Origin of the sequence: Dickeya sp. CFBP 2040 (assembly GCF_012273755.1) — a bacterium.
Taxonomy (GTDB): domain Bacteria; phylum Pseudomonadota; class Gammaproteobacteria; order Enterobacterales; family Enterobacteriaceae; genus Dickeya; species Dickeya poaceiphila.
Genome location: NZ_JAAVXH010000090.1, coordinates 1 through 55,787 on the forward strand (window position 1 = coordinate 1; position 55,787 = coordinate 55,787).

At 54.1% G+C, this 55,787-nt stretch carries 46 protein-coding genes; 27 read left to right on the forward strand and 19 right to left on the reverse strand.

What is annotated here, in order from left to right; translation table 11 throughout:
* Positions 1 to 6: 6 nt before the first annotated feature.
* From purC to dapA, 3 genes are all read right to left on the reverse strand, one after another.
* Complete coding sequence (purC, locus tag Dpoa2040_RS13750; protein WP_042869418.1) at positions 7 to 720, reverse strand: phosphoribosylaminoimidazolesuccinocarboxamide synthase; 714 nt, start codon at positions 718 to 720, stop codon at positions 7 to 9.
* A 253-nt stretch (positions 721 to 973) separates the two neighbouring features.
* Complete coding sequence (gene bamC, locus Dpoa2040_RS13755; protein ID WP_168641623.1) at positions 974 to 2,014, reverse strand: outer membrane protein assembly factor BamC; 1,041 nt, start codon at positions 2,012 to 2,014, stop codon at positions 974 to 976.
* A gap of 16 nt (positions 2,015 to 2,030) precedes the next feature.
* The gene (gene dapA, locus Dpoa2040_RS13760) at positions 2,031 to 2,909 is read right to left on the reverse strand and encodes a 4-hydroxy-tetrahydrodipicolinate synthase (RefSeq protein WP_042869413.1); all 879 of its coding nucleotides are present in this window, start codon (positions 2,907 to 2,909) and stop codon (positions 2,031 to 2,033) included.
* Positions 2,910 to 3,056: 147 nt separating this feature from the next.
* Between dapA and Dpoa2040_RS13765 the strand changes: the two genes are divergently transcribed.
* The 4 genes from Dpoa2040_RS13765 (at position 3,057) to arsC (ending at position 6,121) form a co-directional block, all read left to right on the forward strand.
* Complete coding sequence (locus Dpoa2040_RS13765; protein WP_042869411.1) at positions 3,057 to 3,626, forward strand: glycine cleavage system transcriptional repressor; 570 nt, start codon at positions 3,057 to 3,059, stop codon at positions 3,624 to 3,626.
* A 2-nt stretch (positions 3,627 to 3,628) separates the two neighbouring features.
* Positions 3,629 to 4,096 (forward strand): thioredoxin-dependent thiol peroxidase, encoded by a 468-nt coding sequence (gene bcp / locus Dpoa2040_RS13770; protein ID WP_042869410.1) that lies wholly within the window; start codon positions 3,629 to 3,631, stop codon positions 4,094 to 4,096.
* A gap of 190 nt (positions 4,097 to 4,286) precedes the next feature.
* Positions 4,287 to 5,750, forward strand: coding sequence for a M48 family metallopeptidase (locus Dpoa2040_RS13775; RefSeq protein WP_168641624.1), 1,464 nt, complete (start codon positions 4,287 to 4,289; stop codon positions 5,748 to 5,750).
* A gap of 14 nt (positions 5,751 to 5,764) precedes the next feature.
* Positions 5,765 to 6,121 (forward strand): arsenate reductase (glutaredoxin), encoded by a 357-nt coding sequence (arsC, locus tag Dpoa2040_RS13780; protein ID WP_168641625.1) that lies wholly within the window; start codon positions 5,765 to 5,767, stop codon positions 6,119 to 6,121.
* 9 nt (positions 6,122 to 6,130) lie between these two features.
* Here the strand turns inward: arsC and hda are convergent, their stop codons facing one another.
* The 3 genes from hda to upp form a co-directional block, all read right to left on the reverse strand.
* Positions 6,131 to 6,838, reverse strand: a complete 708-nt coding sequence (gene hda, locus Dpoa2040_RS13785; RefSeq protein ID WP_042869405.1) for a DnaA inactivator Hda — start codon at positions 6,836 to 6,838, stop codon at positions 6,131 to 6,133.
* 115 nt (positions 6,839 to 6,953) lie between these two features.
* On the reverse strand, positions 6,954 to 8,243 hold the full coding sequence (uraA, locus tag Dpoa2040_RS13790; RefSeq protein WP_168641626.1) for a uracil permease: 1,290 nt from the start codon (positions 8,241 to 8,243) through the stop codon (positions 6,954 to 6,956).
* A gap of 179 nt (positions 8,244 to 8,422) precedes the next feature.
* The gene (upp, locus tag Dpoa2040_RS13795; RefSeq protein WP_042869404.1) at positions 8,423 to 9,049 is read right to left on the reverse strand and encodes a uracil phosphoribosyltransferase; all 627 of its coding nucleotides are present in this window, start codon (positions 9,047 to 9,049) and stop codon (positions 8,423 to 8,425) included.
* Between the two features lie 259 nt (positions 9,050 to 9,308).
* On the opposite strand from upp, the gene purM reads away from it, so the two are divergent.
* From purM to speG, 11 genes are all read left to right on the forward strand, one after another.
* A complete protein-coding gene (gene purM / locus Dpoa2040_RS13800; RefSeq protein ID WP_168641627.1) occupies positions 9,309 to 10,346 on the forward strand; it encodes a phosphoribosylformylglycinamidine cyclo-ligase in 1,038 nt (345 codons plus the stop codon).
* Positions 10,346 to 10,984: a phosphoribosylglycinamide formyltransferase gene (gene purN, locus Dpoa2040_RS13805; protein WP_168641628.1), complete on the forward strand. Its 639-nt coding sequence runs from the start codon at positions 10,346 to 10,348 to the stop codon at positions 10,982 to 10,984. Before purM ends, purN begins: the two co-directional genes overlap by 1 nt.
* Positions 10,985 to 11,252: 268 nt before the next feature.
* Positions 11,253 to 12,293, forward strand: coding sequence for an HTH-type transcriptional regulator GalS (galS, locus tag Dpoa2040_RS13810; RefSeq protein WP_168641629.1), 1,041 nt, complete (start codon positions 11,253 to 11,255; stop codon positions 12,291 to 12,293).
* 374 nt (positions 12,294 to 12,667) lie between these two features.
* Entirely contained in the window at positions 12,668 to 13,663 is a 996-nt protein-coding gene (gene mglB, locus Dpoa2040_RS13815) for a galactose/glucose ABC transporter substrate-binding protein MglB (RefSeq protein ID WP_168641630.1), read from the forward strand.
* 121 nt (positions 13,664 to 13,784) lie between these two features.
* The gene (mglA, locus tag Dpoa2040_RS13820; protein ID WP_168641631.1) at positions 13,785 to 15,305 is read left to right on the forward strand and encodes a galactose/methyl galactoside ABC transporter ATP-binding protein MglA; all 1,521 of its coding nucleotides are present in this window, start codon (positions 13,785 to 13,787) and stop codon (positions 15,303 to 15,305) included.
* A 19-nt stretch (positions 15,306 to 15,324) separates the two neighbouring features.
* Positions 15,325 to 16,335, forward strand: coding sequence for a galactose/methyl galactoside ABC transporter permease MglC (mglC, locus tag Dpoa2040_RS13825; RefSeq protein WP_042869397.1), 1,011 nt, complete (start codon positions 15,325 to 15,327; stop codon positions 16,333 to 16,335).
* Positions 16,336 to 16,580: 245 nt separating this feature from the next.
* Positions 16,581 to 17,402 carry an ABC transporter substrate-binding protein gene (locus tag Dpoa2040_RS13830; RefSeq protein ID WP_168641632.1) on the forward strand — a complete coding sequence of 274 codons (822 nt, stop codon included), beginning with the start codon at positions 16,581 to 16,583 and terminating at the stop codon, positions 17,400 to 17,402.
* The gene (locus Dpoa2040_RS13835; protein ID WP_168641633.1) at positions 17,402 to 18,241 is read left to right on the forward strand and encodes an amino acid ABC transporter permease; all 840 of its coding nucleotides are present in this window, start codon (positions 17,402 to 17,404) and stop codon (positions 18,239 to 18,241) included. Before Dpoa2040_RS13830 ends, Dpoa2040_RS13835 begins: the two co-directional genes overlap by 1 nt.
* A 185-nt stretch (positions 18,242 to 18,426) precedes the next feature.
* Positions 18,427 to 19,536: an ABC transporter substrate-binding protein gene (locus Dpoa2040_RS13840; RefSeq protein WP_168641634.1), complete on the forward strand. Its 1,110-nt coding sequence runs from the start codon at positions 18,427 to 18,429 to the stop codon at positions 19,534 to 19,536.
* Positions 19,529 to 21,697, forward strand: coding sequence for a TonB-dependent siderophore receptor (locus Dpoa2040_RS13845; protein ID WP_168641635.1), 2,169 nt, complete (start codon positions 19,529 to 19,531; stop codon positions 21,695 to 21,697). Before Dpoa2040_RS13840 ends, Dpoa2040_RS13845 begins: the two co-directional genes overlap by 8 nt.
* A 123-nt stretch (positions 21,698 to 21,820) precedes the next feature.
* Positions 21,821 to 22,369, forward strand: coding sequence for a spermidine N1-acetyltransferase (speG, locus tag Dpoa2040_RS13850; protein WP_042869394.1), 549 nt, complete (start codon positions 21,821 to 21,823; stop codon positions 22,367 to 22,369).
* 7 nt (positions 22,370 to 22,376) lie between these two features.
* Here speG and ybbP read toward each other — a convergent pair whose 3' ends face one another.
* Both ybbP and ybbA read right to left on the reverse strand, forming a co-directional pair.
* A complete protein-coding gene (gene ybbP, locus Dpoa2040_RS13855) occupies positions 22,377 to 24,809 on the reverse strand; it encodes a putative ABC transporter permease subunit YbbP (RefSeq protein ID WP_168641636.1) in 2,433 nt (810 codons plus the stop codon).
* Positions 24,806 to 25,492 carry a putative ABC transporter ATP-binding protein YbbA gene (gene ybbA, locus Dpoa2040_RS13860; protein WP_042869393.1) on the reverse strand — a complete coding sequence of 229 codons (687 nt, stop codon included), beginning with the start codon at positions 25,490 to 25,492 and terminating at the stop codon, positions 24,806 to 24,808. The genes ybbP and ybbA overlap by 4 nt, the downstream gene beginning before the upstream one ends.
* On the opposite strand from ybbA, the gene tesA reads away from it, so the two are divergent.
* The 3 genes from tesA to Dpoa2040_RS13875 all read left to right on the forward strand — a co-directional run bounded on the left by tesA (position 25,463) and on the right by Dpoa2040_RS13875 (position 27,863).
* Entirely contained in the window at positions 25,463 to 26,101 is a 639-nt protein-coding gene (tesA, locus tag Dpoa2040_RS13865) for a multifunctional acyl-CoA thioesterase I/protease I/lysophospholipase L1 (protein WP_168641651.1), read from the forward strand. The genes ybbA and tesA overlap by 30 nt on opposite strands.
* Positions 26,102 to 26,164: 63 nt before the next feature.
* Positions 26,165 to 26,941: an SDR family oxidoreductase gene (locus Dpoa2040_RS13870; RefSeq protein WP_168641637.1), complete on the forward strand. Its 777-nt coding sequence runs from the start codon at positions 26,165 to 26,167 to the stop codon at positions 26,939 to 26,941.
* Positions 26,942 to 27,002: 61 nt separating this feature from the next.
* Positions 27,003 to 27,863 carry a co-chaperone YbbN gene (locus Dpoa2040_RS13875; RefSeq protein WP_042869390.1) on the forward strand — a complete coding sequence of 287 codons (861 nt, stop codon included), beginning with the start codon at positions 27,003 to 27,005 and terminating at the stop codon, positions 27,861 to 27,863.
* A gap of 59 nt (positions 27,864 to 27,922) precedes the next feature.
* Here the strand turns inward: Dpoa2040_RS13875 and Dpoa2040_RS13880 are convergent, their stop codons facing one another.
* The 8 genes from Dpoa2040_RS13880 to menF form a co-directional block, all read right to left on the reverse strand.
* Complete coding sequence (locus Dpoa2040_RS13880) at positions 27,923 to 29,116, reverse strand: nicotinamide mononucleotide deamidase-related protein YfaY (protein ID WP_168641638.1); 1,194 nt, start codon at positions 29,114 to 29,116, stop codon at positions 27,923 to 27,925.
* Positions 29,117 to 29,266: 150 nt separating this feature from the next.
* A complete protein-coding gene (locus Dpoa2040_RS13885; protein ID WP_042869388.1) occupies positions 29,267 to 29,812 on the reverse strand; it encodes a YfaZ family outer membrane protein in 546 nt (181 codons plus the stop codon).
* Positions 29,813 to 30,009: 197 nt separating this feature from the next.
* Entirely contained in the window at positions 30,010 to 31,395 is a 1,386-nt protein-coding gene (gene menE, locus Dpoa2040_RS13890; protein WP_042869387.1) for an o-succinylbenzoate--CoA ligase, read from the reverse strand.
* Positions 31,383 to 32,351, reverse strand: coding sequence for an o-succinylbenzoate synthase (menC, locus tag Dpoa2040_RS13895; protein ID WP_042869386.1), 969 nt, complete (start codon positions 32,349 to 32,351; stop codon positions 31,383 to 31,385). The genes menE and menC overlap by 13 nt, the downstream gene beginning before the upstream one ends.
* The gene (gene menB / locus Dpoa2040_RS13900) at positions 32,351 to 33,208 is read right to left on the reverse strand and encodes a 1,4-dihydroxy-2-naphthoyl-CoA synthase (RefSeq protein ID WP_168641639.1); all 858 of its coding nucleotides are present in this window, start codon (positions 33,206 to 33,208) and stop codon (positions 32,351 to 32,353) included. The genes menC and menB overlap by 1 nt, the downstream gene beginning before the upstream one ends.
* Positions 33,192 to 33,983, reverse strand: a complete 792-nt coding sequence (gene menH, locus Dpoa2040_RS13905; RefSeq protein ID WP_168641652.1) for a 2-succinyl-6-hydroxy-2,4-cyclohexadiene-1-carboxylate synthase — start codon at positions 33,981 to 33,983, stop codon at positions 33,192 to 33,194. The genes menB and menH overlap by 17 nt, the downstream gene beginning before the upstream one ends.
* Complete coding sequence (gene menD / locus Dpoa2040_RS13910; RefSeq protein WP_168641640.1) at positions 33,983 to 35,659, reverse strand: 2-succinyl-5-enolpyruvyl-6-hydroxy-3-cyclohexene-1-carboxylic-acid synthase; 1,677 nt, start codon at positions 35,657 to 35,659, stop codon at positions 33,983 to 33,985. Before menD ends, menH begins: the two co-directional genes overlap by 1 nt.
* A 98-nt stretch (positions 35,660 to 35,757) precedes the next feature.
* The gene (gene menF, locus Dpoa2040_RS13915; protein WP_168641641.1) at positions 35,758 to 37,089 is read right to left on the reverse strand and encodes an isochorismate synthase MenF; all 1,332 of its coding nucleotides are present in this window, start codon (positions 37,087 to 37,089) and stop codon (positions 35,758 to 35,760) included.
* 1,166 nt (positions 37,090 to 38,255) lie between these two features.
* On the opposite strand from menF, the gene Dpoa2040_RS13920 reads away from it, so the two are divergent.
* Genes Dpoa2040_RS13920 through rcsB form a run of 3 tightly spaced genes read left to right on the forward strand, consistent with a single transcriptional unit; the run spans position 38,256 to position 42,768 of the window.
* Entirely contained in the window at positions 38,256 to 39,437 is a 1,182-nt protein-coding gene (locus Dpoa2040_RS13920) for an MFS transporter (RefSeq protein WP_168641642.1), read from the forward strand.
* Positions 39,438 to 39,441: 4 nt separating this feature from the next.
* Positions 39,442 to 42,111 (forward strand): phosphotransferase RcsD, encoded by a 2,670-nt coding sequence (gene rcsD / locus Dpoa2040_RS13925; protein WP_168641643.1) that lies wholly within the window; start codon positions 39,442 to 39,444, stop codon positions 42,109 to 42,111.
* 6 nt (positions 42,112 to 42,117) lie between these two features.
* Positions 42,118 to 42,768: a response regulator transcription factor RcsB gene (rcsB, locus tag Dpoa2040_RS13930; RefSeq protein ID WP_042869373.1), complete on the forward strand. Its 651-nt coding sequence runs from the start codon at positions 42,118 to 42,120 to the stop codon at positions 42,766 to 42,768.
* Between the two features lie 42 nt (positions 42,769 to 42,810).
* On the opposite strand, the gene rcsC is transcribed toward rcsB, so the two are convergent.
* The gene (gene rcsC / locus Dpoa2040_RS13935; protein WP_168641644.1) at positions 42,811 to 45,699 is read right to left on the reverse strand and encodes a two-component system sensor histidine kinase RcsC; all 2,889 of its coding nucleotides are present in this window, start codon (positions 45,697 to 45,699) and stop codon (positions 42,811 to 42,813) included.
* Between the two features lie 124 nt (positions 45,700 to 45,823).
* On the reverse strand, positions 45,824 to 48,457 hold the full coding sequence (gene gyrA, locus Dpoa2040_RS13940) for a DNA topoisomerase (ATP-hydrolyzing) subunit A (protein ID WP_168641645.1): 2,634 nt from the start codon (positions 48,455 to 48,457) through the stop codon (positions 45,824 to 45,826).
* 253 nt (positions 48,458 to 48,710) lie between these two features.
* Here gyrA and ubiG point away from each other — a divergent pair, with 253 nt between their 5' ends.
* The 6 genes from ubiG to Dpoa2040_RS13970 all read left to right on the forward strand — a co-directional run bounded on the left by ubiG (position 48,711) and on the right by Dpoa2040_RS13970 (position 55,324).
* Positions 48,711 to 49,475, forward strand: a complete 765-nt coding sequence (ubiG, locus tag Dpoa2040_RS13945; RefSeq protein WP_168641646.1) for a bifunctional 2-polyprenyl-6-hydroxyphenol methylase/3-demethylubiquinol 3-O-methyltransferase UbiG — start codon at positions 48,711 to 48,713, stop codon at positions 49,473 to 49,475.
* A 509-nt stretch (positions 49,476 to 49,984) separates the two neighbouring features.
* Positions 49,985 to 52,273 (forward strand): class 1a ribonucleoside-diphosphate reductase subunit alpha, encoded by a 2,289-nt coding sequence (gene nrdA, locus Dpoa2040_RS13950; protein ID WP_168641647.1) that lies wholly within the window; start codon positions 49,985 to 49,987, stop codon positions 52,271 to 52,273.
* 153 nt (positions 52,274 to 52,426) lie between these two features.
* Positions 52,427 to 53,557: a class Ia ribonucleoside-diphosphate reductase subunit beta gene (gene nrdB, locus Dpoa2040_RS13955; RefSeq protein WP_168641648.1), complete on the forward strand. Its 1,131-nt coding sequence runs from the start codon at positions 52,427 to 52,429 to the stop codon at positions 53,555 to 53,557.
* 6 nt (positions 53,558 to 53,563) lie between these two features.
* On the forward strand, positions 53,564 to 53,824 hold the full coding sequence (yfaE, locus tag Dpoa2040_RS13960) for a class I ribonucleotide reductase maintenance protein YfaE (protein WP_042869364.1): 261 nt from the start codon (positions 53,564 to 53,566) through the stop codon (positions 53,822 to 53,824).
* Between the two features lie 133 nt (positions 53,825 to 53,957).
* The gene (locus tag Dpoa2040_RS13965; protein WP_168641649.1) at positions 53,958 to 54,872 is read left to right on the forward strand and encodes an SPFH domain-containing protein; all 915 of its coding nucleotides are present in this window, start codon (positions 53,958 to 53,960) and stop codon (positions 54,870 to 54,872) included.
* Positions 54,873 to 54,874: 2 nt separating this feature from the next.
* Positions 54,875 to 55,324, forward strand: a complete 450-nt coding sequence (locus Dpoa2040_RS13970) for an NfeD family protein (protein ID WP_210423959.1) — start codon at positions 54,875 to 54,877, stop codon at positions 55,322 to 55,324.
* 60 nt (positions 55,325 to 55,384) lie between these two features.
* Here Dpoa2040_RS13970 and cueR read toward each other — a convergent pair.
* The coding region (gene cueR, locus Dpoa2040_RS13975; protein ID WP_168641650.1) for a Cu(I)-responsive transcriptional regulator at positions 55,385 to 55,787 on the reverse strand (403 nt) is incomplete at its 5' end.

The following is a 55,787-nucleotide window of genomic DNA, read 5'->3' on the forward strand; positions in this document are numbered from 1 at the left end:
GCGCTGTTAGTCTAATTTAACACCCAGACGGTGTGCGACTTCCTCGTAGGCTTCAATCAGCCCACCCAGGCTCTGACGGAAACGGTCTTTATCCATTTTGTTCAGGGTTTCTTTGTCCCACAGGCGGCTACCGTCCGGCGAGAACTCATCACCCAGCACCACTTCACCTTTAAAAAGACCGAACTCCAGCTTGAAGTCCACCAGAATCAGACCCGCATCACCAAACAGCTTACTCAGCACCTCATTGGCTTTGTAGCTCAGTTCCTTCATACGTGCCAAATTTTCTTCACTGACCCAACCGAAGGTTTTACAGTAGGACTCATTCACCATCGGGTCATGCATGGCATCGTTTTTCAAAAACAGGTCGAACAACGGAGGATTGAGAATTTCACCTTCCGTGATACCCAGACGCTTAACCAACGACCCCGCAGCACGGTTACGCACCACACACTCGACTGGCACCATCTCCAACTTTTTCACCAGCACTTCAGTATCAGACAGCAGACGCACCATCTGGGTCGGGATACCGGCCTCTTCCAGCCTGGTCATGATGAAGTGGTTGAACTTGTTATTCACCATCCCTTTGCGATCAAACTGCTCAATGCGAGCACCATCCCCTGCTGACGTATCATTGCGGAATTCCAGCACCAGCAGATCCGGATCGTCCGTGGTGTAGACCGTTTTCGCTTTTCCGCGATACAACTCAGCTAGCTTTTGCATCTTTAATTACTCCACACAAGTAAGGGCCACCTGCACCGGTGCCCGTTAATTGAACGTGTTGATAAACCCATCACGTTGATGACTAAATGAAGAAGGGCCGGAGAACCCGACCCTTATACCCGTCATACGTCAAGTTGCAGGTGCGTTGGCTTTCCTCGCTCACCCCAGTCACTTACTTAAGTAAGCTCCTGGGGATTCGCTGCGTCGCCGCCTGCCTGCAACTCGAATTATTTAGGGTATATATTCTTGCGTTTTACGATTTGCTAAACGCGGCCTGGAACACTGCGACCAGCGCGTCATTTTGCGACTGGCTTAGCGTATGTCCTTTCGAGTCGATAAATTGCAGCGTACTGCGGTTGCCCAAATCACCGACCTGCAGTTTGTAATCACCGTTCGGCAATGACGGATCGTGCGCGCCCAACTCATTCCAGGTGCCGCTGCCCGGTGCCTTATAGCTGACTGATATTGACCCTTGCGGACGGCTGCGATCACTCACAGTCATGCCGATCTTCTCCAGCGCTTTCGGCAGGCGATCCCATACCTGATTGTAGGGACCACGTACCACCAGCAACGGCAAACCGGAGTCATCAGCACCGCTCTGAACATTAAGTTGCTGGCTATTACGACTGGCCTGCGCGCTGTCATTCTCGTTCAGGCGTTTATCCAGTTCATCAGATAGCGTATTGAGCATCAGCGCGGCATAACGCTGAATTTCGCTGCGTTCCGTTACAGGACTGGTATTCTGCTGCAGATCCAGCAACTTCACTGTCAGAGCCAACTGATACCCCTGAGTCTGCAGGGTTATCTGATAACGCGCCTGATGCGCCACGTCTTCATCTTCACGCTTCCAGTTGATCCAATCGGTAGTCAGCGTTCGGCTGGCATCCTGACGACTGGCAATCGTATAACCTTTTGACTGAAGAACCTGCGTCAACACTGCCCACAGGCTACTGTTGCGCGCATTATTTTCCAGTAACAACGTAGCGGTATTACCCGAAACCTGACCGCGGGAACCATTTAACAAAGCCAATGGCTGCATTGGCGGACGAATATCCAACGCTTTGCCTACCGGCCCATTCTGGTTGACCGGAGGAATATCAAAATCCCCATTATGCAACGGCAGAATCAAACCGGGCGGCACATTCAGTGCCCGGTGTTCAGGGGTTTTCAGATAGGATTCATCGCCGTTGACCTGACGCTTGTAGCGTTGATCGCTGGAACAAGCGGCCAGCAACATGATCAGCGAAACACCGACAACCTTTGCCACCATCGACTTTTGCAATGAAGAACTCATCAAATCTCCCTAACGGTTACAGCAGACCCGCCTGCTTCATAGCCTGCGCCATCACGTCACGACCAGCATCGGTCAGTGGCGTCATCGGCAGACGAAGCGTATCGGTCGCCATCAATCCCAATGCCTTACAGGCCCATTTCACCGGAATCGGATTGGGTTCAACAAACAGTTTCTGATGCAGCGGCATCAGACGTTGATTCAGGCGGCGGGCTTCGACGAAATTCCCCTGTGCCGCCAGCTCGCATAACGCCGCCATTTCGCGGGCTGCGATGTTAGCTGTGACGGAAATTACGCCATTACCACCCAGTTGCATAAAGTCCAGCGAGCTGGCGTCATCGCCGCTCAGCAGAATGAAACTTTCATGAACCAGCTCTTGGATCTGGCTAACCCGGCTTAAGTTCCCGGTCGCTTCTTTGATGGCAACAATATTTTTGATTTCTGACAGACGGGCGACGGTTTCCGGCAACATGTCACAACCAGTACGGGACGGCACGTTGTAGAGGATCTGCGGCAGGTCAGTGTGCTCGGCAATCGCCTTAAAATGCAGAAACAAACCGTTCTGGGTCGGTTTGTTGTAATACGGCGTCACGGTAAGGCACCCGGCAACACCTGTATCGTTAAAACGCTGGGTAAGGGAAATCGCCTCAGCGGTCGAATTGGCACCGGTACCGGCAATAACCGGGATACGGCCATCGCTCAATTCCAGCGTCAGCATCACCACATCGCCATGCTCATCGTGACTCAAGGTGGCGGACTCGCCGGTGGTACCCACCGACACAATCGCAGACGTGCCGCTAGCGACATGATAATCAATCAGTTTTTTCAGGCTCGCGCGATCAACAGCACCCTTGTCGTCCATCGGCGTCACCAGAGCAACAATACTACCCGTAAACATTAGCCATCCCCTCCACAAACAAGTGCTTCATGGTACTTTTGACCTCTATGCAAAAGCAAGCTTGCAACCACGGTTGTCAGCGCTTGGCAGGTGGTTTTTTTTATGTTTACCATGTTACTTCCAACATTTTGTACAGGAAGCACAATTTTGCCGCGCTCACAAGAACACTATCTGGTCATTACCGCGTTGGGGACTGATCGTCCCGGTATCGTGAATACGATTACCCGTCACGTCAGTAGCTGTGGCTGCAACATCGAAGATAGCCGACTTGCGATGCTAGGCACGGAATTCACTTTTATCATGCTGCTGTCCGGCAGTTGGAATGCGATTACGCTCATCGAATCCACCCTGCCGCAAAAGGGTGCAGAACTGGATTTGCTGATTGTGATGAAACGCACTGAATCGCAGTCGCGCCCGCCAATGCCGGCTACCGTGTGGGTCAAAGTGGATGTTGCTGACTCCCCACACATCATTGAACGCTTTACTGATCTGTTTGATTCCCATCAAATGAACATCGCCGGGCTGGTATCCAAAACCCGTCCCGCCGATGGCGATACGCCGCCGCAACTGTACATCCAGATTACGGCGCACAGCCCGACTGCACTGGCTGGTTCAATTATTGAGCCAGCCTTTCATCAGCTATGTACAGAACTGCACGCGCAAGGCAGTATTAGCGTTGTGACCTATCCACAGCACGAAGAGAAAGATGGAGAGTAGTGATGACCACACTGAAAGCCGGTGATATTGCACCGAAATTTAGCTTGCCCGACCAGGATGGCGAACAAGTTAATTTGGCCGACTTCCAGGGCCAACGGGTGTTGGTGTATTTCTATCCCAAGGCCATGACGCCAGGTTGCACCGTGCAAGCCTGTGGGCTTCGCGATAACATGGACGAGCTGAAGAAATTCGGCGTTGAGGTTCTGGGTATCAGCACCGATAAGCCGGAGAAATTGTCCCGCTTTACGGAAAAAGAGCTGCTGAACTTTACCCTGCTGGCTGATGAAGACCATCAGGTAGCTGAACAGTTCGGCGTATGGGGTGAAAAAACCTTTATGGGGAAAACCTATGACGGTATTCACCGGGTCAGTTTTCTGATCAACGCGGAAGGCAACATCGAAAAAGTATTCGATGACTTCAAGACCAGTAATCACCACGATATCGTACTGAATTACTTAAAAGGTGCCTGAGCCTTTTTCTTTCTTGATTATTCTGCTCCTGATTATTGCCGACGCGGTATTCGGTGCGTCGGCAAACCACAGACCACCACGCATTTCCCATTTTTTACACCGCCTTTTTCCCTATTCATGTTTCATTGTTTGCCACTGCTGGCTAAGATGATGACCATTCTTTCAGGTTGTTCGAAAGGTTGTCTTCGTTATGTCCTATCGGTTCAAACAGACGGTCATCGCCATACTGGCAGGCGCGTTACTAAGCGCAAGCCCGCTGATGGTCACAGCCACGACACAGGACACGCTGCCGGATATCGGCACCACCGCCGGTGGAACGCTCAGCATCAATCAGGAACTGGTCATGGGGGACTTTTACCTGCGCCAGTTACGCGCCGGCGCACCGCTGATTAACGACCCGCTGTTGCTGCAATATATCAATCAGTTGGGTGGGCGACTGGTCAAGTCAGCCGATTCCGTACGCACCCCGTTTCATTTCTTCCTGGTCAATAATGACGAAATCAACGCTTTTGCCTTCTTTGGCGGTAATGTGGTGTTGCACTCCGGGCTGTTCCGCTATGTGGAAAGTGAAAGTGAGCTAGCCTCGGTACTGGCGCACGAAATCTCCCACGTAACCCAGCGGCATCTGGCACGCGCCATGGAGGCTCAGAAAGCCAGTGCACCGCTGGCCTGGGCAGGCGCGTTCGGCTCACTGCTGCTGGCGATGGCAAACCCACAGGCCGGGTTCGCCGCACTGAGCGGCACGCTGGCAGGCGCGCAGCAAAGCATCATCAGTTTTACCCAGGCGAATGAACAGGAAGCGGATCGTATCGGGATTCAGGTATTGCAACGCGCCGGATTCGACCCTCAGGCGATGCCCAATTTCCTGCAACGGCTGGCGGATATGTCTCGCTATGCCACCAAACCGCCGGAAATGCTGCTGACGCACCCGCTACCGGAAAGCCGACTGTCAGACGCGCGTAACCGTGCTAACCAAATGAAATCAACCCTGGTGCACTCTTCTCAGGATTTCCTGTTCGCCAAGGCGCGTGTGCTGGGAATGTACGGATCACAGGACAACCCGTATGGCGCCGCCCTATTGGATAACTGGGCTAAAGGCAATGCGCGCGAACAGCAAGCTGCTCAGTATGGCCGCGCCATTCATGCCTATCAGGCCAAGAAGTACGATGAAGCACGCGCCACACTGCAACCGTTGCTGGACAAATCGCCGTCAAACCCCTGGTTTCTTGATTTGATGACCGATATCGATATCGGCCAGCAACGCGCCGACCTGGCGGTTGCTCGCCTGCAGAAAGTGCCGGACGTGCAAGACAACCCGGTATTGCAGCTCAACCTGGCTAACGCGATGGTGGAAAGCCACAAATCAGCCGACGCTATCCGTATTCTGCGCAAATACACTTATTCCCATCCCGACGATCCAAATGGCTGGGACTTACTGGCGCAAGCTTCCGCAGCGCAGAATATGCGCGGCGATGAATTGGCATCCCGTGCGGAAAGCCTGGCATTGAACGGCAAGCTGGATCAGGCGATTCGTTTGCTGAGCAACGCCAGCTCGCAAAGCAAACTCGGCAGTCTCGATCAGGCACGCTACGATGCCCGCATCGATCAGTTACGTGCGCTACAGCAACGCTTTCGTCCTTATGAAAAATCCTGAAAAAGGTGAGAGGAATGAGTAAACCGGTGACCATTTATCATAATCCCCGCTGCTCCAAGAGCCGTGAAACATTGGCGTTGCTGCAGCAACAAGGCATTGAACCGGACGTCGTGTTGTATCTCGACACACCGCCGGATGCCGCCACACTGGATAAGCTGATTAAACAATTGGATTTTGCCAGTGCACGCGAATTGATGCGCCGAAAAGAAGATCTGTACCGTGAGCTGAATCTGGCCGACGACAGCCTGACGGAAACGCAATTGATTGAGGCGATGGTCACTCACCCGAAACTGATTGAACGCCCGATTGTGATAGCCAACGGTAAAGCTAAACTTGGCCGTCCGCCGGAGCAGGTGCTGGATATACTGTAACAGGCAACATTACAAGCCGAGAATCTCTTTGACGAAAGGGATCGTCAGCTTACGCTGGGCGGTGATAGAAGCATGATCCAATTGATCCAGCGTCATGAACAGGGTACGCATCTCTCGGTCCAGCCGTTTAAGCAGAAAACGGCTGACGTCTTCCGGCAGTTCAAAACCACGCAACCGTGCACGTAACTTCAGCGCTTCGCCTTTCTCTTCATCCGACAACGGTTGTAACCGGTAGATTTGCCCCCAGTCGAGACGCGAGGCAAGATCTGCCAGTTGCAGGTTGATTTGGCGCGGTGGGCGATCACCGGTTATCAGTAACCGGGTACGCCCACCTTCCTGAATGCGGTTATACAGATTAAACAGCGCCATTTCCCACGCGTCATCGCCAGCAATCGACTCAATATTATCGATGCACACCAACGCCAGTTGCTCCATCCCCTCCAGTACATCCGGTACGAAATAGGCGCGCTTATCCAGCGGCACATAACCGACCGCACGACCAAGACGGGATAACTCCGCACAGGCGGCATGTAGCAGGTGACTACGTCCCCCACCCTCACGCGACCAGAAATAGATATAACTGCCATGTTCCTGATCCAGCGTTGTGTGGATGGCAGCCAGCAGAGATGTATTCTCTCCCGGATAGAAACTGGCAAAGGTTTCGTCATCGGGTAAATAGAGTGGCAATGATAACTGTGCCGGTGTGTTCAGAAGCACCTCAAACCAAACGGGCAGGAAAACAAATCAAGTTTAGCATAGAAACCTTTGGCGATTGAACCGGCATCCTGCCGGTTCACCGCATTGCCCGCCGGACTGCCGACGGGCCGGGAGATTAGTGATCAGATGACTTGCTGTCCTCTTCGTCGATCACCTCTTCCTCTTTACGAACCATGCTGATAACACGGAACAGCACGCTCAGAAACACGCCTACCACGGTGGCCAGCGCCATGCCTTTCAGCTCCACCGCACCCAGGTGGATCTTCGCGCCGCTGACGCCGATGATCAGGATAACCGAGGTCAGGATCAGGTTCTGCGCTTTGTTGTAATCCACTTTGGACTCAATCAACACCCGGATACCAGACGCGCCGATCACACCGTACAGCAGCAGCGACACGCCGCCCATCACCGGTACCGGCACTGCCTGAATTGCTGCGGCCAGTTTGCCAACGCAGGAGAGCAGAATCGCAATCACCGCCGCCCCGCCAATCACCCAGGTACTGTAAACTTTCGTGATCGCCAGCACGCCGATATTCTCACCATAGGTGGTATTTGGCGTGGAACCAAAGAAACCGGACAACATGGTAGATACGCCGTTAGCGAACAAAGAACGATGCAAGCCTGGCTCGCGCATCAAATCCTTTTTCACGATATTGGCGGTCACCACCAGATGACCAACGTGCTCGGCTACCACCACCAGTGCGGCTGGCAACACCGTCAACATCGCCACCCACTCAAAGCGCGGTGTATAGAAGGTGGGTAAAGCGAACCAGTGCGCCTGAGCGATAGGAGCCAAATCCACCATGCCCATAGCAAAAGAAAGTGCATACCCCACCAATACGCCGATCAGGATTGGGATAATAGCCAGGAAACCGCGGAACAGCACAGAACCCAGCACGGTTACCGCCAGCGTTACCAGCGATACCGTCACGGTCTTGCCGTCCATTTCCGCACCCGCTGCCGGCAGTAACCCTGCCATGTTGGCAGCCACGCCAGCCAATTCCAGACCAATGACTGCAACAATCGCCCCCATCGCTGCCGGCGGGAAAATCACGTCCAGCCAGCCGGTCCCGGCTTTTTTCACCAACAATGCCACCAGACAAAACAGTGCGCCGCACAGGATAAAGCCACCCAGCGCCACTTCATATCCCTGCGGCAACAGCAGAAATACCGGTGAGAGAAATGCAAAGCTGGAACCCAGATACGCCGGTATTTTACCTTTGCAGATAAACAGATAGAGCAGCGTGCCGATGCCGTTAAACAGCAATACCGTCGCCGGATTGATCTTAAACAGAATCGGCACCAGTACGGTGGCACCGAACATCGCAAACAGATGCTGGAAACTCAGCGGTATCGTTTGCAAAAGTGGGGGGCGTTCACTGACGCCGATGGCGCGACGAGTCATCTTGTTTTCCTCTGTGTCTCAGACTGAAAAATACCGGGGAACCCGGCAGAAAGTTCAGCGCCGGCAAACACCGACGCTGAAAAAATGTCGCCATCCATGGAATGCACAGGGACAATCCGTTACGTCAGAAACGGGCAGCCCATACGCAAAAAAAAGCCGACTCTACAGTCGGCTGGCTATCACTTAGTACCAAACAGCTTGTCGCCTGCATCGCCCAGACCCGGCATGATGTAACCGTGTTCGTTGAGGCCCTTGTCAATCGAGGCGGTGTACAGTTCCACATCCGGATGCACTTTCTCCAGCGCGGCGATGCCTTCCGGCGCTGCTACCAGTACCAACACTTTAATGCTGCGGCAACCGGCTTTTTTCAGCAGGTCGATGGTTGCGATCATCGAACCGCCTGTCGCCAGCATCGGGTCTACTACCAACGCCATGCGCTCATCGATATTGGAAGCCAGTTTCTGAAAATAGGGTACCGGCTCCAGCGTCTGTTCGTCGCGGTACATCCCCACCACGCTGATACGCGCGCTCGGAACGTTTTCCAGCACCCCTTCCATCATGCCAAGGCCGGCACGCAGGATCGGCACAACAGTAATTTTCTTACCTTTGATTTGGTCAACTTCAACCGGACCGCACCAGCCTTCGATGGTCACCTTTTCCGTCGCCAGATCGGCAGTGGCTTCATAGGTCAGCAAACTACCGACTTCAGACGCCAGTTCACGGAAACGCTTGGTACTGATATCGTGCTCGCGCATCAGACCCAGTTTATGTTTGACGAGCGGGTGTTTCACCTCGACGATTTTCATTACTTTTTACTCCCCATCGGCAGTGGACGGCCAAAAAAATCGCGGGATTATACCGCTTTTTCCAATCTACGCCATAGATTCAAGTCTGATCCAAATCAAGCAGAAACGGAAATTATCGCCGCTGGCCGACAAAGACCGTTATGTTGACCTGCCGAAACCACCACACCGCAAAGACACCGCTCGCAAACGTTTGCTTACGCTGTTAGAATTAGCGCGCTCCATTTTTTAAACCAATCGTAACCTCCGTGGGGACTCCGCAGTGACCGATAAAACCTCTCTCAGCTATAAAGACGCAGGCGTGGATATTGATGCTGGCAATGCATTGGTAGACCGTATCAAAGGTGTAGTGAAACAGACCCGTCGCCCGGAAGTCATGGGAGGATTGGGCGGTTTCGGTGCCCTGTGCGCCTTACCGCAAAAATACCGCGAACCGGTACTGGTTTCCGGCACCGATGGGGTTGGCACCAAGCTGCGTCTGGCGATGGACCTGCAGCGTCACGATACGATTGGTATCGACCTGGTGGCGATGTGTGTTAACGATCTGGTGGTACAGGGCGCCGAGCCGCTGTTCTTCCTCGATTATTACGCTACCGGCAAGCTGGATGTGGATACTGCAACCCGCGTTATCACCGGTATCGCCGAAGGCTGCAAACAGTCCGGCTGTGCGCTGGTAGGTGGTGAAACCGCCGAAATGCCCGGCATGTACCACGGCGATGACTACGATGTAGCCGGTTTCTGCGTTGGCGTGGTTGAAAAAGCCAAGATTATCGACGGCAGTAAAGTACGCGAAGGCGACGCACTGATAGCCCTGGCCTCAAGCGGACCGCATTCCAACGGCTACTCATTGATCCGCAAGATCCTTGAAGTCAGCGGCGCCAACCCGGAACAGGTCCAACTGGATGGCAAACCGCTGGCAGACCATCTGCTGGCCCCGACTAAAATTTACGTGAAATCCGTGCTGTCACTGATTGAAAACATCGACGTACACGCCATTTCCCACCTGACCGGCGGCGGCTTCTGGGAAAACATTCCGCGCGTACTGCCGGAAGGTATGCAGGCGACGATCGAAGAATCCAGCTGGCAGTGGCCGCCGGTGTTCCAGTGGCTGCAGCAAAATGGCAACGTCAGCCGTCACGAAATGTATCGCACCTTTAACTGTGGCGTGGGCATGATCATCGCCCTGCCAGCCGAACAGGCGGACAAGGCTATCGCTCACCTCAACAGCAACGGCGAAACAGCCTGGAAAATCGGTGTCATTACCCGTACCGATGGCGGAGAAACCGTGGTCATCCAGTGATGAAAAACATCGTTGTCCTGATTTCAGGTCAGGGAAGCAATCTGCAGGCGTTAATTGACGCCTGCCAGCATGGTCGCATTGCCGGGCGAATTACCGCAGTATTCAGTAATAATCCGGATGCCTTCGGCCTGGAGCGAGCGCGTGACGCCGGAATCGCCGCCCACGCACTCTTGCCGGGTGACTATGCCAGCCGTGCCGATTTCGATGAAGCGCTGGCAGCAGAAATCGAAACATATCAGCCGGATGTGGTGGTATTGGCCGGGTATATGCGTATCCTCAGCGCCGGATTCGTCGCTCGTTTTCTCGGCAGGATGTTGAACATTCATCCATCGCTGTTGCCGAAATATCCCGGTTTACATACTCACCGCAAAGCGCTGGAAAACGGCGACAGCGAACACGGCACTTCAGTGCATTTCGTGACCGAAGAGCTGGACGGTGGTCCGGTTATTCTGCAAGCCAGGGTGCCGATATTCCCCGACGACACCGAGCAAGACATTCAGGAACGGGTGCAAACACAGGAACACAGCATTTATCCGCTGGTGGTAAGCTGGTTTCTGTCCGGGCGACTGACGCTGCGCAACAATCAGGCCTGGCTCGACGGCAAGGTCGTTCCCACCAGTGGCTACGCTGCCGATTAAACCTATTTTCTTCCCTTTTGCCCTGGCGCGCTGCCGGGGCATTTACCCTGAGTGATATTCCCCCGCAAACATTGCCACGCCGGAATATTGCTGCTGTCTTTATGTTCAGATAATGACATTCGTCACAAAGGTTACGGAATTGTATGTAACCGCTTTCATCAGTGTGACCTGATTCACGTAGTCTGGTGATAACGCCTGACAGAATAGGCCAGGATAGCTTGAGTGTCAGGGCAACCCTCGTGAACTTTTTCCTCTGTGGTGAGTATGAATGATTACCATCCGTGATGTCGCACGTCAGGCCGGTGTTTCCATCGCCACCGTCTCTCGTGTGCTCAATAACAACAGCGCAGTCACCCAGCAAACGCGCGAGCTGGTGTTGCTGACGGTTGAGCAGTTAGGTTACCGACCTAACGCCAATGCGCAGGCGTTGGCTTCTCAGGTCAGCGACACTATCGGCGTGGTGGTGATGGATGTGTCAGACCCGTTTTTCGGCGCGATGGTCAAAGCGGTGGATACGGTGGCGCAGCGCCTGCAAAAACATGTGCTGATTAACAACTCCTATCACCAGGAAGAAAAAGAACGACACGCTATTGAAGTACTGATTCGCCAGCGCTGCAACGCGCTAATCGTACATGCCAAAGCCTTATCCGATGAGGAATTGGCGGAGTTCATGGATCAGGTACCCGGAATGGTATTGATCAACCGGTTGCTGCCTGACTATCCACACCGCTGCGTCTGCCTCGATAACGTCAGCGGTGCCATGATGGCGACCCGAATGCTGTTACAACAAGGGCATCAGCGCATTGGCTATCTCCGCTCCAGCCATCCGATAGAGGACGTCATGGAGCGCCTTACCGGCTGGCGGCAGGCGTTGCAGGAACATGGTATCGAGCCGCCGAATGAGTGGATAGCCAGCGGCGAGCCGGACTTGCAAGGCGGTGAAACGGCAATGGTGGAATTGCTGGGGCACAACCAGCAGCTCACGGCAGTATTCACCTACAACGATGGCATGGCGGCTGGCGCACTGATGGCACTAAAAGATAACGGTATTCCGGTACCGGAACGGTTTTCGGTGGTCGGTTTCGATGATATCCCGATTTCTCGTTACACCGACCCGCGTCTGACAACCATCCGTTACCCTATTGTTTCCATGGCGAAAATCGCTACCGAACTGGCGCTAAAAGGCGCAGCCGGGCTGTTGGACCCAACAGCCAGACACTGCTTTATGCCGACGCTGGTAAAGCGACACTCGGTAGCCACATGTGAAAATGTGGATGCGGTCACTAAATCTTTTAAATCACCGATGTAACCGCTTTCAATTTGTGAGTAAATTCACAGTTAATTAACATTGCGCTCTCTATCATGATGGCGTACTGCGTAGGCCGGACGCCTTGCAACACGGTCGCCCAGTCAGTTGAATCGTTAGCGGCCGCCACGGCGAAAACGTTCACAATACCGATTTCAGGACGCTATCTGTTTCAGGATGCATATCAGGCCGCGCCGCCGAGCAGGCGAGCACGGTCTGAAAACAGGGAAGTCAGGCTTTAAGCGGGCCATGCCTGCAATCTCCGTCAGCCCGGCGCTATTACGCCATGCTGACGATAACTAACTGACTGCCGTACTACGTCTATCCTGCGTCGTATGGCCGGACTGAGAACTACCCTGCATAAACCCGGAGATATCATGAATAAGAAGATTTTCACTCTCACTGCCCTGGTTGCCAGCATGATGTTCGGAGCCACTGCCCATGCTGCAGACACCCGTATCGGCGTCACCATCTACAAATACGACGATAACTTCATGTCGATGGTGCGCAAGGATATTGAAAAAGAAGCTAAAGCTCTGGGTGGCGTCGAACTACTGATGAACGACTCACAAAACGACCAATCCAAACAGAACGATCAGGTAGACGTGCTGCTGGCTAAAGGCGTGAAAGCACTGGCTATCAACCTTGTTGACCCGGCAGCTGCTGCCATAGTGGTGCAAAAAGCGAAAGCCGCCGATGTACCGGTCGTGTTCTTTAACAAAGAACCGAATGCCAAAGTACTGGCCAGCTACGACAAAGCCTACTACGTCGGTACTGACTCCAAAGAGTCCGGTATCATTCAGGGCCAGTTGATCGCCAAGCACTGGAAAGCGAATCCGGCCTGGGATCTTAACAAAGACGGCACCATCCAGTACGCACTGCTGAAAGGTGAGCCGGGCCATCCGGATGCCGAGGCCCGTACTAAATATGTGGTTGACACCCTGACCAAAGAAGGCATGAAAGTCCAGCAGTTGCAGATGGATACCGCCATGTGGGATACCGCGATGGCTAAAGACAAGGTTGACGCCTGGATGTCCGGTCCCAACGCCAACAAAATTGAAGTACTGATTGCCAACAACGACGCCATGGCTATGGGTGCAGTAGAAGCGCTGAAAGCCCACAACAAGAGCAGCATTCCAGTGTTCGGCGTTGACGCCCTGCCAGAAGCGCTGTCGCTGATCAAATCCGGCGCACTGGCTGGTACCGTGCTGAACGACGCAGACAACCAGGCCAAGGCGACGATTGATCTGGCGAAAAACCTGGCACTGGGTAAACCGGCAGGTGAAGGCACCAACTTCAAGATTGAAAACAAGGTAGTTCGCGTACCGTACGTACCGGTTGACAAAGAAAACCTGTCACAGTTCCTGAAGTAATCTCGTCGGGGCGCAGTAACCGCTGCGCCCCTACTGTTTGAAAGCATGATTTTCTCAGCCAGGCAGTCATGTTCAAGCCCGGCAACCTTTCAGCCAGGTAATTATTTTGACCAGGTAAAATATGACCAGCGACACTCTAACCACTCAGCGCGAATTCCTGCTGGAGATGACCACTATCAGCAAGTCGTTTCCCGGTGTAAAGGCATTGGATAATGTCAACCTGAAGGTGCGACCTCATTCTATCCATGCCCTGATGGGAGAAAACGGCGCAGGAAAATCGACTCTGCTGAAATGTCTGTTCGGCATTTATCAGAAAGACTCAGGTAGCATTCAATTTCAGGGACAGGAAATCGATTTCAAAAGCGCCAAAGAAGCGCTGGAGAATGGCGTATCCATGGTGCATCAGGAATTGAATCTGGTTTTGCAACGTTCAGTCATGGATAACATGTGGCTTGGCCGTTACCCGAAAAAAGGGTTGTTCGTCGATCAGGAAAAAATGTATCGCGATACCAAAGCGATTTTCGATGAACTGGATATCGATATCGACCCGCGCGACAAAGTGGCTACCCTGTCCGTGTCGCAAATGCAGATGATCGAAATTGCCAAGGCATTTTCCTACAACGCCAAAATCGTCATCATGGACGAACCCACCTCATCACTGACGGAAAAAGAGGTGAACCACCTGTTCACTATCATCCGTAAGTTGAAAGACCGGGGTTGCGGTATCGTTTACATTTCCCACAAGATGGAAGAGATCTTCCAGTTGTGTGATGAAATCACCGTATTGCGTGATGGTCAGTGGGTCGCCACCCAACCGCTGGAAGGGCTGAATATGGACCAGATCATCGCTATGATGGTTGGCCGCTCCCTCAATCAGCGTTTTCCGGACAAAACCAACACCCCAGGCGAGGTGATGCTGGAAGTGCGCGGCCTGACCTCAATGCGCCAGCCGTCAATACGCGATGTGTCGTTTGACCTGCGTGAGGGTGAGATTCTGGGAATTGCCGGGCTGGTCGGCGCCAAACGTACCGATATCGTCGAAACCCTGTTCGGTATCCGTGAAAAACTCGGCGGCACCATCAAGCTACGTGGCAAAGACATCCACAACCATACCGCCAACGAAGCTATCAACAACGGTTTCGCGCTGGTCACCGAAGAGCGGCGATCTACCGGTATCTATGCCTATCTGGACGTCGGCTTCAACTCGCTGATTTCCAACATCCATAAATACAAGAACAGCCTCGGCCTGCTGGACAACAAGCGCATGAAAAGCGATGTGCAGTGGGTTATCGACTCTATGCGGGTGAAAACCCCCGGCCACCACACGTCTATCGGCTCGCTGTCCGGCGGTAACCAGCAAAAAGTGATCATCGGACGCTGGCTGCTGACTCAACCGGAAATTCTGATGCTGGATGAACCAACCCGCGGCATCGACGTAGGCGCCAAATTCGAAATTTATCAGCTCATTTCAGAGCTGGCGAAAAAGGGCAAGGGAATCATCATCATTTCTTCTGAAATGCCGGAATTGCTGGGCATCACCGACCGCATTCTGGTAATGAGTAATGGCCTCGTCGCAGGCATTGTCGAAACCAAGAACACCACGCAGAACGAGATCCTCCGTTTAGCGTCGTTACACCTTTAATGATGCAAGGGCTGTTATCATGAAAGCTACAACTAAAAAAAGTGCGCTCACCTGGCTGAAAGACAGCGGCATCTACGCCGTGCTGTTAGTATTGCTGGTGATTATTATTCTCCAGGACCCCACCTTCCTCAGTTTTACCAACCTGAGTAACATTCTGACCCAGTCATCCGTGCGTGTGATCATCGCGCTCGGCGTAGCAGGGCTTATCGTCACTCAGGGTACAGACCTGTCGGCTGGTCGTCAGGTCGGCCTCGCCGCGGTCGTCGCCGCCACGCTATTACAGGCGATGGACAACAGCAACAAGGTGTTCCCACATCTGGAAACCATGCCGATTCCGGTAGTAATTCTGATCGTCTGTGCCATCGGTGCGGTGATCGGCCTGGTTAACGGTATTATCATCGCTTACCTGAAAGTGACGCCGTTCATCACGACATTAGGTACGATGATCATCGTCTACGGTATCAACTCTCTGTATTACGATATCGTCGGCGCGTCGCCGATAGCCGGCTTTGACGACCGTTTCTCTACCTTCACCCAAGGTTTCATTCGTCTCGGCGACTTCAAGCTGTCGTACATCACGTTCTATGCGGCAATTGCGTCGTTGTTCGTGTGGATTCTGTGGAACAAGACCCGTTTTGGCAAAAACATCTTCGCTATCGGTGGTAATCCGGAAGCCGCCAAAGTCTCCGGCGTGAACGTGTCGCTGAACCTGATCCTGGTGTACATGCTGTCAGGTGTGTTCTATGCTTTCGGCGGTATGCTGGAAGCAGGCCGTATCGGTAGTGCCACCAACAACCTGGGCTTCATGTACGAACTCGATGCCATCGCGGCGTGCGTGGTCGGCGGCGTGTCGTTTGCCGGTGGTGTGGGTACGGTCGCAGGCGTCGTGACCGGGGTTATCATCTTCACCCTCATCAACTACGGCCTGACTTATATCGGCGTTAGCCCTTACTGGCAGTACATCATCAAAGGCGGCATCATCATATTCGCCGTCGCGCTGGACTCGCTGAAGTACGCTCGCAAAAAATAACGCAAACCGTTTCTCACACTGTCAAACAAACCTGCCACTTCGGTGGCAGGTTTGTTTTTATCGGGCTTATTTATTGATGCCGCCAGTCACCGATGCTTATGCCCAGCCTTCCAATCGCGCGACAAAGACCGTATTTTGCACACGCCCACGGCTGCTATAAGATAGAGCCTTTGTGATTTCCACTGACGGGACGCGGCCACTCGCCCCGCGTTAATCGCTGTGATGCTCGCTTGTAGGGAAAATAGATGAAAAAACGTCTCGCACTGATGGCGCTAGGTCTAAGCGCCTGTTTCATGTTCAGCGCTGCACAAGCCGGCAGCACGCTGGACCGGGTAAAACAGACCGGCGTAGTCCGTAACGTGCTGTTCAATGACTATCCGCCATTTAGCTACCTCGACGATAAAAACCAATTGGTTGGATTCGATGTAGACGTTGCTAATGCCGTAGCGAAGAAACTGGGAGCAAAGCTGGAACTGGCGACGCCGGGCTGGGAAACCATCGTCGGCGGCAAATGGCAGGGCCGCTGGGACATGTGCATTTGCTCCATGACGCCAAACGCCGAACGCGCCAAAGTGCTGGATTTCGCTACCCCTTACTACAGCACCTTTGCCGTGCTGATCGTTCATAAAGATGAAAAAAACATCCACTCCGCCGCCGACCTGAGCAACAAGAAAGTGGGGTTGGGCCTGGGTTCCAGCTACGAGAATTACCTGAACAAAAGCCTGGTGATCCCCGGCGGCAAGCCAATCGTCTATCCATTCGATCACGTGCAGGCAGTGCCCACCGACGAAGAAATGGCGTTCCGCAATCTGGCGCTGGGTCCAGGTAAAAGACTGGATGCAGTAATTTCTGATCGCATTACGGCCAAACCACGCCTCGAAAAACTGCCGCAACTGCGCATCCTGCAAGAGCTGTACGCCGAACCAAACTGGATTGCCGTTGATAAAGGCGATCCGCAATGGAGCCAAACTGTGGCCGACGCCATCACCGCACTGCGTGCCGACGGCACCCTGAAAGCCATCTCTATGAAATGGTTTGGTGAAGACATCACCGGGGTCACCCCGTAATGTCGCGTTCGTCCGCAAAAACCCCGCCCCACATGCCACCGGTACCTGAGCGAGCCGGATTGGGTTTTCGTCTGCGTACCGGTCTGACCTGGCTGGTGCTGCTCAGCCTGCTGCTGTGGCTGTTTTCGTCTATGGATCTGGATACTAACCTGATTCGGCAGAAACTGCCTTCCATGCTGGGAATGCACCTCTCGCCAGATGGTTTTATTCAGGGTGCAGTGCTGAGCGTCGTCATCACCATTATATCCATGCTGTTTTGTACCCTGCTGGCGGCGCTCACCGCCGCCGGGCGCCTCTCCTCCAGTGCAATCGCCTTCGGTTGCGCCACGTTTTATGTCTCGCTATTTCGCGGCACTCCTTTGCTGGTTCAGGTGCTGATTATCTACCTCGCCCTGCCACAGGTCGGTATCGTGATGGGTGCCTTTACCTCCGGTATCATTGCGTTGTCATTAAACTATGGCGCCTATCTGGCAGAAACCATCCGCAGCGGCGTCCTCGCGGTTCCTCGTGGTCAAAAAGAAGCCGCCATGGCGCTGGGCCTGTCGCGTTGGGTGATTACCACCCACGTGGTGGCGCCACAGGCACTGCGTATCATTATTCCGCCAGCCGGTTCCCAGTTCATTTCGATGATCAAAGATTCTTCGCTGGTGTCGCTGATGGGGCTGTGGGAACTGAACTTTCTGGCTCAGTCCTATGGCCGCAGCACCTATCACTACATGGAAATGCTGACTACCGCCGCCGTCATTTACTGGCTGCTCTCCATCGGGCTGGAATTGCTGCAAGGCCGTCTGGAACGCTACTTTGGCCGTGGCTACGAACACCACGACAGTAAACAGTAACCCCCCTCTCCCCAGAGCGACACTGCGTCGCTCTGCCCCAGTGACTTTAATTATTTACATAACCCCCTTCATCAATTTGAAATATAAGGGGTTATTCTTTTTTATTCTCATTCTTTCTTGGTTTTTATTGCAAATGAAAACAATTGTTATTATTTTTCCACGCCTTATTACTACGAGAAAAAAACATGCGCATCATTTTTCTCCTCTTCACCCTACTCAGCTTCAGTCCACTGACGCAGGCCAAAACCGTCACCGACATCAGTGGCCGTCAGGTCACTATTCCTGATAACCCGCAACGCATCGTACTAGGCGAAAGCCGTATGCTGTATACGCTGGCCCTGCTGGAACCGGGGAACCCGGCGCAGCGCGTGGTGGGGTGGCCGGGCGACATGGCGCGTTACGATGCCCAAAGCTGGGACCGCTACACCACGACATTTCCTGATATCGCCCGTATCCCGCAGTTGGGTAACGGCACTCTCAACAGCGTCAACGCAGAGATGCTATTGCCGCTGAAACCCGATCTGGTGATCCTGCCCAGGCTGGCCAAAGGCGCCGACAATGAACAACGTATCCAGCAGGCGTTAACGCAGGCGGGTATTCCCTATATCTATGTTGATTTACGTATCGACCTGCTGAAAAACACCGTACCCAGCTTGCGTCTGTTGGGCGACGTGCTCAATCAACAGTCTCGCGCCGATGCCTTTATCGTCTTCTACCAGCAGCACATGGACGCCATAAAAACGCGACTGGCGCACTATCAGGGCCGCAAGGCCACAGTAATGCTGCATCTACATCTTGGACGCCGCGACACCTGCTGTACCACTGCGGTTAACGGTAATCTTGGCGAACTACTGGCCTTCGCCGGCGGCGATAACATCGCGGCAGGCAAGGTGAAAGGCGTATACGGCGAACTGAGTCCAGAACAAGCGTTGGCCGCCAAACCGGATGTCTACATCGCTACCGGCATGGCGGGGCCGGACGGCAAACGCCTTTCCGATCTGATGATTGGCCCGGACGTGACGCCCCGGCAGGCCAGCGACAGTTTTCGCACCCTGCTGATGCAGGAGCCGCTGCTCTCGCACCTGAGCGCCGTCAGCACTGGCCGCGCCTGGAGCATGTGGCACAACTTTTATCTCAGCCCCTATCACGTAGTGATGGTGGAAATGTTCGCCAAAGCCCTTTATCCGACACTGTTTGGCGACATCGACCCGCAACACACCTTACAACAACTCTATCAACAATTTTTACCGATCGATTTTTCAGGGACCTATTGGAGTCAGTTAACACATGAATAACCGTCACTGGCAAAAAGGCTGGCCGCTACTGGCTTTGCTGCCGTTCAGTCTTCAGGCCGCCACCACATCAACCGACAACGACACTGCCGCAAAAACGACGAAAAAGCAGGAAGACACCATAGTGGTGACTGCCAGCACGCCGACACATGGCACCGAGGACACCGGCTACCAGCCGCATAACGCCGTCACCGGTACACGCACCGACAGTCGTCTGCTGGATATTCCGCAAGCCGTCAATGTGGTGCCACAGCAAGTACTGGAGGATCAGGCAGTCAGAAACCTTGACGACGCGTTGTACAACGTCAGCGGCATCACCCAGGCCAACACGCTGGGCGGAACGCAGGACGCAGTAATGAAACGCGGCTTCGGCGATAACCGTGACGGCTCCATCCTGCGCGATGGCGTACGTTCGATTCAGGCACGCAACGTCACCCCGACGACCGAGCGAGTAGAAGTCCTGAAAGGGCCGGCATCGATGCTGTACGGCTGGGGCGATCCCGGCGGGATGATCAATATCATCAGCAAAAAGCCGCAGCTGGTGCAGAAAACCCATATCGAAGGCTGGAACAGCAGCTTTAACGGCGGCGGCGGCCAGTTGGATGTCACCGGCCCGCTCGGCACCTCTGGCCTGGCTTATCGTATGATCGTCGATCACGATGAAACTGACTACTGGCGTAATTTTGGCCGCAACCGTCAAACCACGATTGCGCCGTCGCTGATGTGGTACAGCGACAATACCACGGTGCGGGTCTCTTACGAGCACATGGAATACCTGACGCCGTTTGATCGCGGCACCGTGATTGACAACCGCACCGGCAAACCGGTCGCCACGCCGCGCGAACGCCGGTTTGACGAAGCGTACAACGCCACCCGCGGCGATCAAGACACGCTGACATTCCAGATGGAAAATGCGATTAATGATCGCTGGAAAACCAAGCTGAATTACGCCTACAGCCGTAATACCTATGACGACAATCAGGCTCGCGCCATGTCGCTTAATCCCAACACCGGAATACTGACTCGCCGGGCTGATGCCACTCAGGACGCGCACAGTCAGTCACAGAATGTGCAATTGACGTTGAATGGCGATATCGACTGGGGCAGCATCAACCACCAATTGCTGTTCGGTTTCGATCACGAGGCTGACCGTACCCATCGCGGTAATATGATTCGCAGCAAAAACAACAGCAGTTTCAATATTTATAAACCGGTATATGGTCTCTTCCCAGCATCCGATTCTGTTATCGCTGCAGAGAGCGACCAGAAAGAAGATGTCGATAGCACCGGCGTGTTCATGCAGGACGCTATACGACTGGATGAGCATTGGATGCTGCTCGGCGGCGTACGCTATGACCGTTTTGATGTCATGTCAGGCAAGGGTCGGCCCTTTATTACCAATACTGATAGATCAGACAGCCGAGTGGTGCCACGCGCAGGCGTCGTGTACAACCTCACCTCTTACGCCTCGCTGTACACCAGTTATAGCGAATCCTTTAAGTCTAACTCCGCCTTCAATAAAGCGATAGGGGCGACGATGGAGCCGGAAGTCGGTCGTTCTTACGAGGTAGGCGCCAAGCTGGATCTCCCCAATCGCATTACCGCCAACCTGGCGTTGTTTGATATTCAAAAGCGCAACGTGATGGTGGATGAACTTCAGATCATTAACGGCGTGAGCGAAACCGTTACCCGCACTGCCGGCAAGGTTCGCTCGCAAGGGGTAGAAGTGGATGTAGCGGGCAAACTGACCGGCAGCCTGAGCCTGATTGGCGCCTACGCCTTTACCGATGCACGTGTCACCGCAGACCCAACGAATCAGGGCAATGAAATGGCTAACGTGGCGCGCCACACCGCCTCATTGTTCCTGACCAATGACTTCGGCACGCTGGGCCTGCACGCCGGCGATGATCTACGCGCCGGTATTGGCGCTCGTTATGTGGGCCGTCGCCCCGGTGATGCCGCCAATAGCTTCTTCCTTGACGACTACACCGTAGCGGATGCTTTTATCGCCTATAACGTGCCGATCAACGGTTACAAGGTGAAATGGCAACTGAACATCAAAAACCTGTTCGACAAGACCTACTACCCTTCCAGCGGCAGCAGCCAATATGTAGCGATTGGCGACCCGCGTGAAGTGGTGTTGCGCGCCAGCGTTGATTTCTAACTCATCTGAACTGCGCGGCCTTAAACACAGGCCGCGCCTCTTACAATACTTTCGTCGCCAGCCGATTGACCCCATCCCGCAAGCTGGTTAACGTCACGTCATCACCCACCATCAGGATGGTTTATGTCAGACATCCATGAAGTCGTACGTCTGCGTCCGCTGGAGCGCGACGATCTCACTTTCGTTCATCAACTGGATAACAATGCCAGCGTCATGCGTTATTGGTTCGAAGAGCCTTATGAAGCGTTTGTCGAACTGAGTGATCTGTACGACAAACACATTCACGACCAAAGCGAACGCCGCTTTATCATTGAGCACGACACCATCAAAGTCGGGCTGGTGGAACTGGTAGACATCAACCACATCCACCGCCGTGCCGAATTTCAGATAATCATCGATCCGGCTCATCAGGGGCGCGGCTATGCCAGCGCCGCTGCACTGCTGGCAATGGATTACGGTTTTTCGATTCTCAATCTCTACAAGCTGTACCTGATCGTAGACAAAGAGAACCAGAAAGCCATCCACATCTACACTAAGCTGGGATTTGAAGTAGAAGGCGAATTAATCCACGAATTTTTCATCAACGGCGAATATCGCAACACTATTCGTATGTGCATCTTCCAGCATCAGTATCTGGCGAAACACAAAAACTCCACCAGCAAAAATGCCTGAGGCTAACTCAGGCATGATAACGCCGGAACAACGCATTCCCCCTTAGCAAACGCAGCCCCAGCCAACTGCCGTACAACGACAACAGCAACGCCGCCATGACCGGCAAGCCGCCCCACAGCCACGGGTTCGGTTGCCATGGGAAATCGAACACCTTACGTTGCAGCAACCACAACGCCGCTTCCGCCCCCAACGCCGCCGCCACGCCTGCAGACAACCCCAGCACCGCGAATTCCCACCACAGTGTGGCACGCAGCAAACGCCGACCGGCTCCTAATGTACGATAGACCATCAGTTCCTGGCGTCGCTGCCCCATGCCAACCTGAATCTGCGCCAGTAGCAACAGCGCGCCGCAGAACAGTACCAGCACTACCATGACTTCCAGCGCTAACCCCACCTGCTGCAACACCGTGCCGATTTGCTTGAGAATGGCGCCGACATCCAGCACCGTCAGCGTCGGAAACTGGCGGTTGAATTGGGTTACCAACGTACCGCCGCCGTCATAGCGGAAACTGGTCAACCATGACTGCGGCTGGCTATCCAGCGCACCGGGCGGAAAAATGAAAAAGAAATTTGGCCGCAGGCTTTCCCAGTTCACCTGCCGCAGGCTGCTGATGGTGGCCTGAAACGGCTGGGTATCACCGGTAAACGTCAGCGTATCGCCGATTTTCACCCCAAGACGCTGCGCTACGCCTTGTTCTATCGACACTTCGCCCGCTTTCGGCGGCCACTGCCCCGCCACCAGCGAATTATGCTCTGGCCGTTGCGCCTGCCAGGTCAAATTCAGTTCCCGGTTGACGGTTTCCCCGCCGGGGTCATCCTCACGTATCAAATCAGTGGCGCGCAGTCCGTTGATTTGCGTCAGGCGGGCACGAATAATCGGGTAGAAAGTTTCCGATTTCACCTGATGCTGTGCCAGAAAGTCCGTCACCTGCGGCACCTGATCGACGCTGATGTTCAGCACAAAGTAATTAGGACTGCCAGGCGGCAACTGCTGCTGCCAGCGATCCAGCAAATCGCCACGCAATAACAGCAACAACGCCAGCAGCATGAAAGACAGCGAAAATGCCGCCAGTTGGCCCAGCGTTACCCATGGCTGACGCAACAAGCGGTTAATAGCAAGGCGCAACGACAACGTTTTCAGCGTCAGGCGGCGCAGCAATAACAAGCTTCCCCAGCCAATTCCGCCTAGCAACAGCGCCAATATCAGCACCCCGCCCAGCAAAGACCATAACAGCGCACCGCCGCCAGACACCACCACCAGCAAACCCATCACCACCGCTCCGACTACCGGCAGGTAGTAACGCAACGGCCAGACATTCGCCACCACGTTCTGACGCAACACCCGCAGCGGCTGGGTCGCCAGCAATTGCCGGTAGGGGCGAATGCCCACCAGCAACGAAATCAACACCAGTGTTCCCAGCGCCCAGCACCATGGCCATAGCCCGGCTGTGGGCAATTCGCCTGGCAGCACTGATGCTAACGCACGCATCAGTAGAGCCTCAAAACCCACCCCTAACAGGCTGCCGCCCAACGCCGACAACGCCAGCACCGCTACCCACTGCCCGATAATCAACCGGCGCAACGCCTGCCGCCCGGCACCCAGCGTTTTCAGTACCGCCACCAGGTCGTAGCGACTGCGACAGTAATGCCCCATCGCTACCGCTACTGCCGCCACTGACAGCAGCAACGTCAACAATGCCGATAGCAGCAGGAACTGCTGGGAGCGGTGCAGCGACTTACCCAGCGCGCTCTGCGAATCCTCCATGCCATACCAGCGTTGATCCGGTTTCAACTGGGGTTTGATAATCTCGCTAAAACGGGCGATTTGCGACGGGGAGCCAGCAAACATATAGCGCCAGGTAATGCGTCCGCCGGGCTGAATCGCGCCGGTTTTCTCCACGTCCGCCAGATTCATCAGCACCCGCGGCGCCATCTCGAACGGATTAAACCCCGCGTCCGGCTCTTGCAGTAATTCCCCAGCGACGGTCAAGGTGGTATCGCCGACATCCAACTTATCGCCCACTTTTATTCCCAGTAACGCCAGCAGACGCGGTGCGGCCAGCACCGTACCCGGCGCTACCCGTATCCCAACCGGCTGAGTTTTCAGTTCGCCATACAGCGGATAACGCTCATCAGTCGCTTTGACCTGCGCCAGTTGCGCGTTGTCGCCTGCGTAGGTCATGGTCATGAACGATACCTGCCGACTTGGCGTCAACCCCTGCTGCTGCGCCTGTTGCAGCCAGTGCTCATCCACCGGGCGAGACGCCTGCAACACGCGATCACCAGCCAGAAAATCCCGGCTCTGCTGGCTTAGCCCTTTCTCCATGCGATCACTGATAGAGCCGAGCGCCAGCACGCAGGCTACCGACAGCGTTAACGCCAGCCATACAATCAGCAACGACGGCGATCGCCACTCCCGCCAAAACCAACGCCAAATCATGCATCCTCCCACAGTTTGCCGTCGCGCAGCCGCAGGCAACGTTCACAACGCGCCGCCAGTTGCTCGTCATGTGTCACCAGTATCAGTGTGGTCGCAGAGTCACGGTTGAGAGAAAACAGCAGGTTAGCGATGCGCTCGCCGGTCTGACGGTCGAGATTACCGGTTGGCTCATCGGCGAACAGTACCTTCGGGTGACCACTGAAAGCACGCGCCAACGCCACACGCTGTTGTTCGCCGCCGGAAAGCTGTGCAGGCAGGTGATGTAACCGCGCGCCCAGACCGAGTTGCTGCAACAGTTGCTCCGCCTGCTGGCGGCTGTGGCGATCACTCTCACCACGCAGTAATGCCGGTAACTGTACGTTTTCCAGCGCGGTCAGGGTGGGCACCAGCATAAAAGACTGGAACACGAACCCCACGTCCTGTGCCCGCAACGCCGCTCTGCCTTCTTCATCCAGACGGTCCAGCCGCTGACCAAGCAGTGACACCTGTCCGCTGCTGCCGTCATCCAGACCAGCCAGAATCCCCAACAGGGTGGATTTTCCCGATCCGGACTCCCCCACCAGCGCAATGGTCTGAGCAGGTTTGACAACCAGCTCAACTCCGGTGAGGATGGAAAGCTGATGTTCTCCCTGACCAACGTGCTTACTAAGATGATGAACCTCAAGAATGTTTTCCGCTGGCATGTCGTTATCCTTCTATTTTGGAGCCTGTTCAGTCTGCGCGCTTTGGCGACGGATACGCTGTTAGTGTTGGGCGACAGCCTGAGCGCCGGCTATCGCATGGCGGCGAATCAAGCCTGGCCTGCGTTGCTGGATGCCGCCTGGCAGTCCCGTTCTCCCGCCGTTCCGGTTCGGGTAGTGAACGCCAGCATCAGCGGCGACACCGCAACGCAGGGGCTGGCACGCCTTCCCGCCTTGCTGCAACAGCACCAGCCACGCTGGGTGTTGGTAGAGTTGGGCGGCAATGACGGCCTGCGTGGTTTTCCCCCCCAGAACATAGAGCAGGATCTCGCTGGCGTCATTACCCAGGTCAAAGCGGCCAACGCTCAGCCATTGCTGATGCAAATCCGCCTGCCGACCAACTATGGGCGACGCTATACCGAATCGTTCAGCGCCGTTTATCCGCGTCTTGCCAAAACGTTTGCTATTCCACTGCTGCCATTTTTCATGGAACAGGTTTATCTCAAACTGGAATGGATGCAGGATGACGGCATCCACCCAAACCGCGATGCTCAGCCGTTTATCGCCAATTGGATGGCAACACAGCTCGACGCCGTTATTAATCAGCACTGAGTCTATAAAGATTAACAGTTAACCACTACTCTTGATATTTAAGCGTTTTCTTTAGGTAAAGTTATGCAAAAAGCGGTTTTAATTACCGGTTGCTCCAGCGGCATTGGCTTGATTGCCGCTCAATGTTTGCAACAACGCGGTTATCGCGTACTGGCGGCCTGCCGCCGTCATCAGGACGTAGCACGCATGAATTCGCTGGGTTTTGAAGGGATCGATCTGGATCTCGACAGTAGCGCCAGCGTCAGACAGGCTGCCGATATCGTGATCGCGCTGACCGGTAACCGGCTCTATGGTTTATTCAACAATGCGGGTTACGGGTTATACGGGCCACTCAACACCATTTCCCGCCAGCAACTGGAACAGCAGTTTTCCAGCAACCTGTTCGGCACACATCAGCTAACACAGTTATTGCTGCCTGCCATGTTGCCGCATGGCGAAGGGCGAATTATCCAGACCAGTTCGGTCATGGGGCTTATCTCCACGCCAGGACGCGGCGCTTACGCGGCCAGCAAATACGCGCTGGAAGCCTGGTCCGACGCATTGCGTATGGAACTGCACGGCAGTGGTTTGCACGTATCGCTGATCGAACCCGGTCCCATCAGTACGCGCTTCACCGACAATGTGGCTCAGACGCAGCAGGACCAACCGGTCACTAATCCCGGCATCGCCAGCCGCTTCACGCTGCCGCCGCACGCGGTGCTGCCCAAATTGATTCATGCGCTGGAAAGCCCGCGTCCGAAATTGCGCTATCCGGTGACGCTGCTCGCCCACGGCATCACCGTACTGCGCCGGTTGCTGCCGGGCCGCGTGCTTGATCACCTGCTGCGGACAAAATCCTGATTCGGGGTTGAAGTGGCGGACATCACCCCCATAATGGCTAAAAAGTTTGAGAGAGAATGACATGTTTGAACAACACGCCAACGTGATTGATATCAACGAAACCAACCTGCATCAGGTACTGGAACAGTCCATGAGTGCGCCGGTGCTGTTCTATTTCTGGTCTGATCGCAGCACCCATTGCCAGCAACTGGGTCCGGTGCTGGACAAACTGGCAGCAGAATACGCCGGCCAGTTTATTCTGGCTAAAGTGGACTGCGACGCCGAGCAACGCGTGGCGGCGCAGTTCGGCCTGCGCGCCATCCCAACCGTGTATCTGTTCAAAGACGGTCAGCCGGTTGACGGTTTCCAGGGACCACAGCCCGAAGAAGTCATCCGTGACCTGCTGCAACGTGTGCTGCCGAAAGCCGAAGACCTGAAACTGGCACAGGCTCAGCAATTGATTCAGGAAAATCAGTTGAAAGAAGCCGCCGTATTACTGAAAGATGCGTGGCAACTGGATACTAAACGCAGCGATATCGCGCTGCTGCTGGCGGAAGTACAGATCCAACTCAACCGCAGTGATGACGCACAAGCGGTGTTGGATACCATTCCACTACAGGATCAGGATACCCGCTATCACGGGCTGGTAGCGCAAATCGAACTAATGAAACAGGCGGCGGATACACCGGAAATTCAGCAATTACAGCAGCAACTGGCCGCCTCGCCAGATAATCAGGAACTGGCGGTGCAGCTCAGCCTGCAACTGCATCAGGTAGGGCGTAACGAAGAAGCGCTGGAACTGCTGATGGGGATGTTGAAGAAGGACCTGACTGCTGCCGGCGGCAATGCCCGCAAAACGCTGATGGATATTATGGCCGCACTCGGTACCGGCGATGCCCTGGCGGCCCGTTACCGCCGTCAGCTGTATTCGCTGTTGTACTGATTCCTGAGCGTTAACGGCGGGGGCAACTGCCCCCGCACGCGCCATTTCCCGGCGACGACTTACAACGTCTCCAGCACGCTGATCCAGCCATGACCGCCATACACCGGCCAGCCATTGAGCCAGCGGCGCAGCATATTCATCGCCAGCATCGCCACCACATCCTGATGCGTCTTACGGCTATAACGTCTCACATTCACCTGAATCGTCTGGGCGAAAGTCCCTTCCGGGGTATGCAGTGCCAGCATCAGAACGCCATCATCAGAGCGGCCAACATACAGCGCTAATTCCGCCTGATGGCGCTGTGCCAGCGCCTGAGTTTCCCCGGCAGCGGCAGCCAACGCCAACACTCCGTTTTCCACCCGCAATTCGCCGCCGGATAACGGCACATCCGCTTCACGCAGTTGCCAGTTGAGCAAACCGGCGGTGAAGTCTTCAGCCACGGTCAGGCGCAGCCCACGCTCAGTGAGACGACGCGCCAGCTGGGCTGGAAGCCCTTGCGTACCTTCGAAAATCGTATTTTCGCCAGCGACATCACGCACCCTTTGCCACGCGGCTTCCATCTCCTCACGCCGTGTCGCCGGGCCGGTCAGTTTCAGTTCGATAATCGGTACGGAGGAGCGATACCCCAGTACGACTTCCGGCGGCAGCGGCAGGCTGTCGAGTTGGCTGGCAAGATCGCTTTCGGAGCGGCCAAACGTGGTCAGTCTCAGACACAGCGGCGGTTCGGTAATAACAAAACGTTGACGCAGTCGCGGCAGAATCTGTTGTTCCACCATCACCTTGAATTCAGACGGCACACCGGGGGTGAAAAACATCAGGCACGTGTTTAGTTGCATCACAAAACCGCAGGCAGTACCCACCGGGTTATCAACCAATTCAGCGCTGGCGGGCAATTGTGCCTGTTTGCGATTGCTGTCGGCCATGACCCGTCCACGCTCGGTGAAAAACGCTTCCATACGCGCAATCCATTCAGGATGCTCAACCAGTGTTTCTCCGGCTGCCGTGGCCGCTGCCAGCGAACTGAGATCATCGCTGGTTGGCCCCAGCCCGCCATTGACGATTAGCACATCGGCAATCTGGCTGCGCTCAGTCAGCGCCGTCACCAGTTCTTCCAGCTTATCGCCCACCGTCATGCGGCTGGTCATCGGCACACCTTGTGAAAACAGATAATCCGCCAGCCAGGCGGCATTGGTATCCACAATCTGCCCGTGCAGCACTTCATCACCGGTACATAACATCTCGACCCTAAGCATCCGCGGCACTCCTTATGATGGTTTCACACCACTGTAGAAACTCGACGCCATAAACACAATGGCGCTTTCTGCCTGACAGAAAGCGCCATCTGATAAAAAGGCAAAGGCGTGACTCAGCACGCCTTTTGTCTGCCAACCGATACGGGGAAATCAGAAATTCAGTCCAACACCAACGTAAGCCGTATCCGCTACCCGGTTGTCTTTGCCGGCTTCACCGGCAGCCATATTGATATAGCGATAACCAACATCCAGCGATAACGGACGGAATGGCTGCCAACGCACGCCACCACGGGCTTCCACATAGTGATCAACGTGGCTTGAAAACGCGTCCGGCGAGTAATAACCTTCGCCGTACAGGGACACGGAATTGGCCAACGGCACCTGTAGTCCGCCGCCCAGCGCAACGCCATAGCCATCGTCGAAATGGTTCTGGTTCAGATAAAGACCTTTGGCGCCCACACTGAGTGACGCGTTGCTCAACGCGAAGGTATAATCCACACCAGCGCTGTAAACGTTATTGTTGTGTTTGTCATCATGATTCCAACCCACATTGCCCGACACGCCAGGTATCCCCAAGCCGAAACCAGCGCCGACCCCCGTGTAGTCACGCCCAGCTTCTCCAGAAATACTAATGGCATGAGCGGAAACGGTCGCCAGCAACAGACTGCCCGCACAAGCAATAGCCCACTTTTTCATGTCTATAATCCTTAAAACAATACGTTAAACGCGCACAATACCGCGATGCCAACACGCATTTTACCCAAATATTCAGCAGTCAAAAGCGTAAATAACCGCAAGCGTAGTAAGATTTTGATGAAAAACAGAGACATCATTCTCTTTCAGATTAGCCGAAACGACAACCAGCCCGTACTGCGATAAACCATGTCGGCCCGTCATACCGTGCAACGTGGTTGCTGTTCAACCCAATTTTTCACCTGCTGGCGAGATATTTTAATTCCGCCGCTGTTCAGCTCAGCAGGTAGCAGATAACACGCCACCGGGCGCTGGAATCCAGCCAGTCGAGGTTGCCACCAGGCAATTAGCTGCGACAGCGGTAAGCCATTTTCTACCTCAACAACCGCCACCGGTCGCTGACCAAACTCCGGATCATCTATCGGCACCACACAAGCATAAGTCACATCCGGATGCTGTAGCAAAACGGCTTCCACATCTTCCGGTTGAATCCCCTCGCCGCCGCTGAAGAACTGATTATCCAGACGCCCCAGAATTTGCCACTCACGGCCATCCCACTGACCACGATCCCTGGTATGAAACCAGCCTTGTGCGTCAGTAAGCGGGATCAAGCGCCCATCACGCCAGTAACCTTCCGCCAGACAAGGGCCACGCAGCAGAATTTCTTCACCGTCCAGTTTTATCTCACGCCCCGCCAACGGCAGCCCAACCCCAGCATGAGCATCGGCACGCTTGGCACACACCGTGGAACCCAGTTCAGTCATACCATAACCGCACCAGCAACGAATACCCCGTGCTTCCGCTTGTTGTGTCAGCCCTGCCGGAATCGCCGCACCGCCCAGCAATACCGCCCGCAAGCTTACCGGCGCGTGACTCTGCGACAAAAGCCGCCAGAGTTGGGTGGGAACTAACGAAGCATGGGTACACACCCGCAAGGCAACATCCAATGGCTGATTTGGTCTGAGGACCAGCGACGCCCCGGCAACCAGCCAACGCCAGACGACTCCCTGCCCGGAGACATGAAACAGCGGCAGTGACAACAACCAGCGATCACCTGCGCTGAACGCCATCAATGCCGTCACACCTTCGGCGCTAACCAGATGAGCATCATAGGTATGCACAGCTGCTTTCGGCATTCCGCTGGAACCGGACGTCAACGTCATGGTCGCCAGTCGTTGCACGGCCCATGGCAATAACGGCACCGTATCAGCCGACGGCACTGGCTGGCTCAGTGGTCTGACACTCTGCGGCCAGCGATGCTCGCCAAGACACAAGCCATACTCGATATTCAGCGAGGGCAACAACGCATCCAGCAGCGTATCCGGCAGTTGAGGGTTAAGCGGCAACAAACGCGCGCCACACTGCAACAACGCCAGATAACAACACAGCATATCGGTACTGTTTTTACCACGCAGCGCTACCCCCATCCCTGGCTTCACCCCCTGGCGAACGAACCCGCTTGCCAATTGTTCAAGGTGAGTCGCCAGTTGCTGCCAGGTCCAGATTCCGCTGTCGTCTATCAGCGCCGGCGCCATCGGCTGGGCGGAAGCCCAATTCCGCCAAGGCCAGTCGGTCAGGATTGCCATACCTGCTCCAGTCCGTCCGCGGCTATCAACGGCAACGTACTGTCAGGCCAGGTACGCACCACCTGCGCCTGCATCAGATCCAACGTGTCCAGCCCCGGCAGTACGCCCGGCGTCAGCCAACGCGCCAGCCGCGCCAGTTGAGTCAACCCAAGGCTGGACTCGATGCTGGAACTGATTACCGCCGTCAGGCCGGCCTGATGCGCCTGCGCCACCAGTTGACGGCAACGGTTCAGACTGCCGGTCAGCGACGGTTTGATAATAATCGCCGCCACACCCGGCTCCGCTTCAACCCGAAATCCCGGCTCACGCACGCTTTCGTCCCAGGCGATGGCGATACCGGTAGCCTGGGCGAAATCACGCGACTCATCACGGGTTTTACACGGCTCTTCCAGAAAAGCGATGCGAGAGCGATAGTCTGGCGCCACATAACGGGCAAACCCGTCGGCTTTGGCGCGTGTCCAACTGCGATTGGCGTCCAGACGTAACTGTAGATTGGGCAGTGCTTCCAACAACAGATTCACGATCATGCCGTCACGCACCGCCTCGTACAGCCCGACTTTCACCTTCGCCAACGGTTCAGGCAGGTGTTGCAGCATGGCGAACAGCTCATCCGGATCGCCACTGCACAATGGCGCCTTGCGGTAGTCCGCCGCATCAGGCAGTTCGCCGGTGAGTTCCGCCAGTGCACAACTGAGGCCGAAATCAACCGAGGGCAACCCGCATTCATCCGGCACTGGCCCCATCAACCAGGTTTGCAACTGTGCCTGCGCGGCGCCGAGCGCCTCCGCCAGCGTTTCCACGCTGAACTGCGGCAGCGGCGCTATCTCTCCCCACCCCTCACGCTCACCATCACGCAGGCGAAGCAACAATCCATCGCGGGTTTTCAGGCGCTGATTACGCAATACAACCCCGGCGTCCATCGGCACGCTGTAACGATAGAGGATAGCCTCACGCATCAGGGGTTCCGCTTGAATTTGCTGAAGTCAGGCTGGCGTTTTTCATTAAAGGCATTGCGGCCCTCCTGCCCTTCTTCCGTCATGTAGAACAGCATGGTGGCGTTGCCTGCCAGCTCCTGCAACCCGGACTGACCATCACAGTCGGCATTCAACGCAGCTTTCAGGCAACGCAACGCCATCGGGCTGTTTTGCAACATTTCACGACACCAGCGCACCGTTTCGCGCTCCAGTTCCGCCAGCGGCACCACCGTGTTGACCAGGCCCATATCCAGCGCCTGTTGAGCGTCATACTGACGGCACAGGAACCAGATTTCACGGGCTTTTTTCTGCCCCACGATACGCGCCATGTAGGATGCGCCCCATCCGCCGTCAAAGGAGCCTACACGTGGCCCGGTCTGACCGAAAATGGCATTTTCCGCTGCGATGGTCAGATCGCACATCATATGCAACACATGACCGCCGCCAATCGAATACCCGGCGACCATCGCCACCACGGGTTTCGGACAGGTACGAATCTGGCGCTGAAAATCCAGTACGTTGAGGTGATGAACGCCACTGTCGTCTTTATAGCCGCCGTAATCGCCGCGTACTTTCTGGTCACCGCCGGAGCAAAACGCTTTTTCACCGGCACCGGTCAGGATAATTACGCCGATACCGTCGTCATGGCGGGCGTTATCCAACGCCTGAATCATCTCTTTTACCGTTTGCGGGCGGAACGCATTGCGCACCTGAGGACGATTGATAGTGATTTTGGCGATGCCATCGACCGACTTATGATAGAGGATATCGACAAAATCCCCGCTGCAATCGTGCCATTCTACCGGTGCGTAAAGCAGTTCTTCACTGGGATAAAGCATATTGAGTCTTCCTTTCGGGATGCGAAATAAACTGACGGACCCGTTCGGCATAACCTGACGGATTCGCCTGATGAGCGTTGTGCCCGGCGCCATCCACACTCAGCAACGGCAAACGATGCTGTGCGGCCAGCGCCTGGAATTTTGTGTCCTGACTGCCACAGAGGTAACCAAATGGAATCTGTAGCTGGTGTAATGCCTCAATCAGATAAGGCTGACGAGACAGAGATGTCGCTTCCAGCATATCGGCGATGGCAGGCCCGTGATTGCCGCTGCGCAATACCATCAACGACTCGCGCTGCGCGGGCGACAAGCGAGCAAAAACCGGCTGCCGATACCAGTCCGGTAGCACACTCTTCAGCGGTTCGTGACGAAAACGCCGCGCCCAGTCGGCATCATGCTGGCGTCGCGCCTCACGTTCTTCTGCCGACGCCAGCCCCGGATGTCCGCCTTCCACCAGCAACCCTTGCAAACCGGCAACGCTGCCCTGACAGGCGTGGTACATAGCAATGCGTCCACCCAGCGAATATCCCAGCAGCCAGTAATCCGTCACCGCATGTTGCGCCAGCAACGTGGCCAGTTGTCGGCTTACGTCAGCGAAATCAACTACCTGCAACGACCGGGACTCGCCGTGCCCCGGTAAATCCACCAGTAACAGCGGCCAGTCAGCCAAATACGGCAACATCGGTTGCCAGTCTTCGCCGCTGCCGAGCAGCCCATGAAGCACTACCAGCCAGGGTTTTCCCGGCTGTGGCTGCCCCAGACGACGGCAATGCATCACCACGATGGTACCTCAGCCAGTAGCTGTTGCAGTGTTTCAGCGCCCGCTTTAGGCGCCACCACGACTTCCAGTAGCGTCGTCCCCCCCAACCGCCACCCGGCGCTGACTGCGTCCTGAACCTCAGCCCATTGCTGCGCACGCGCATAACGCAGCCCAAACAACGCCGCCGCATGGCGAAAATCTACCTGCTGCGGCATACAGTAAAAGGCTTCACGCTGTACTTCCGGTGTCGGCAGTAACGAGAAAATCTGCCCACCATCGTTGTTTACCACCACCAGTACCAGCGGCGCAGGTGGTTGACGCAGTAACGCCAGCCCGTTGAGGTCATACAGCGCCGACAGGTCGCCGACAATAGCGAGCATTGGCCTGGCATTGGCGCGCTGTACGCCCGCCAACGTCGATAACAAGCCATCAATACCGCTGGCGCCACGGTTGGCATATACCGGATATCCAGCCGGCAGGCGAGCAAAGGCATCTACCAGCCTCACCGTCAGGCTATTGCCGACGAAAAACTGCCCTTCTGACGGTAGCAATTCGGTAACGCGATGCGCCAGTTGCGCCTCACCGAAGCCACCGGACAAGCGTGCAGCCACCTGCCGGACAACCCGTGCCGCACAGGACTCCACCTCCGGCGCCCAGGCCGGTTGGGCCACTGCCGGATGCGCCGCCAGCCAGTCGGTAATGTCGGCTACCAACCGGCGGCCACGATGCTGTGCAGGGTCAAGCCGCCCCGGCAAGCCGTCTACCAGCCAGTACTGTTCAGGTGCTGCCGTTGCCTGCCACTGCAACAGACGTTTACCCGTCAGGCTGGCGCCAAACTGAACGACTATCTCAGCCTGACGCAACGTTTTCGCCTGCGGATGCTGAAGCCACAAATCGGCACAGGCCAGCGGTTGACCGGTTTGCGATAACACATCGCCGATAAGCGGCCAGCCGAGCTGGCGCGCCCAGGCCGCGATTTTCTCCCCAGCCTGCAACGGCACCCGTCCGGCGATCACCACGCCACGTCGCTGCCGCCATTGCGGCCAGTCTGGCTGCATCAGCGCCATCGGCAACGCACGCTCATTCTGCAACCAAGGCTGCGGCTGACGCCACCAGTCACCCAGCGACTGTAACCAATCCTGAAACGCCGTTGGATCGTCTTCGCCATATAACGGCTCGGCGAACGGACAGTTGATATGCAATGCGCCGTGGCGCAATTCGCCCAATGCATGATCGAGCGCAGAAACCAGCCAGCGAGCCGGAATATCCGGGGTAGGACGCGGCAAATCCAGCGTTAGCGTCGGATGCGATGCAAACATACCGGGTTGCCGAATCGCCTGATTAGCACCACAGTCGATCAGTTCCGGCGGGCGATCCGCCGTCAGTATGACCAATCGCTCGCCGGTCAGCCCGGCTTCAATAATAGCGGGATAAAGATTGGCCGCCGCCGTGCCGGAAGTCACCACCACGGCCACGGCTTCGCCAGAGGCTTTGGCTAGCCCCAGCGCCAAATGACCGAGACCACGTTCGTCAAAATGGGTATGGCATACCAACGCAGGATGCGAAGCAGCCGCCAATGTCAACGGCGTAGAACGCGATCCCGGAGCAATGCAGACATGGCGCACGCCATGACGGCTGAGCGCCTCAAAAACTACCGTAGCCCAGCGACGGTTAAAAATATGTGTGGACATGATCGACTCAACAACTCCGGTTGCGGGTTGTGGCAATAATTATATTTTTTTTCATCCGGCCAACTTTGATATAAGCCAGTAACAGGCAATAAATCGCGCTATGAAATAGCCTCTTCCAGCAACGATTTCAGTCCAGCAGCTTTGTTTTCCAGTTCCTGCCATTCTTGTTCTGGATCAGATCCCGCCACAATTCCTGCACCGGCATACAGCGTCAGTTGCCTCTCCGCCACGCTGGCAGAGCGCAACGCCACACTAAATTCAGACTGTTGGCGAGACAGATATCCCGCCGAACCGGCGTACCAGCCACGATGAAACGGCTCATGCCGGGAAAGAAACTCCCGCGCTACAGCACGCGGCAAACCGGCTACCGCAGCGGTCGGCTGCAGTAAATGCAGACATTCGCTATCCACGCCGCTGCGCAAGGTTGCCTGAATCGTTCGCCGTAAATGCTGCACCTTGCGCAGGCGAACAATCTCCGGCGGCATCACATCCAGCGTCAATGCAGACTGATGCAAACGCTGGCAGATATCGTCCACCACCAGCATGTTTTCACACTGGTTCTTTACATCGTTCATCAGCCAGTTTGCCAGCTCAGCGGCTTTTTCGTCATTAGGGTCACTCGCCACTGTGCCGGCCAGCGCTTCCGTTTCCAGACGAGTATGCCGCCGCCGATAGAGCCGTTCGGGGCTGGAGCCGAGAAATGCCTGATACGGCGCGAACGCCAGCATAAAATGATAGCAGCGGTAATTAGCCGCACGACTGGCCGCCATCAAGGTAGTCGCTCGTAATGGCTGGTCAAGCGATAAAACCGTAGCTCGCGCTGGCACCACCTTTTCCATCCGCCCGGCGGCGATATCCGCCAGCGCCTGATGCAATAGCGTGATCCATTGCTGACGATCCGGACAATGGCGGGTGGCTTCAATACGGGTATGCAACGTCGGCAACGGTTGCAGCGGCAACAACTGGCTCAGAAAGTCCTGCGCATGACGAGCCTCATCGCGCAACGACATATCACTGAACAGATTGACCCTCAACCGCAGACGTTGTCCTTGCCGTAACAAGGCGATGCGTGGCAGAAACAGAAACGCGGCAGTATGCGCCTCTGACGGGCGCGGACGTTGTTCAAACGCATTCAGCCCCCACAGACGCACGCTGTCATCCACATCATCACGTTGCAAAAATGCCTCGGCGTGCGCGATATCCTCAAACACACGTACCTGACCACACACTACCGCCTCTTCGTCGTCCTGACGATGCTGCCAGTAAAACTGCGGATAGAGCGGCTGTGAGGCCAGCCACGCCAGCAACTGCGAGCTGTCCTGCAACGACATGGTCAGCGTAACTGCATGAAATCCTGCCTTCTCCGGCAAGGGTTCGTTGAGCGCCTGATGCATCTGGCGCAGCAGGTCAGAGAATTGCTGCACATTCACCCCGTCACCTAACTGAAAGTGGAGAATTATACGGGCCTATCCCTACAAAAAAAAAGTCATTAGCTTAGTTCCTACCACGTAATAACCTGCTTATACCCGTCATACTTCAAGTTGCAGGTGCGTTGGCTGCCCTCGCTCATCCCAGTCACTTACTTGAGTAAGCTCCTGGGGATTCACTCGGTTGCCGTCTTCCTGCAACTCGAATTATTTAGGATATATACCCGTCATACTTCAACGTTGCGGTGTGCTTTGGGCATACCTACCCGTCACGCCGGTGTTTGAGTCTTCCATCGTCTGCTACCTGCGGGCCTGACGCCTCACCATGGATACTATTGCCACAGGCGGTTGGTACACATTATCCACTTGCCTATGGCACTGGCAGCACAACAGCAGCAAGAAACCCTAAAATCATTTTTCAACCATTCTGCTTCAATACCGCAAAATGTTACAAAATAAAACATCGACTTTATCCATGTAAAACGCACGGTTATATTATCTTTTTATCTTTTCTATCTGCCGTCTTATAAAAAGTTTTTACCAGATATATCCAGCATAACCGAAGCTGCCAGTACGCCAGTTTTCCCCGCCACCCAAATCATTTACTGAATAGCCTACTGATAACTCGCCGCCCCATCACCGTATTGACTTAAAATTACAACGCTTTCAGGGTATAAAATATTTTGTCACGTTTTATTTTCTTATTTAGTGGAATAACACATCAGGTCAAATTCCCATTATTTGGAAACACGACCCAATCAGGTGGGAACTACGTGCTACTTAGCCAGATCTGAAGATAAAAAGCGCATGAAAAGCGAATACACTCGCATCTGGTAATATATCTTCACTAACGATAATCTCATCCTGGTTATATTTTCCGCCTCACCACCGCACAGAATGAAAAAGCCGATCAGCATAATGAGCATTAAGTGACAAAATTCTTACACCCGACAATTCTAGAATTATCTCGCTATCATCACATTCTTTACTCCGCTTTATTGTAAATTATCTTCATATTGCCGGGCTTGTCCCGGCATTTTTTATCTCCGCGCGGATTATGGAATCCTTCCCGCATTTTCTGCCGACGAAACATATCCCCTTTCGATAAAACGTCGTAGTTGTGGTAAAAATATCCCTCTGCCAGATTCAGCGACGATAGTTATTCAACAATGACAACCTTAATCCCCTCAGCACTAAGCCAGTCACAGCGACTGGATGACAAACCGGTACAATTTGCCACACGAGCGGTATTTTTCATCACCGGGACGGTAATATCGGCCTGGGCACCGCTGGTGCCTTACGCCAAGTCCCGTCTTGATATCAACGATGCATCGTTAGGCATGTTGCTGCTGATGATTGCTATCGGTTCGCTAACTGCAATGCCGCTGGCAGGCATTGTTAGTGCCCGTGTGGGATGCCGCCGGGTCATGCTGTCTGCGGCAGTTCCGCTGTTTATCCTGCTGCCGACGCTGACGCAGATCTCCACCCTGCCGGTCATGGCGGTATTGCTATTCCTGTTTGGCGCCGCCATTGGGTTGCTGGACGTCACCATGAATATTCAGGCGATGGTGGTCGAGAAAGCCAGTGAAAGGGCAATGATGTCCGGATTTCACAGCTTTTACAGCGTCGGGGGCATTGCTGGCGCAGGCGGCGTCAGCAGCCTGCTGTGGCTCGGTTGTCCACCATTGTGGGCGACAATCATCATGATGTTACTACTCGGTATGTTGCTGTTATGCGGCACCCATCGTCATTTGTTGCATGGTTCAGGTCATGCAGAACGGACTCCGCTATTTGTCCGACCACGCGGCGTGGCGATAACCATAGGTACGCTTTGCTTCGTTATGTTTCTGGCGGAAGGCGCAATACTGGACTGGAGTGCCCTGTTTCTTAGTGCCGAACGTGGACTTGATTCCCGACTGGCAGGCGTTGGTTATGCTGCATTTTCCATCGCCATGGCGCTGGGGCGACTCAATGGCGACCGGTTGACGCAAAAGCTGGGACGTTACGTTATGGCTGCCGGCGGCAGTTTATGCGCCTCACTGGGCCTGTTGCTGGCAATTGCACTGGATAATCCGATTACCGCGATAGCAGGATTTACTCTGGTCGGCCTCGGAATCTCCAATGTAGTGCCGATTCTGTTTTCTGCTGCAGGCCGCCAACAGGTCATGCCCGTCGGACTGGCGATTGCATCAGTAAGTACGCTCGGTTATACCGGTATTTTAACCGGCCCGGCACTGCTCGGTTTCATTGCCGAATGGAGCAGTCTCTGTGTGGCGCTGGCTGTTGTCGCAGTGCTATTACTCGCAGCCAGCCTCAACATCCGCCCTCTTACTCGTTTACCAGGAGCCTGATTTCATGCCTGCGGCTATCATGCGCTTTTTTCTGCTGTTTATCCTGTTACTGCTGCTGACGACCGGCACCTACAGCTATAACTACATCAACAGTTGGATGACGGAGAAAAAATCCACCGTGGCGGACATTGCAGAAGGAATGCAAAGACGCATTGATGCTTACCGCTTTTTTACTGATCAAATCTACAAAAATTTGCCCAGTGATCCGACACAGCACGATCCCCTCAACATCAATCTGATTACGCTAATGCCAAACGTATTTTACGTTGAGAAAAGCGGTCACAAAACAGATGCATTGATTTTCGGGCCATATGACAAAGCCACCGTTGACATAATGTACCGAATCTCACAATACCTGGACGTATTGTGGGGCGCGAAAACAGGTATTTATTCAATGTACTACCTCAATGGCCTGGACAATAGTCTGACTATGGTATCCACCCAGCCGTTGAAGGACATCTCGTCGCAACTTCGTGGCAGTTATCTTTCATCCATGGTGGAGTCGCGTAAAACCGAGATGCTGCAACAGGCCAATACACTGGATGAACGAGAAAGCTTTTCTCCGTTGCGAAAACTGCGTTTTTACAACGATTACTATTTTACCCTGCGCACGACGTTCAATCAGCCTGGTCATCTGGCTACGGTCATTGCTTTCGATCTGTCCATCAACGATCTGATTCCGCACACCATGTCGCGGGATAACTTCATGCTGCGCAAGCAAACGCCACCGATCAATGCCGACGTCAGCTCAGACAACGAGATTCCCACCGACATTCGCCGTGAAGGCACCCTGCTGGAAGTCACCGCCCAGTTAATGAACTCACCTATCAAGCTGGTCTATGCTATTCCTCTGAGTTGGCTCGTGGCCGACACGCTGCGCAACAATATCTGGGTAATTGCTCTCAACCTGGCGTTGCTGTTTATTTCACTATCGGGGCTTTATGTTTTACGGCGTTACTCTGCCCGTCCCAAAGATGACCAGTCCCATCACCTGCAAGAACAACAACGGATGTACAGTGAGATAGTCAGCCGCATCCCAATCGGGGTGCTGGTTTACGATTTCAGCAACAATAAAGTGATGGTGGCAAACACGCTGGCAGAAAGGCTATATCCACACCTTAGCCTGAAGAAAATCTCCACGCTTGCAGAAGAACACCACGGTGTTATTCAAGCCACAGTGGACAACGAAATGTACGAGGTACGCGTTTTCCACAGCCAACATACGCCGTCACTATGCCTGTTTCTACTACGCGAGCAGGATCAGGAAATATTGGTTACCAAAAAACTGCAACTGGCGCAGCAGGAATTCGATAAAAATGTCTCGGTTCGCAAGCGTCTGTTTCGCAACCTGAGCCAGGAGTTCAAGCAACCACTGTCTGCCGTGCACCAGTTGGCGCTGGCGCTACACAAAACCGACACTTCACCGGAACAGCAGAAAACGCTTCAGGCGCTGCTCGCCGAAACCAGCAGCGCCATCCGGTTGATGGAAAACATCGCCCTGCAGGCAAAGCTGGAAACAATGGAATGGCATCTGGTACATGACTCGTTTTCACCGTTGACACTGATAGACGATTTGATTTTAGAGCTACTGCCGCGTATCCAGCAAAAGGGACTTAAGCTGTTCAATCACTACAAACTCGACCCGCGCCAGACCTATTCAGGCGACAGCGAGTTACTCAAGAAAACCCTGTCGTTGCTGCTGGATTACTCCATCACCAATACCGACTACGGTAAAATCACCTTGTCCTTCGAGCCTTCAGCACATTCTACCGAGCAGTTGCTGATCCGCATCAGTGATACCGGCACGAATATCTCCGGCATGGAGCGGGATAATCTGATGCATCCGTTTGCCACTACGCCACAATCTGATCACTTCCGGCACAATTCCGGATTAACCCTATTCCTATGTAATCAACTCTGCAACAAACTGGGAGGTCAACTGCAAATCAATAGTCGGCCAGGGCTTGGAACCCAGTATGTACTGACATTGAAAATGCAGCCGGACCCACTACCTTCGGAAGAAGATGAGAAATTATTGGACGACATCACGTTGCTCCTGAACATCACCTCGGACGAGGTTCGTACCATCGTTAGCCGTATAGTAAGCAGTTGGGGTGCGGATGTGGTGGTATATGACGAGCGGCTGGTGAATCAGGATGCGGAAATAACCATTACCGACGACCCCAACAGAGTAACCAACGATACCTTGCTGGTAACCAGTGATGATACTCAGTTGGTGCCGCTGGGTCAGCGTCGTATGCGCACCAACTACAATATCAGCCAACTGCTGCAGGATGGCCTGCTAAAACTGATTGAACAACATTTGGAGATAAATCAGGACGATGCCCAATCTGAAGAACAGGACGACATTGGTTTCTATGTCCGCCAGTTACGCAACAGTGACTACTATTCCCTGTTTGTTGATACAGTACCGGAGGACATAAAGAGACTATATACTGAGGCCCAAAATGGCGACTTTTTGTCACTCGCGCAAACCGCACACCGCCTGAAGGGTGTCTTTGCTATGCTGAATCTTCACCCCGGCAAGCAGTTATGTGAAGCGCTGGAAAAGCTTATTACCACCCAGGATCGCGCTCAGATAGAACCCCAACTTCAACAGATTGAAGGGTTCGTCGTAGCATTGCTGCAGCCCGGTGGCCAACAATATGAGTAAAAAACAATGAGCAATCTAAATGTAATTATTGCAGACGATCATCCTATCGTTTTGTTTGGCATTAAAAAATCGCTGGAGCAAATCGAATGGGTTAACGTCGTGGGTGAATTCGAAGACTCGACAGCCCTGATTAATAATCTTCCCAAACTGGATGCTAATGTTCTGATCACTGATTTATCGATGCCAGGAGATAAATACGGTGACGGTATTACCTTGATCAAATATATCAAGCGTCACTTCCCTAATTTGTCGATCATTGTACTAACCATGAACAATAATCCGGCTATTCTCAGTGCCGTACTGGAACTGGATATCGAAGGGATTGTGTTAAAACAAGGTGCGCCAACCGACTTGCCCAAAGCGCTGGCTGCATTACAGAAAGGCAAGAAATTCACGCCGGAAAGCGTTAGTAAGGTTCTGGAAAAAATCAGCGCCAGCGGTTATGGCGATAAACGCCTTTCACCAAAGGAAAGCGAAGTGTTGCGCTTGTTCGCCGAAGGGTTCCTGGTCACCGAAATTGCCCGAAAACTCAACCGCAGCATAAAAACCATCAGCAGTCAGAAGAAATCAGCCATGACCAAACTCGGTGTGGACAACGATATTGCACTGTTAAACTATCTCTCCTCAGTCGGCGTATCGCCGTCAGACAAAGAGTAATTCTGTTGCCAGCGAACGGGGAACCGGCTCGCTGGCACATTATTATCCAGCCGCATTAACATTACGCGATAGGTTCTGCGCATTCTGCCTGACCAGATTACTGTAATATGACAGTGACTGCTGTAGCGTATCCAGCGTCACCGGTTTAGACAAACAGTTATCCATCCCGGCTTGTAAACAGCGTTGCCGCTCTTCTGCCAATGCGTTGGCGGTTACGCCAATCACGGGGAATGTCTGCCCCATTTCACGCAGCCGCTGGGCAAAACGGTAACCGTCCATATTCGGCATGTTGACGTCAGTAAGAACAATGTCTATCGAATTCTTCGCCAGAACGTCCAGCGCATCCAATCCGTCATTAGCCGTGATCACCTGATACCCCAACGAACCGAGTTGATCGGCCAGCAAACGGCGGTTAATCGGGTGGTCATCCACCACCAGAAGGCAAATATCGCCATTTTCAGTACGGCTGTAACTGACTGTCGGCAAGGATAGCATCGCCGTCGACAAATCATCCTCACCCCGATAAATACGCTGCAGCAACACCGGCAATTCGTGCAGTACCGCCGTACTGAATAACCAATACCCTGCCCGGTTTTCCTGAGCGGCACCCGCGTGCGTACCACTAATCTCCACACAGGCATAGGCTCTTGGTTCACTATCTGACATATGATCAATAATCATAACGTCATCATTACCAACAATTTGCCCTTCTTCGTACCGCTGTGCGTACAGACCGCAAGCGGTGAGCAAGTCCAGCAAATAACGCTCCATCAGTGCATTACGAATGTTCAACCAGCAGGTTTTCCCCTGTAAATCAGGCAACTGCAACGACTGCGGATAATGGGCACGATAAAGTGGAATACGGATGCCGAACTCGCTGCCAAGCCCCGGCTCAGATTCAATTGTAATGTCGCCATCCATCAGGTTGACCAGCTTTTCACAAATCGCCAGCCCCAGTCCAGTACCCTGAAAGTGGCGCTGGACTCCACTCCCGGCCTGAAAGAATGGGTCAAACAGTTTCATCACCGCGCGGGTATCGATCCCAACACCGGTATCCCGCACCTTGAACACCAGATAGCCCTCATCACTGCACGCTACCTGAAACACGATACAGCCGGTATCGGTAAACTTAATCGCATTACTGAGCAGATTACTTAATACCTGCTGCAATCTCACCGCATCCCCCATCAATTGCAAGGGAACGTGGGGGTCAATATAGCAATACAGCTCCAGGCGTTTTTTTACCACTAGCGGCAGGTAGTTGCCCACGATATGATTTATCACTTCGCGCGGTGCAAATTCGCTGTGCTCAATCTTCAACTGTTCCGATTCGATCTTGGAGAAATCAAGAATGTCGCTGATGATCTTCAGCAACAGTTCAGAAGAATTTTGCATTGCGGTTACCAGCCGGTTGGCATCCGACGGCAGTGATTTTGTCTGCAGCAAGTCCAGATTGCCGATAATCCCATACAGCGGCGTACGCAATTCATGACTGACCGTCGCCAGGAACATCGATTTAGACTGGCTGGCCTGTTCAGCAGCGTTAGCCATCTCCTGCAATGATTCTTCCATTCGCACTCGTGCGCTAACATCAAGCAGCACACAAATAGCTACGTTCTCATTGCGATAGCGAGAATGCACAAAACTGATTTGCAGATGATGATTACGTCCAGTCACCACATCGAGCGATTTGGATTGCTGTTCGCAGATAATGCGCACGATACGCACCCGGTCTTCGTACGTCAGCAGGCTAAGATAGTTATGCGCCAGCTCGTTGCTGAGAATATTGGTACCGTCGCTGATCCTTAAAATACAAATACCTACTGGAGCAGAAGCGACGATTTTACGGTTAAATTGTTCATTTTCTTCTAACAGGAAGGCATTGCGCTCTGCGGGCAGAAAGATCTTACGCTCAAACACACGGGTAAACAGAAACAGACAGATGGCCGATACCAGATTCAGCAACGCCATGTTGATAATCAGCGTATTGAGCGAAACCAAAATCACTTCCAAAGGGAGCGAATACACCACTGTCATTGATGTAGGCGACAACGCCTTTTTCATCAACAAGGCTCCATAGCCGTCGCTGTAGCCGAAGTAGTTGTTCGAATCCGGATAATGACTGAAGTTATTGCTGCCGGACTGATTATCAGTGAACTGCAACAGTACCCGGTCATTTTGATCCAATAGCCTGACGCTAAACGGCAAATCGCCATTCAATATAAAGTCATCTGCCCTGATGGTCTGCTCAATCCCCATCATGGCCACCAGGCGGTTATCCACATACACCGGCGTCAGCGCGTAGAGATAGCCAGCATCCGGCGTCAAGCCGGGCGTCACCCAAAACAGACTCTCCTCACGGCGGTTTTCTATCCGATTGGATTTCTGGTTCTGTAACTGTTCCTGCACACTTTTCAGCAGGCTGTAGCTATCTGACGATTGATTGCGGATACCAAAATCAACCACACATTGCTGGCTGCTGTCGACAAAAAAGAGGCGGTTAAGGTCATAAACCGATGAGAAATCATCATGCCATTGTTCAAAAAAACCTCTCAGCAACTGCAACTGAGCAGGGTTTTTCTCATACTGCCCAGTACAATTAAACGTAGACGACAGCGGGTAAATGGAGAATGGTGTCTTTTTCGCAGCAGCAGCACGCTCTCGCAACCTGGCAGGATCACTAAATCGGTTAGCAGCAATGTAGCGTAACTCACGCGTCATATCGGTGGTATGGCGAATATACCCCAGCGATTGTTCGAAATTGAGTGAGAAAATCTGTCGCAGATGTGATTCCCGTTGATTCAGTTCCTTATTCACGAAAAAAACCGAAATCAGCGCACCCAGAACCCACAGTGTGATCGCCAGCGCCCGGAACATATACCGGGAAACTTTAAGTGGGGTCTGAAACGAAGCGATAACTTTCAAAGTCATACCGTAAAGGTTGTCAGCAGGGAAAACGCGGCCAGGACCAGCCGATACAGTACCGATCCTGCATAAAAAAAGCCAGCGCATCAGGCGCTGGCTCTTGTGAGGTTATCATCAGCAGGTGAAAAAATTACTCATCGTCCAGCGGTGAATCATCATCACTTTCCGTATCGTCGATATCCTCTTCCAGCAGTTCGCCATCTACCGGCACTACACTGTCGAGTTCATCATCTTCCACCGGCTCGGCCACACGCTGTAGGCCAACGACATGCTCGTCATCAGCGGTACGGATAAGCGTTACGCCCTGAGTATTACGGCCCACGATGCTGACCTCGGATACCCTGGTGCGCACCAGTGTGCCCGCATCGGTAATCATCATGATCTGGTCAGCGGAATCGACCTGCACGGCACCAACGACTTTACCGTTACGCTCACTGACCTTGATGGAAATCACGCCCTTGGTAGCACGAGATTTCACCGGATACTCGGTAACGGCGGTACGCTTGCCAAAGCCGTTCTGCGTTACCGTCAGAATATCGCCGTCGCCACGCGGCACAATCAGCGACACCACGCGATCATCATCCTGCAGATTGATACCGCGTACCCCGGTAGCAGTACGTCCCATGGTCCGCACGGCTGATTCAGAGAAACGCACCACTTTGCCTTCAGCGGAGAACAACATCACTTCGTTGCTGCCGTCAGTCAGGTCAACGCCAATCAGCTCATCGCCGTCATTCAGATTAACCGCGATAATACCTGCACTGCGTGGACGGCTAAATTCCGTCAACGCTGTTTTCTTCACGGTACCGCTGGCCGTCGCCATGAACACGTTCATTCCTTCTTCGTATTCGCGTACCGGCAAAATAGCAGTAATGCGTTCGTCTTGTTCCAGCGGCAACAGGTTAATGATCGGGCGGCCACGGGCGCTACGGCTTGCTTCAGGCAGTTGATAGACCTTCAGCCAATAGAGGCGACCACGGCTGGAGAAACACAGGATAGTATCGTGGGTATTCGCCACCAGCAGCCGGTCAATAAAGTCCTCTTCCTTGATACGGGCGGCGGATTTACCCTTGCCACCACGGCGCTGAGCTTCATAGTCGGTCAACGGCTGGTACTTCACGTACCCCTGATGCGACAAGGTCACGACTACATTCTCTTCAGAGATGAGATCTTCAATATTGATGTCGGCGCTATTGTGGGTGATCTCAGTGCGGCGGGCATCGTTATACTGCTCGCGTATCGCCACCAGTTCCTCACGGATCACTTCCATCAGCCGCTCAGGGCTGCACAGGATGAACAGCAACTCGGCGATCTGCGCCAGCAGTTCTTTGTATTCGTCCAGCAGCTTTTCATGTTCCAGACCGGTCAGTTTCTGCAAACGCAGATCCAAAATCGCCTGCGCCTGCTGCTCGGTCAGATGATACTTGCCCTCGTGAATGCCGAACTCCGGCTCCAGCCATTCCGGGCGGGCGGCGTCATCACCGGCACGCTCCAGCATCGCGGCCACGCTGCCCAGCTCCCATGCCTGCGCCACCAGCGCGGCTTTAGCATCAGCCGGGGTCGAGGCATGGCGAATCAGTTCGATAATCGGGTCGATATTAGCCAGCGCAATCGCCAGCCCTTCCAGAATATGCGCTCGTTCACGCGCCTTGCGCAGTTCGAAAATGGTACGGCGCGTCACCACTTCGCGGCGGTGACGGACAAATGCCGCCAGAATTTCCTTGAGGGTCATCAACTTCGGCTGGCCCTGATGCAACGCCACCATGTTGATGCCGAACGACACCTGCATCTGGGTCTGGGAATACAGATGGTTAAGCACCACCTCGCCCACGGCATCGCGCTTGATCTCAATCACGATGCGCATACCGTCCTTATCGGACTCATCGCGCAACGCGCTGATGCCGTCAATACGCTTTTCTTTTACCAGTTCGGCGATCTTTTCAATCAACCGTGCCTTGTTCACCTGATAAGGGATTTCATGCACGATGATGGTTTCACGGCCAGATTTGGCATCGGCTTCCACTTCGGCGCGTGCACGGATATACACCTTGCCACGGCCAGTTCGGTAGGCTTCTTCAATCCCGCGTTTGCCGTTAATGATGGCGGCGGTCGGGAAGTCCGGCCCCGGAATATGGGCCATCAACCCTTCGACACTGATGTTTTCGTCATCAATGTAAGCCAGACAGCCGTTAATGACTTCAGACAGGTTATGGGGCGGAATGTTGGTCGCCATCCCCACGGCAATCCCCGAAGAACCGTTGACCAACAGGTTGGGGATACGAGTGGGCATCACGTCTGGGATCTGTTCTGTGCCGTCGTAGTTAGGCACAAAATCTACTGTCTCTTTATCCAGATCGGAAAGCAGTTCATGGGCGATTTTCGACATGCGAACTTCGGTATAACGCATCGCTGCGGCGGAGTCGCCGTCGATGGAACCGAAGTTGCCCTGGCCGTCCACCAGCATGTACCGCAGCGAGAATGGCTGAGCCATACGCACGATGGTGTCGTACACCGCGCTATCACCATGCGGGTGATATTTACCGATAACGTCCCCGACCACACGGGCCGATTTTTTATAAGGCTTGTTCCAGTCGTTACCCAGCACACTCATTGCGTACAGCACGCGGCGGTGTACCGGCTTAAGACCATCGCGAACGTCCGGCAACGCACGCCCGACGATGACGGACATGGCGTAATCCAGATATGAACTTTTCAGCTCTTCCTCGATGTTGACCGGTGTAATTTCTCTGGCAAGGTCGCTCATGGAGCCGCTATCCCTCTATTCACATCTACCCGATTTTAAAAGGTGGAAAATCATATCATAAACCGGGGTTTTAGGGGAAACTTCGCGCCGGTTTACTGGTGCTTCTTTGCGGGGCGCTGCGCGTTTCGTTACTGCGATGTTATCGCCGTCACAAGATGCAGGCACCGCGAAGCCGCAGCGGGCGACTACAACAACCGTCGTCTGCTCGCTATACTCGGCCTCAGTCAATATTGATGAAAGGTGATCACTTTCCATGAACACAGACAGCATAAACGCAGGCACCACACGCCCCGACCCCCTGAAAGCCGCTGCGCGCACCCCGAATGTCGACCTTGATGAAATTGCCAAGTTTGAGGCCGTTGCCTCACGCTGGTGGGATCTGGAGGGTGAATTCAAACCGCTGCACCGCATCAACCCATTGCGTCTGAATTACATCATCGAACGCGCCGACGGCATTTTCGGCAAGCAGGTACTGGATGTCGGCTGCGGCGGCGGCATTCTGGCCGAAAGCATGGCGCGCGAAGGCGCGCGCGTTACCGGTCTGGATATGGGAGCCGAGCCCTTGCAGGTAGCAAGGCTACATGCATTAGAAAGCGGCATTAGCGTCAATTACCTACAAGAAACGGTGGAAGCACACGCCGATGCCCATGCCGGCACCTACGACGTAGTGACCTGTATGGAGATGCTGGAACACGTACCAGACCCGAATTCGGTGGTACGAGCCTGCGCCCGGCTGGTCAAACCGGGCGGACATGTTTTTTTCTCTACCATCAATCGTAATGCCAAAGCCTGGTTGATGCTGATTGTCGGTGCCGAATACCTGACCAACATGGTGCCGCGAGGTACACACGACATCAAAAAATTCATCCGCCCGGCGGAATTGCTGCACTGGGTAGACCAAACGCCACTACGCGAACGCCACATGACCGGTCTGCACTACAATCCGCTGCTGGACCGCTTCCGGCTCGGCGCGAACGTCGATGTTAATTATATGATCCACACAACGCATCTCGGCTGACCGCGCCGGGCGACGGGCTGAGTCCTTCAATACCCCCTGCCGGTGTTACATCCACCGGCTTTTTTATCGCTGAAGAATAAGTTTTCAGGCATAAACCACGCCTGATCAACTATTGGACGACAGAACAAACTCAGATTATTCCTAATAACTGTTTGAAACACGGTTTTAGTCATAGCCTGAGCATTGCGACAGGGTAAGAAACCGGCGATTGATCAATTTTTTTATTTTTTCTCACCTGAGGTTGACAAAATAAGTAAGCCGCACGGTAGCTGGGATTTAGCGTGCTTGTAACATTTACTCCCTATAGTTATCCACAAGAGAGAACCCTTTTGCTCACTTGCAATACGCTACTTTTCACATTATCTTGTTATCAAAAGATGGTACAACCCCTATATATAGTGTTTACTTCTGACGGAAAACACTATTTTTTTATTTGCATTTTTTGTGAATGAGAAAACGGTAAGACCATAAAAAACAAAACTCGTGTCAAAAAACAGGTGCTACGCCACATGAATCAGAGTCTGCTTGTTACCAAACGCGATGGCAGTAAAGAGCGCATCAATCTGGACAAAATCCACAGGGTGATTACCTGGGCAGCAGAAGGGTTACACAATGTCTCTGTTTCTCAGGTTGAACTACGTTCCCATATCCAATTCTACGATGGCATCAAGACTGCCGATATCCATGAAACCATCATCAAGGCCGCCGCTGACCTGATCTCCCGCGAAAGCCCGGACTATCAGTATCTGGCTGCGCGTCTGGCTATTTTTCATCTGCGTAAAAAAGCCTATGGTCAGTTCGAACCGCCGAAGCTGTACGATCACGTGGTGAAAATGGTCGAAATGGGCAAATATGACCGCCATTTGCTGGAAGACTACACGGAAGAAGAATTCGATCACATGGACGCTTTCATCGATCACTGGCGTGACATGAATTTCTCCTATGCAGCCGTAAAACAGCTGGAAGGGAAATATCTGGTCCAAAACCGCGTGACCGGTGACATCTACGAAAGCGCCCAGTTCCTGTACATTCTGGTCGCCGCCTGCCTGTTTTCCGGCTACCCGCGTGAAACTCGTCTGGATTACGTCAAGCGCTTCTACGACGCGGTATCGACATTCAAAATTTCTCTGCCGACACCGATCATGTCCGGCGTGCGTACCCCGACTCGCCAGTTCAGCTCCTGCGTGCTGATCGAGTGCGGCGACAGTCTGGACTCCATCAACGCCACCTCCAGCGCCATCGTGAAATACGTTTCCCAGCGCGCCGGCATTGGCATCAATGCCGGGCGTATTCGCGCGCTGGGCAGCCCGATCCGGGGCGGTGAAGCGTTTCATACCGGTTGTATTCCGTTCTACAAACATTTCCAGACCGCGGTGAAATCCTGCTCGCAGGGTGGCGTGCGCGGCGGTGCAGCCACCCTGTTCTACCCGCTGTGGCATCTGGAAGTGGAAAGCTTGCTGGTGTTGAAAAATAACCGCGGCGTGGAAGGCAACCGCGTACGTCATCTTGACTACGGCGTACAGCTCAACAAATTGATGTACCAGCGTCTGGTCAAAGGCGGCGACATCACGCTGTTCAGCCCATCCGACGTGCCGGGGCTATACGATGCTTTCTTCAACAATCAGGATGAATTTGAACGCTTGTATGTGAAATACGAGCAGGACGACAGCATTCGTAAGAAGCAGCTCAAAGCAGCGGAGCTGTTCTCGCTGATGATGCAAGAGCGTGCCTCTACGGGTCGTATCTATATCCAGAATATCGACCACTGCAACACACACAGCCCGTTTGACCCACAGGTTGCACCGGTGCGTCAGTCCAACCTGTGTCTGGAAATCGCATTGCCGACCAAACCGCTGGAAGACGTCAACGACGAAAACGGCGAAATTGCGCTTTGTACTCTGTCAGCCTTTAATCTGGGTGCCATCAGCTCACTGCACGAACTGGAAGAACTGGCGACATTAGCGGTACGTGCGCTGGATGCCCTGCTCGACTATCAGGACTACCCGATTCCGGCAGCCAAACGCGGCGCAATGGGCCGCCGTACCCTGGGCATCGGTGTTATTAACTTCGCCTACTATCTGGCAAAACACGGCGTGCGCTACTCCGACGGCAGCGCCAATAACCTGACGCACCGCACTTTCGAAGCAATTCAGTACTATCTGCTGAAAGCCTCGAACCAATTAGCACGTGAGCAAGGCGCCTGCCCGTGGTTCAACGAAACCACCTATTCGCAGGGCATTTTGCCAATCGACACCTACAAGCGTGATCTGGACGGCATTTGCAGTGAACCTCTGCACCATGACTGGGAAACGCTGCGTAAAGATATTCAGACCTATGGTCTGCGTAACTCCACGCTGTCTGCACTGATGCCGTCTGAAACCTCGTCGCAGATTTCCAATGCCACCAACGGCATTGAGCCGCCGCGCGGTCATATCAGCGTCAAAGCATCAAAAGACGGTATCCTGCGCCAGGTGGTGCCTGAGTACGAAACGCTGAAAGACGCCTACGAGTTGCTATGGGATATGCCGTCTAATGATGGCTACCTGCAGTTGGTCGGTTTGATGCAGAAATTCGTCGATCAAGCGATTTCCGCCAACACCAACTACGATCCGGCGCGTTTCCCGTCAGGAAAAGTGCCGATGACCCAGTTGCTTAAAGATCTGCTCACGGCGTATAAGTTCGGGTTGAAAACCCTCTACTATCAAAACACCCGCGATGGTGCCGAAGATGCGCAGGACGACCTGCTGGATACCGCACCGCAGGATGACGGCTGCGAAAGCGGCGCCTGTAAAATCTAAGCACGGTGCCGGGGACTTCCGTAACACGGGATATCCCCGGAATGACGATATTCCTCATCTCGTCGCGGCTGCTCGCTTCGGTAGAGCCGCGACACATGCCGAGGTTTAACAGCGCCGCCCTCAGGCCGCGCTGTTGGCTTGTTTGGAGAGACTATGGCCTATACCACTTTTTCACAGAATAAAAACGATCAGTTGCTGGAGCCGATGTTTTTCGGTCAGCCAGTTAACGTGGCACGCTACGATCAGCAAAAATATGAAATTTTCGAAAAGCTGATCGAAAAACAACTTTCGTTCTTCTGGCGTCCGGAAGAGGTTGACGTCTCTCGTGATCGCATCGACTATCAAGGGTTGCCGGAACACGAAAAACACATATTTATCAGCAACCTGAAATACCAGACGCTACTGGACTCGATTCAGGGCCGCAGCCCTAACGTGGCGCTGCTACCGCTCATCTCCATCCCGGAACTGGAAACCTGGGTGGAAACCTGGGCCTTCTCGGAAACGATCCACTCGCGCTCCTATACCCACATTATCCGCAATATCGTCAACGATCCGTCGGTTGTGTTCGACGATATCGTCACCAATGAGGAAATTCTCAAGCGAGCCAAAGATATCTCCGGTTTCTATGATGAACTGATTGAACTGACCAGCTACTATCACCTGCTGGGAGAAGGCACCCATCAGGTCAACGGCAAGACCGTGAACGTCAACCTCTACGAGCTAAAGAAAAAACTCTACCTGTGCCTGATGAGCGTCAATGCGCTGGAAGCCATCCGTTTCTATGTCAGCTTCGCTTGCTCTTTCGCTTTCGCTGAGCGAGAGCTAATGGAAGGCAATGCCAAGATCATCAAACTGATTGCCCGCGACGAAGCGCTGCATCTTACCGGCACCCAGCATATGCTCAACCTGATGCGTGCAGGCCAGGACGACCCGGAAATGGCGCAGGTGGCGGAAGAGTGTCAACAGCAATGCTACGATCTGTTCCTGCTGGCGGCTCAGCAGGAAAAAGAGTGGGCAGAGTACCTGTTCCGCGACGGCTCGATGATTGGCCTGAACAAGGACATCCTGTGCCAGTATGTTGAATATATCACCAACATCCGTATGCAGGCGGTAGGGTTGCCGTTGCCGTTTGAAACCCGCACTAACCCGATTCCCTGGATCAACGCCTGGCTGGTATCAGACAACGTACAAGTGGCACCGCAAGAGGTAGAAGTCAGCTCCTATCTGGTCGGCCAGATTGACTCGGAAATTAACACCGACGATCTAAGCGACTTCCAGCTTTAACCTACAATGACGACGCCCACTATCACGCTGCGCCTCTCCGGGGCGCGGTTATTATGCACCGATGCACATGGCTCCCTGCTGGAAGCGCTTGAATCTCAGCAGGTACCGGTCGAGTATCAGTGTCGCTCCGGTTATTGCGGCGCTTGCCGGTTACGGCTCATCAAAGGCAAGGTCGCCTACCGGGAAACCCCGCTTGCCTGCCTGCAACGAGGCGAAATTCTGCCCTGCTGCTGTATGCCGCTAAACGACATCGAACTGGATATGTAACCCACGCCATATCATTGCAGCCTGCTTTTCATGCAGGCTCGCATAATCCCTTGTTCGCACGTAACGTTACTACGCCAGTTGCGCTATCCTGCATTACACTTCTCACAGAAAAAAACCATGGAGAGCAGAGTACATGCTGACATTTATCCCGGTTCTGATTGTCGTTGCGCTGGTGATTGTCTGGTCCGGCATCAAAATCGTGCCGCAAGGCTACCAGTGGACGGTGGAACGTTTTGGCCGCTACACCCGTACCCTGATGCCCGGCCTGAATCTGATGGTGCCGTTTATGGATCGCATCGGGCGTAAAATCAACATGATGGAGCAGGTGCTGGATATTCCCTCACAGGAAATCATCTCCAAAGACAACGCCAACGTGACTATCGATGCCGTCTGCTTTATTCAGGTGGTGGATGCTTCCCGTGCTGCCTATGAAGTCAGCAATCTGGAACTGGCCATTATTAACCTGACCATGACCAACATTCGTACCGTTCTCGGCTCGATGGAACTTGATGAAATGCTTTCCCAACGCGACAGCATCAACACCCGGTTGCTGCATATCGTGGACGAAGCCACCAACCCATGGGGCATCAAAGTCACTCGTATCGAAATCCGCGATGTGCGCCCGCCTGCTGAACTGATCGCCTCGATGAACGCCCAGATGAAAGCGGAACGGACCAAACGCGCTGAAATTCTGGAGGCAGAAGGGGTCAGGCAAGCCGCCATCCTGAAAGCCGAAGGGGAAAAACAGGCGCAAATTCTTAAAGCTGAAGGGGAACGGCAATCCGCCTTCCTTGAAGCAGAAGCCCGCGAACGCGCAGCAGAAGCCGAAGCTCGCGCCACCCAAATGGTGTCTGAGGCCATTGCTGCCGGGAACATCCAGGCAATCAACTACTTTGTGGCGCAGAAATACACCGACGCACTGCAAACCATTGGTGCCGCCAACAACAGCAAAGTCATCATGATGCCTCTGGATGCCAGCAACCTGATTGGCACCATTGGCGGCATCAGTGAACTGATCAAAGAGAGCCAGACGGACCGGAGAAAATAATCATGATGGCGCTGGTGCTGGAAAACGCCCATTGGTTTTGGTTGTCGCTTGGAGGGCTGCTGCTGGCCGCTGAAATGCTGGGTGCAGGCGGCTATCTGTTATGGAGCGGCATCGCCGCGCTGCTTACCGGGATTCTCGCCTGGCTGTTGCCACTGAGCTGGACATGGCAATGCATTGCCTTTGCCGTACTGACGGTCGCAGCAGCACTGCTATGGTGGCAATGGCTGCGCCGTCGCCTCGAAAAGCACCCCCCGCCGGTGCTCAATCAACGTGGACAACAATTGATTGGCCTGCATACCACGTTGACCGAACCACTAATAAACGGTCTCGGTCGGGTCAACATTGGCGACAGCAGTTGGCGCGTACAGGCAGAGCAGGATCTGTCCGCCGGAACCGTGGTGGAAGTTACCGCTGTGGAAGGTATTACGCTACATGTGCGACCACGCCTCTGAGGGTGCAACCGGCCCGGTCAGTTAGTGCTGCCGCATCGCCATTATTATCTGCGTCACATGTTATGACGTCTGATGTTTTCCTCCTGATGTTGCGTGGCAGCACCCCGCCAGTTGGATAATAATCGGGCATTCGGCGCTACTGTCGCCGGGACAGGACTCTGCCAGCGACAGCAGGCGCTGACGCATCACTTTGAGTTCTTCGATTTGCTGCTCAATATCCTGCACTTTCTGTAATGTGCGAGCCTTAACATCGGCGCTATGTCGCATCGGATCATTGAATAGCGTCACCAGTTCTCGGCATTCTTCCAGCGTGAATCCCACCTGACGAGCCTGACGCAATAGCGTCAGCTCTTCGATATGGTGAAGATTATAACTGCGGTAACCATTTTCGCATCGCAGTGGCGCCGTCATCAGCCCTTTTTCTTCATAGAAACGTATGGTCTTGCTGGTCAGTCCGGTTTTT

Excerpts from the sequence above, each read along its gene's own strand:
- tesA (WP_168641651.1), top strand. The coding sequence starts at position 25,463 with ATGAACCTCAAGAATGTTTTCCGCTGGCATGTCGTTATCCTTCTATTT.
- mglB (WP_168641630.1), top strand. The coding sequence starts at position 12,668 with ATGAATAAGAAGATTTTCACTCTCACTGCCCTGGTTGCCAGCATGATG.
- menE (WP_042869387.1), bottom strand. The coding sequence starts at position 31,395 with ATGGCAATCCTGACCGACTGGCCTTGGCGGAATTGGGCTTCCGCCCAG.
- menH (WP_168641652.1), bottom strand. The coding sequence starts at position 33,983 with ATGCATTGCCGTCGTCTGGGGCAGCCACAGCCGGGAAAACCCTGGCTG.
- menD (WP_168641640.1), bottom strand. The coding sequence starts at position 35,659 with ATGTCCACACATATTTTTAACCGTCGCTGGGCTACGGTAGTTTTTGAG.
- purN (WP_168641628.1), top strand. The coding sequence starts at position 10,346 with ATGAAAAACATCGTTGTCCTGATTTCAGGTCAGGGAAGCAATCTGCAG.
- menB (WP_168641639.1), bottom strand. The coding sequence starts at position 33,208 with ATGCTTTATCCCAGTGAAGAACTGCTTTACGCACCGGTAGAATGGCAC.
- speG (WP_042869394.1), top strand. The coding sequence starts at position 21,821 with ATGTCAGACATCCATGAAGTCGTACGTCTGCGTCCGCTGGAGCGCGAC.
- Dpoa2040_RS13885 (WP_042869388.1), bottom strand. The coding sequence starts at position 29,812 with ATGAAAAAGTGGGCTATTGCTTGTGCGGGCAGTCTGTTGCTGGCGACC.
- ybbP (WP_168641636.1), bottom strand. The coding sequence starts at position 24,809 with ATGATTTGGCGTTGGTTTTGGCGGGAGTGGCGATCGCCGTCGTTGCTG.
- Dpoa2040_RS13845 (WP_168641635.1), top strand. The coding sequence starts at position 19,529 with ATGAATAACCGTCACTGGCAAAAAGGCTGGCCGCTACTGGCTTTGCTG.
- nrdB (WP_168641648.1), top strand. The coding sequence starts at position 52,427 with ATGGCCTATACCACTTTTTCACAGAATAAAAACGATCAGTTGCTGGAG.
- menC (WP_042869386.1), bottom strand. The coding sequence starts at position 32,351 with ATGCGTGAGGCTATCCTCTATCGTTACAGCGTGCCGATGGACGCCGGG.
- ubiG (WP_168641646.1), top strand. The coding sequence starts at position 48,711 with ATGAACACAGACAGCATAAACGCAGGCACCACACGCCCCGACCCCCTG.
- bamC (WP_168641623.1), bottom strand. The coding sequence starts at position 2,014 with ATGAGTTCTTCATTGCAAAAGTCGATGGTGGCAAAGGTTGTCGGTGTT.
- Dpoa2040_RS13830 (WP_168641632.1), top strand. The coding sequence starts at position 16,581 with ATGAAAAAACGTCTCGCACTGATGGCGCTAGGTCTAAGCGCCTGTTTC.
- bcp (WP_042869410.1), top strand. The coding sequence starts at position 3,629 with ATGACCACACTGAAAGCCGGTGATATTGCACCGAAATTTAGCTTGCCC.
- arsC (WP_168641625.1), top strand. The coding sequence starts at position 5,765 with ATGAGTAAACCGGTGACCATTTATCATAATCCCCGCTGCTCCAAGAGC.
- Dpoa2040_RS13775 (WP_168641624.1), top strand. The coding sequence starts at position 4,287 with ATGTCCTATCGGTTCAAACAGACGGTCATCGCCATACTGGCAGGCGCG.
- Dpoa2040_RS13920 (WP_168641642.1), top strand. The coding sequence starts at position 38,256 with ATGACAACCTTAATCCCCTCAGCACTAAGCCAGTCACAGCGACTGGAT.
- uraA (WP_168641626.1), bottom strand. The coding sequence starts at position 8,243 with ATGACTCGTCGCGCCATCGGCGTCAGTGAACGCCCCCCACTTTTGCAA.
- yfaE (WP_042869364.1), top strand. The coding sequence starts at position 53,564 with ATGACGACGCCCACTATCACGCTGCGCCTCTCCGGGGCGCGGTTATTA.
- Dpoa2040_RS13965 (WP_168641649.1), top strand. The coding sequence starts at position 53,958 with ATGCTGACATTTATCCCGGTTCTGATTGTCGTTGCGCTGGTGATTGTC.
- rcsD (WP_168641643.1), top strand. The coding sequence starts at position 39,442 with ATGCCTGCGGCTATCATGCGCTTTTTTCTGCTGTTTATCCTGTTACTG.
- Dpoa2040_RS13970 (WP_210423959.1), top strand. The coding sequence starts at position 54,875 with ATGATGGCGCTGGTGCTGGAAAACGCCCATTGGTTTTGGTTGTCGCTT.
- purC (WP_042869418.1), bottom strand. The coding sequence starts at position 720 with ATGCAAAAGCTAGCTGAGTTGTATCGCGGAAAAGCGAAAACGGTCTAC.
- upp (WP_042869404.1), bottom strand. The coding sequence starts at position 9,049 with ATGAAAATCGTCGAGGTGAAACACCCGCTCGTCAAACATAAACTGGGT.
- nrdA (WP_168641647.1), top strand. The coding sequence starts at position 49,985 with ATGAATCAGAGTCTGCTTGTTACCAAACGCGATGGCAGTAAAGAGCGC.
- rcsC (WP_168641644.1), bottom strand. The coding sequence starts at position 45,699 with ATGACTTTGAAAGTTATCGCTTCGTTTCAGACCCCACTTAAAGTTTCC.
- galS (WP_168641629.1), top strand. The coding sequence starts at position 11,253 with ATGATTACCATCCGTGATGTCGCACGTCAGGCCGGTGTTTCCATCGCC.
- Dpoa2040_RS13875 (WP_042869390.1), top strand. The coding sequence starts at position 27,003 with ATGTTTGAACAACACGCCAACGTGATTGATATCAACGAAACCAACCTG.
- dapA (WP_042869413.1), bottom strand. The coding sequence starts at position 2,909 with ATGTTTACGGGTAGTATTGTTGCTCTGGTGACGCCGATGGACGACAAG.
- Dpoa2040_RS13840 (WP_168641634.1), top strand. The coding sequence starts at position 18,427 with ATGCGCATCATTTTTCTCCTCTTCACCCTACTCAGCTTCAGTCCACTG.
- Dpoa2040_RS13880 (WP_168641638.1), bottom strand. The coding sequence starts at position 29,116 with ATGCTTAGGGTCGAGATGTTATGTACCGGTGATGAAGTGCTGCACGGG.
- Dpoa2040_RS13870 (WP_168641637.1), top strand. The coding sequence starts at position 26,165 with ATGCAAAAAGCGGTTTTAATTACCGGTTGCTCCAGCGGCATTGGCTTG.
- mglC (WP_042869397.1), top strand. The coding sequence starts at position 15,325 with ATGAAAGCTACAACTAAAAAAAGTGCGCTCACCTGGCTGAAAGACAGC.
- gyrA (WP_168641645.1), bottom strand. The coding sequence starts at position 48,457 with ATGAGCGACCTTGCCAGAGAAATTACACCGGTCAACATCGAGGAAGAG.
- rcsB (WP_042869373.1), top strand. The coding sequence starts at position 42,118 with ATGAGCAATCTAAATGTAATTATTGCAGACGATCATCCTATCGTTTTG.
- mglA (WP_168641631.1), top strand. The coding sequence starts at position 13,785 with ATGACCAGCGACACTCTAACCACTCAGCGCGAATTCCTGCTGGAGATG.
- ybbA (WP_042869393.1), bottom strand. The coding sequence starts at position 25,492 with ATGCCAGCGGAAAACATTCTTGAGGTTCATCATCTTAGTAAGCACGTT.
- Dpoa2040_RS13835 (WP_168641633.1), top strand. The coding sequence starts at position 17,402 with ATGTCGCGTTCGTCCGCAAAAACCCCGCCCCACATGCCACCGGTACCT.